The organism is Mycobacterium sp., from assembly GCF_035633495.1.
Taxonomy (GTDB): Bacteria; Actinomycetota; Actinomycetes; order Mycobacteriales; family Mycobacteriaceae; genus Mycobacterium.
The window spans coordinates 1-55045 of sequence record NZ_DASQEU010000020.1 but is presented as its reverse complement, the minus strand read 5'-3'; the positions used below and the strand labels follow the sequence as shown (position 1 = coordinate 55045).

The window sequence follows — 55045 nt, the reverse complement described above, 5'->3', positions numbered from 1 at the left end:
CGCCGGCGTCGACATCATCATCGCCCAGGGCGGCGAGGCCGGCGGACACAGCGGCGAGATCGGCTCGATCGTGCTGTGGCCGCAGGTGGTCAAGGAGGTCGCGCCCGTTCCGGTTCTCGCGGCAGGCGGCATCGGCAGCGGACAGCAGATCGCCGCCGCGTTGGCCCTCGGTGCGCAGGGTGCATGGACCGGCTCCCAGTGGCTGATGGTCGAGGAAGCCGAGAACACCCCGGTTCAACAGGCGGCCTACGTCAAGGCAGGCAGCCGCGACACCGTGCGCAGCCGCTCGTTCACCGGAAAGCCGGCGCGCATGCTGCGCAACGACTGGACCGACGCGTGGGACAACCCGGACAATCCGAAGCCGCTCGGCATGCCGCTTCAGTTCATGGTCTCCGGCCTCGCGGTGGCCGCCACGCACAAGTACCCCAACGAGACGGTGGACGTCGCGTTCAACCCGGTCGGCCAGGTCGTCGGACAGTTCGAGAAGGTGGAGAAGACCTCGGCAGTCATCGAGCGTTGGGTCCAGGAGTACCTCGACGCGGCAGGCACGCTCAACGCACTCAACGAGGCCGCCGGCGTCTGACGCCCGTTCCTGCTCGCCGGGCTCTGCACTCACGGCGTAAACGTGCGAGAAGCCCTCGCCCAGGACGCAGAGTCGGCGGGGTTTCCGGTCTGCTATGTATGATGCTCTACATAATGCAGCCCGAAGGGACGTGACGACGTGGTCTCCCCTCGCGATCGGATGGTCGCCTCCGCCGCCGTGCTCATCCGCGAGCGGGGCGCCCACTCGACGGCGATGTCGGACGTCCTCGCACACAGCGGTGCTCCGCGCGGCTCGGCCTACCACTACTTTCCCGGCGGACGCGCACAACTGCTGTGTGAAGCCGTCGACTTCGCCAGCGACCACGTCGCGACCCAGATATCAAGTGCCACAACCAGTCTGGACGTACTCGACGCAGTCGTCGCCGGCTTTCGAAAACAGTTGACCAAGACCGAGTTCCGGGCAGGTTGCCCGGTGGTGGCCGTGGCAGTCGAGGCAGGTGATCCCGCCAAGGACGAGAACGCGGCCGTGCTGGAGCGCGCCGGCGCGGCGTTCAAGCGCTGGACCGACCTGATCTCCCAGCGACTCGTCGACGACGGCATCGCCGAGGATCGCGCGGGGGAACTCTCGGTGTTGCTCACCGCGGCGATCGAAGGCGCCGTCGTCATCGCCAGGGCGACCCGAGACGTGGGACCACTGGATTCGACGCACCGCCAACTGCGGTCGCTTCTGCAGGCCGAACGAGGGAGTGCGTGAGATGACCGATGAATGGCAGCCGACCGCTTGCATCCTGTGCGAGTGCAACTGCGGCATCGTCGTGCAGGTCGACGACCGCAAGCTGGCCAAGATTCGCGGCGACAAGCAGCATCCCGCGTCACGGGGTTACACCTGCAACAAGGCGCTGCGCCTCGATCACTATCAGAACAGTCGCAACCGGCTGACCTCGCCGCTGCGCAGGCGCTCCGACGGAAGCTACGAGGAGATCGACTGGGACACCGCGATCGCCGAGATCGCCGGCGGTTTCGCGAAGGTCCGCGACGAGCACGGCGGCGACAAGATCTTCTACTACGGCGGCGGAGGGCAGGGCAATCACCTCGGTGGTGCCTACAGCGGTGCGTTCCTCAAGGCGATCGGTTCGCGATACCGGTCGAACGCCCTCGCGCAGGAGAAGACCGGCGAGCACTGGGTCGACGCCCACTTCTACGGCGGGCACACGCGCGGCGAGTTCGAGCACGCCGAGGTGTCGGTGTTCATCGGCAAGAACCCGTGGATGTCGCAGAGTTTTCCGCGGGCTCGCGTCGTGCTAAACGACATTGCCAAGGATCCGGCCCGGTCGATGATCGTCATCGACCCCGTCATCACCGACACCGCGAAGCTCGCCGACTTCCACCTGCGCGTGCAGCCCGGCGCCGACGCGTGGTGCCTTGCGGCGCTGGCCGCGGTCCTGGTGCAGGAGAAGCTCTGCGACGAGGCCTTCCTGGCCGATCACGTCAACGACGTCGAGGTGGTTCGTGCAGTGCTGCTCGACGTGCCGATCGGCGACTACGCGCAGCGCTGCGGGGTCGACGAGGAACTGCTGCGCACGGCGGCTCGCCGGATCGCATCGGCCGCCAGTGTGTCCGTCTTCGAGGACCTCGGCATCCAGCAGGCGCCGAACAGCACGCTCTGCTCGTATCTGAACAAGCTGCTGTGGATCCTCACCGGCAACTTCGCCAAACGTGGTGGCCAGCATCTACATTCGTCGTTCGCGCCGCTGTTCGGTGTCGGCGGGGTGGGTCGTACGCCGGTCACTGGAGCTCCCGTCATCGCGGGGCTGGTGCCGAGCAACGTCGTGCCACAGGAGATTCTGACCGACCATCCGGACCGCTTCCGCGCCATGATCGTGGAGAGCAGCAACCCGGCGCACTCGGTCGCCGACTCCGCCGCGGTACGCGCGGCGCTCGAGTCGCTGGAGTTGCTCGTCGTCATCGACGTCGCCATGACCGAGACAGCTCGGCTCGCCGACTACGTGCTGCCCGCGGCGAGTCAGTTCGAGAAGCCCGAGGCGACGTTCTTCAATCTGGAGTTTCCGCACAACACGTTTCAGCTGCGCCATCCCGTTCTGAGTCCCCTGCCGGGAACGCTGGCCGAGCCGGAGATCTGGGCCAGGCTGGTGCGGGCCCTCGGCGTCGTCGACGATGCGGAACTGGCGCCGCTGCACCGGGCCGCCGCCGAGGGGTTGGACGCCTATGCGCGGGCCTTCCTCGTCGCCGTCAGCGCCAACCCCGGGCTGGGCCGGGTGCTGCCCTTCGTGTTGTACGAGACGTTGGGGCCGGCGCTGCCCGAGGGCCTGGCGGGTGCTGCAGCGCTGTGGGGGTTGGCGCAGAAGACGGCCATGGCCTACCCGGAGGCGGTCAAACGCGCCGGTCACCCCGACGGCAACGCGTTGTTCGAGGCGATCCTGACGGGTCGGTCGGGCGTGACGTTCACGGTGCACGAGTACGCCGACGACTTCGCCCTGATCACCCATCCCGATCGCAAGATAGCCGTGGAGATGCCGGAGATGCTCGACGACGTCCGTTTCCTGCGATCCGCGCCGAAGACCCTCACCAGCGCCGAGTACCCGATGGTGCTGTCCGCCGGGGAGCGCCGCGCCTACACCGCGAACGACATCCTCCGTGACCCGAGCTGGCGCAAGCGCGACGTGGACGGTGCGCTTCGGATCAGCCCGCAGGACGCGACGGCGATCGGACTCCGTGACGGCGACCGGGCCACGATCACGACCGCGGCGGGCACGGCCGAGGCCACCGTGGAGATCAGCGACGCGATGCTCGCCGGACACGTGTCGCTGCCCAACGGCTACGGCGTCGACTACGTGGAGGCGGACGGGTCTTCGACGACACCGGGCGTCGCACCGAACGCGTTGACGTCGACGGAGTGGCGCGATTCCTATGCAGGTACGCCGTGGCACAAGCACGTCCCAGCACGCATCGAGGCGGTCGTCCGCACTGGCTGACGTCGCGTCGGATCCTCCCGATCTCGGGTCACCCGACTTGCAACCGGCACGACGTTGCGGCTTACATGGTCGTCATGTCTGAGATGGATCGTCGCCGATTGATGCTGATGACGGGGATCGGCCTGCTGGGCGCCGCGGTCGCCATTCCCGAAGCCACCGCGTACGCGTCACGAGGGGATGCGCCTGCCGCTCCCCCGCCCGCTGCGCCGCCCTCGGGAGTCAAGTACCTGTTCAGGGACGAATTCGACGGTCCGGCCGGCTCGGCACCCGATGCCTCCAAGTGGGAGGTGGCGCTGGCCCGGGAGGACATGGAGGACCCGACCTTCTGGGAGTTGCCCGGGAACGTCGGGCAGTACCGCGACGATCGGCGCAACGTCTTCGTCGACGGCAAGTCCAACCTCGTCTTCCACGCGGCGAAGGACGGCAACACGTTCTATAGCGGAAAGCTCTTCGGCAGGTACCGCGGACCGATCGGGACCACGTGGGAAGCGCGGATAAAACTCAACTGCCTTACTCCCGGCGCGTGGCCGGCCTGGTACCTGGCCAACAACAGCCCCGTCAACGGCGGCGAAGTCGACATCATGGAGTGGTACGGCAACGGCAGCTGGGCGCCGGGAACCACCGTCCACGCCAAACTCAACGGCGGAGAGCACTCGAGCCAGACCATCGCGGTGGACAGCGGCTGGCACACCTGGCGTACCCAGTGGGATGCCAACGGCATCCGATTCTGGAAGGACTACGTCGACGGTGCGCAACCGTACTTCGACGTGCCGGCCACGGCGCTCCCGGACTGGCCGTTCAACACCCCGGGCTACACGCTCTTTCCGATCCTCAATCTCGCCGTCGCGGGCTCCGGCGGCGGTGACCCCTCGGGCGGCACCTACCCGGCGGACATGCTCGTCGACTACGTGCGCGTCTGGTAGCCGTTCACCCGAACAGGAGTGCGGTGGCGCGCCGCAGTATCTGCGCGCGGCTGCGGCCGTCGTGGTCGGCGGCCACTAAGTGGTTGCCGATCGCCAGTGAGAATGCCAGCAGCGCAAGGGGTTCCACGTCGTCGGCGTCCTCGCGGAACGTCGCGATCTGCGAACGCAGGTAGTCCATTCTGCTGTTGTCGACGCGCCTCAGTCGCTCGGCCACCTCGGCATCCCGGCGTGCCCAGTCCCGCACTGCGAGGTCGACGGGCAGCAGCGCAGCCGAGAACGTCAGCATGCCCGCCCTGCCGACCTTGGTGCGGGCGTCACCGCCTTCGCTCTCGACCCTATCCAGGACCTCGTCGGTGCTCCGGCGTTCCCAGGTGTCGAGCAACTCCTCGAGAAAGGCTGGCTTGCTGGGGAACTGGTGGTAGAAGCCGCCACGCGACACCCCCATGTTCTGCGCGAGGACGTCGACTCGCACGGCGTCCGGACCGCCGGCCGCCAGTGCCGTCAGGCCGGCGTCGATCCACGCCTCCCGCGACGTCCGCGTGGGTGCCGGCATCAGTGGCGCTCGTATCGCGTTGACATGCAACGAGAATAAAGCATACAGTGGTGTATGGTTGCCACGAAGGCGAGATTGACCCGCGAGGCGCACACCTCGCGGCCCTGGCGCATCCACCAGATCGCGCCGGACTTCGACGTGCTGGACGTCTGGGCATTGCCGACGCCGGGTGGCCCGAATGACTTCCCCCGGCTCGTCGACGTGATGCGTTCGATCGATGCGGAGCGTTCCTCGCCCGCGGTGCACGCACTGTTCGCCGTTCGGTGGGCGCTCGGACGGCTGTTCGGGTGGGACGGATCGACGGACGGAATAGATTCCCGCGTCACGAGTTTGCGCGAGCGGCTCCCCGAACTTGAGGCCTCCTCCCCCCGCGACGTGTCGACCGGACGGTTCGCGCCGCTGTACGTCACCGACGACGAGGCGGCGCTGGAGATCGCCAACCGGACCATGCATGGTGTGATGCATCTGGGCTGGGTGCCGGACGAGGCCGGTGGCCATCGCGGCCAGATGACGATCCTCGTCAGACCGAACGGCGTGCTCGGCGCCGGTTACTTGGCGGCGATCGGGCCGTTCCGTCATCTCGTCGTCTATCCGGCCATTCTGCGCGCCATCGGGCGGGTCTGGCCCACTCAGGCTCGGGCCGAGGTGACGGTCAGGCATATCGATCCGCCGCAGGACCTTCGCGAGTTCAGCACTCTGCCCAGGGTCGACTACGCGGACGCGTTCCTCGTCCAGTGCGACGCACCCCCGGACTGGACGGCTGAGCGATGGGCCAGGGCGATGCTGGAGGAGGCACCCGCCGAGATGCGGGCACAGCTGTCGTCCGGCTGTGCCGCGCTCGGCCTGAAGAGCGTGACGTCTGCCGGTTCGATCTTGGGGTGGTCGGTCCGCCGCGACAGCTCCGAGTCGCTGCTACTCGGCAGGCGTTCGCGGATCGGAATGCCTGGCGAGCTGCTGTTCGCCATTCGTCCCGAAGGGCTGATCTTCGTAACCTTCGTCCATCACCAGACGGCGGCCACCCGCCCGATGTGGGCGTCGGTGAAGCTCTCCCACGTTCGTACGGTGCGGACGCTGCTGGAGCGGGCCGGCCGCATCGCGGGGGCCAGCGTCGTCAGGGAGTCGGCGGGAGCGGGCTGACCGATGGCGCCGGCACGGGCGCGGGATCGGCCGGCGTGATCGGCACGTTCGGGCCAGGAGCCTGATCCGGGATGGGCGTATTCATGCCGCGTTGCGCGACACCCAACAGCAGGGCCTCCTTGCCGCTGATCTCCTGGTTCCGCACGGCGTGCCACAGATCCTTCAGATAGCTCACGTTCGGCGACTCACCCGCCATCACGCTGGGATCCATCGTCGAACCCGGCGGCAGGGCATCGGGGCTGGCGAGGTGCGGAACGCCGTTCGGCGGCAGTAGTGCGGCGTCGGGCCCTGCGGCCTGGACGGCGACATCCGATCCGGGCGCTGGAGCCGGAACGGTCGTCATGGGTGCCGGAAGCGGCGGGGCGGGGTCCACGGGGTCCGCGCCCGCCGGTGATGCCAGTCCCACCACTGCCAGGAAGAGACCCGACGTGCAACTTGCTACCACTGCCGCGACCTTCACGGTGTTCGTCGCCTTCATCTGCCGACCCCTTCTCTTGTGACCTCAGGGACTGATGTTGCTAGTGGGTCCATCAAGAATCGCCCCTCTTTCGTTACAAGGCAATCCCAGAGCAGGTGATTAGCGAAGGTCTAATGATCCGCGGTAACACGTTCTACTCGTGAGTTTCGGAAACCCGCCTCGGTGCCCCCGATCTGTGGTGTAGCAATGCCGTATCCCACTAGAACGCGTCGTCGTCAGGAGCGCCCGAGAGATGCCGGATACCGCGACCAGTCCGAACCTCCCGTCTGGATTCGACTTCACCAATCCCGACATCTACGCCGAGCGCTTGCCGGTCGAGGAACTTGCGGAGATGCGCAAGGTCGCACCGATCTGGTGGAACGAACAACAGGACGGTGTCGGCGGCTTCGGCGACGGCGGTTACTGGGTGGTGACCAAGCACAAAGACGTCAAGGAGGTGTCTCGGCGCAGCGACGTCTTCTCCAGCTTGGAGAAGACGGCACTGCCGCGGTACGCCGACGGTACCGACGACAGCCAGATCGAAACCGGCAAGTTCGTGTTGCTCAACATGGACGCGCCGCATCACACCCACCTGCGCAAGATCATCTCCCGCGCGTTCACGCCACGAGCGGTCGAAAGGCTCCGTGCCGACCTGGCCGAGCGGGCGCGCGAGATCGCGGACAAGGCGGCGGCCCACGGATCCGGCGACTTCGTCGAGCAGGTGTCCTGCGAATTACCGTTGCAGGCCATCGCCGGCCTGATGGGCGTTCCCCAGGAAGACCGGATGAAGCTCTTCCACTGGTCCAACCAGATGGTCGGCGACATGGATCCCGAGTTCGCAGGCAACGACGCGATCAGCGCCTCGGTCGAACTCATCACGTACGGAATGCAATTGGCCGCCGAGCGTGCGGACAAGCCCGGCGAGGATCTGGTCACCAAACTGGTTCAGGCGGACGTCGAGGGCCACAAGCTGTCCGACGACGAACTCGGCTTCTTCGTGATTCTTCTGGCAGTGGCCGGCAACGAGACCACGCGCAATTCGATCACCCAGGGCATGATGGCGTTCACCGACTTCCCCGACCAATGGGAGCTCTTCAAGCGGGAACGTCCGGGCACCACCGCCGACGAGATCGTCCGCTGGGCCACGCCCGTCACCTCGTTCCAGCGCACTGCGTTGGAGGACACCGAACTCGCCGGCGTGCACATCAAGAAGGGTCAGCGGGTGGTGATGATGTACCGCTCCGCCAACTTCGACGAGGACGTGTTCGACGACCCGTACACGTTCGACATCCTGCGCGACCCCAACCCGCACGTGGGATTCGGCGGCACCGGGGCGCACTACTGCATCGGCACCAACCTGGCCCGGATGACCATCGACCTGATGTTCAACGCGATCGCCGACGCCATGCCGGACCTCACCTCGCTGGCCAAGCCCGAACGACTGCGGTCGGGCTGGCTCAACGGGATCAAGCACTGGCAGGTCGACTACACGGGGGCGTCGACCGCTAAATAGTCTGTGGCGGAGCGGTTTTCGGCGAAGTCTCGTAGTCGAAGATCGAGCGCCAGTAGTCCTCGGGAATCTCAGCCCCGGACTTCAGCACGATTGCCAGACCCGTCGCCATCGCGATGCCCAGCAGGCCCAACCACAGTCCCGCCAGCGCGATGACGACCCACAGGGCGGTCGTGAGCGCGGGCCACGGCGACACCACGGCCAGCGCGGGCGCGAAGAAGAAGCCGAGCCCGATGTACCAGGCCGACCCGGCCCGGTCGGACGTCAGCACGAAGCGCAGCCACCTGGGGATCGGTGGTGGCGGGGCTGGGGGCATGATCGACTCCTCCGCTTGGACCGTCGTCGTCCACGGTGCGCCTCGGAGGTAACCCAGACAATTACCTCCGAGGTAGTGGATCGCGAAGCGGCGGCAGGCCAGACTGGGGACGTGACGACGGCTCAGGTGCAGACTTCCCCGTTCGGAACGCTGATGCGTCAGTGGCGGCAACGGCGACGGCTAAGCCAGCTCGACCTCGCGATCGAGGCCGACGTGTCGTCACGGCACGTGAGCTTCATGGAGACCGGACGCTCCGTGCCTAGCCGGGCCATGGTGCTGCGCTTGGCCACGGTGCTGGACGTGCCGCTGCGTGAGCAGAACCAGATGCTGCTGGCGGCTGGCCTGGCGCCGGTGCACGCGGAACGTTCGCTCGACGATCCGGACATGGCCGCGGTGCGCAACGGCCTCGACACGGTACTCACGGCGTATGAGCCGTATCCGTGCCTGGCGGTCGACCGCGGCTGGAACGTCGTCGCGGCCAACGCGGGAGCCGGTGTGTTGATGCAGGGCGTCGCACCGCATCTACTGGATCCGCCGAACGCCTTGCGCGTCTCGCTGCACCCCGACGGTCTGGCACCGCGCATCCGCAACCTCGCACAGTGGCGCCACCACGTGATTGGCCGGTTGCGCAGGGAGGTGGCGGTCAGCGGCTCGCAGGCGTTGGCGGGACTGCTGGCCGAGATCGATTCCTACCCAGGCGGATTCGACGACACGCACGATCTGGGCGGGGTGGTGGTCCCGCTTCGCTTGGAGGGAACCGACGGCTCGGTCCTGACCTTCCTGAGTACCGTGACGACGTTCGGCACGGCGCTCGACCTGACTGCCGCGGAGCTGAGCTTCGAGGCGTTCCTGCCTGCCGACGAAGTGACGGCCGCCGCGCTGCGCACAACTGGTAAGACCACTTGACCTCTGGCCATCAGCCTGCCATGGTGGCTGGGTGGCACTACAACCCGTGAACCGTCGGTCGGTACCCGAGGACGTCTTCGAGCAGATCGTCGCCGAGGTACTCAGCGGCGACATGCAGCCCGGCGAGGCGCTGCCCAGTGAGCGGCGCCTCGCCGAGGTCTTCGGTGTATCCCGGCCCGCCGTGCGTGAGGCCATCAAGCGCCTCACCGAAACCGGTCTCGTTGAAGTGCGCCAAGGCGACTCCACCACCGTCCGCGACTTCCGACGCCACGCCGGGCTGGATCTTCTCCCCCGGCTGCTGATCCGATCAGGCGAGGTCGACGTCACCGTCGTGCGCAGCATCCTCGAGACCCGGCTGCACAACGGACCCAAGATCGCCGAACTCGCAGCCCTGCGCCGACGGCCCGACCTGGCCGCACTACTCGATGCCTCGATCGACGCTCTCGCCGTCGAGCACGACCTTGTCGAGCGCCAGCGGCACGCTCTGACGTTCTGGGATCACGTCGTCGATGGCGCGGACTCGATTGCATTTCGCTTGATGTACAACACACTTCGCGCGACGTACGAGCCCGCGCTGCCCGCACTGGCCGTCATGATGGCAGACGAGGTGGGGCGCCCCGACTTGTACCGCGCCATCGCGAACGCGATCCGCGACGGCGATCCGACGGCGGCCGAACGGGCCGCGCGCGACCTACTCGAACCCGCGACCGTCGCACTGCTCGGCGCCCTGGACGAACTGGAGATCGACTCGTGACCACGACGACCCGCCCCGATCGCCGGGGCTTCTCGCTCGCCGAGGCCCGGCGGGAGTTTCTGACCCACCCGTCACCGTGGATGATCGGGGCCACCCTGATCGGCGCGCTGATCGCGAGGATCGTCGTCGGGGACTGGCAGTTCACCGACGTACTGGTGCCGTTGGTGATGCTGGCGCTCTTCCCGTTCTTCGAGTGGCTCGTCCACGTCATCATCTTGCATTGGCGGCCACGCCGTCTCGGCTCGATCACCCTCGACCCCTTGCTGGCGCGCAAGCACCGCGAGCATCACGTCGACCCGCGCGAGGTGCCGCTGATCTTCATCCCGTGGCGCGCACTGCTGTGGATACTGCCCGGCTCGGTAGCGATTGCACTACTTGCCTTCCCGCGGCCGGGCCTGGGTCTGACCTACCTGGTGTTCCTCGGCATGCTCGGACTGAGCTACGAATGGTGCCACTACCTGATTCACAGCGACTACAAGCCGAAAACACCGATCTACCGGGCGATTTGGCGCAACCACCGCCAGCACCACTTCAAGAACGAGCACTACTGGTTCACGGTGACCAGCGCGGGCACGGCCGACAGGGTGCTCGGTACCTACCCGAATGCGGCCGCCGTAGGGTCCTCACCGACCGCGAAGAACCTCCACGCGACTACGCCTGGACGATGATCGGGTCGCCGATGCCGACCTGGTCGTAGTACCAGCCGGCGTTGTCGGGACTCAGGTTGATGCAACCGTGGCTGACGTTCGAATTGCCCTGTGACGCCACCGACCACGGAGCGCCGTGCACGTAGACACCGCCCCAGGTGACTCGAACCGCGTCGTACACGGTCAGCTTGTAGCCCTCGGGGTCGCTCAACGGGATGCCGATGGTGCGGGAATCCATGATGACGGGCGACTGCTTCTCCAGCGCGGTGAACGAGCCGATCGGCGTAGGGTACCTGGGCTTGCCCATCGAGGAGGGCATCGAGCGGGCCACCTGACCGTCGATGCTGACCGTGAACGTATGTGCATCCAGATCGGCGACGCCGACGACCGAGGCCCCCGCCTCGAAGCTGGTCTTTGCTCCACCCACCGACAGGGCGATCGTCGAGTGTGCCGGCCAGTAGGTGCTCGGATTCCATTGCACCACATCGTTCTTCAGCCACACGAAGTTGCCCTGGGGGGCGTTCGGCGACGTTATGCCGAACGAGCGCTCCGCCGCGGCACGGTCTGCGACGGGCCCGGCGAACGTCACCGTCACCGGCATCGCCACGCCGACGACCTGGCCGGGTGCTGGTGAAATGTTCGCGACGGCAACGGGCCCGGGAGCGGATGCGAGGCCGGTACCCATCGAACCGCTCAGCAGAAGGGTTGAAATTACTGCCACCGACAACACATATCGCAGAGCTCTACGCAACTGACCAACCTCCGAATGACGGGCTTCTCTAGATGATAGTTCGGTTTGCGACCGCTAAGCGTTAGCCGACCTCGGGCGAGCCACTGCCAGAAGCAGGTAGCCCAGGCCGAGGAACCCGGCGGCAAGCACGGTGACGTTCACCGCGACCGCACCGAGTCCAACGCTGCCGGGATCGAGGAAGTAGTACGGAGCGCGCCGCCCGGTCCGATTCAGCACGACCAGTGCCAATCCCAGATAGGCGGTCGGATAGGCCAGCCACGCGAACGGTTGCCACCACTTGGCGGAGCCTGCTCCCCGACCGATGAGCATCCAATCCGCCATGGCGAGTATCGGGACGACCACGTGCAACAGGAAGTTGGCGGGCGTATAGGCCATGCTGCGGCCGGTCAGCAGGAGATTCCAGACGACCCCTGCGACGACGACGTAGAGCACGACCGCGCCCCGAAGCCCGGCGCGGGCGTCGGCCCGGCCCGAGAAGAGCGTCCACGCGTAGTACGCCGCGGCGAGAATGTTGGCCTGATAGGTGAAGGTGATCAGCCGCCATCCCACCCCGGATCTCGAGGTCAATTCGACGGCGAGCAGGGAAACGGCCACAGCGAGCACGATCGTGGCGCGAATCAACGCGCGCAGGACGGCACGGTTGGTCGGTAGTGAAGGCGTCGTCAAGCTAGCCGGGCCCGGGCGTCAGCTTCTCTTTGATGCGAGTCAGGATTCCCGGCTTCTTCGTCGGGATCGGCTGGACCGGCGGGGGTGCGACATACGGCGGGAGCGGCGTTCCGGCCACCGGCGGCGCGAGCGCCGGGTCGACCGGCGATGCGAGTCCGGGATCGACGGGCACCGCGTCGACGGGTGCAGGTTCGGCGGGGGCCTGGTCGACGTAGGGCGCCTCGGCCGGGGTGTCGACGATCGCGACCGGCGGCACCTCGGACACGGGCGGCAGCGCCTCCGGCGCGGGTGGTGGCAGCGCGGCCTCGACGACCGGCGGGACCGCGACCGGTGGTGGCATCGCCGGCGGGACGGCCTTGACCGCGTCGGGCGTCTCGACCCTCGCCGCCGGGACGGGGCCGCTGGGCTGGGCCGCGCGGGTCGGTGCCAGCTGCAGGCTGATCGCGATCGACACCGACACGACGAAGGTGACGACGCCGGCGGCCAGCATGGCGACCGGACCGACGCTCGACAGCGTCCGACGACGAGGGCTGCGCTGGCCAAGGGTGCGGTGTCGGCCCGAGTCGTTGCGCGCGTCGACGACGAAGCCGTCGTCGTCGAACAGGCCGAGCGGCATCTCGGTGCTTTGCGCCGAAGCCAGGGCCGCGCCGCGAGCAAGTGCCAGCTTCGCCTCCTCCGGCGCGAACACGGGTACCGACAGCGCGTCCTCGAGCTGGTGCAGAATCGGCTCCAGGTCACCTGCCGAACCGACCACGACCAGTGCCTCCGGCGCCCAGTCGGCGCGAGTGAAGACCGTGCTCAGCCAGCTGATCAAGGCGTCGTCGGAGTCGATGGCGTGGTTGAACGCCGTCTGCACCGCGCCATCGCTGGTGTTGACGATCAACGAGATCACCGACTCGGGTTCGATGACGCACACCGCCGTCGTCGTGTATCCGAGCACCTCGGCGATGCCGCGCGCCAGCGCTTCGGTGGCTTCCGGCATGCGGATCGCCACCACGTTGTCGAATCCCGACTCCGACAGCGACTCCATCAGCATCGACGCCTGGTGGTCGGCGTCCTCACTCCAGGTCACGCCGATGGAGTGCAGTCGCAGGCCGCGGGTCGCGGCCATCGCCTCGGTCCGCAGGACCGCGGCCGTTGCCTGCTCAGAGGAGTGGATGCCGTCGTCGGCAACCGAGAAGGAGTCGCGATCCATCGTCGCGCCGTCGGCGTCTTGTCCTTCGACGAGAACCAGACCGACGGACGTCGGAGTCATTGACAAGCCGAGGACCGCGTCCACATGTACCCCTTCGGACCCACGAGGCGGCCACGCTCGGGCAGCACCAGCGTGGAGGACCATTCCGGGCGACATTACCCGTTCGTCCGACGGTGGGCGCGCCGGGGCGTGGCGAACTCATCAAGATCGGACGTTCTGCGTAGCAGGGTGGCCGCATGGCGAAAGGGCAGACTGAGGACCAGCCAAAGGAGCGGACGCTGTTCGGCCATCCGATCGGACTGGTCAACCTCTTCGGTGTCGAATTGTGGGAGCGATTCTCGTTCTACGGGATGCTCACGATCCTCGGGTACTACCTCTACTACTCGGTCACCGAAGGCGGTCTTGGGCTCCCCTGGTGCTTGCCTGGTAGTCCGGTCCGGTACGTCCGTACCGGTCAACTGGTGAGGATCTCCGCGAGAAGCGACGGCTCCACGTTGCCGCCCGACACGACGAGCACCGTCGGTCCCGGCGGCGTTTCGCGACTCCGATAGGCCGCGAGTGCGGTGGCGCCGCTTGGCTCGGCCACCAGGTGGGCGCGCAGGGCGATCTCGCGTACCGCGTCGCGAATGTCGTTCTCGGACGCAGTGATCAAGCCGTCCAGCACCTTCTGCAAGTGGGCGAACGTCAGCTCCGAGGGCTGTGAGCGAAGCCCGTCGGCGATGGTGCGGTTGCGATCCGCGATCGACCAATCGACCCGATGGCCCGCGGCGAGGCCCTCGGCGGTGTCGGCGGCGAGTTCCGGTTCCGCGCCGATGACCGTGACCTGAGGCGCGAGTGCCTTGATCGCGGTGCCGATGCCCGACGCCAGACCTCCGCCGCTGACCGGGACGATCACGTTGGCGACGTCGGGCAGGTCCTCGACGATCTCCATCCCGATGGTGCCCTGGCCGGCGATGACGTCGGGGTGGTCGAATGGCGGGATCAGAACCCCGCCGGTCCGCGCCACCACGTCGTCGGCGACCTTCTCGCGTTGGCCTGCCGCGCACAACACCACCTCTGCCCCGTGGCTGCGGGTCGCGGCGATCTTGACGTTCGGGGTCTCCTCGGGCATGACGATGTGGGCGGGAATCCGAAAGGTCGCCGCTGCATAGGCCACGGCTTGGGCGTGGTTGCCGCTCGAGTATGCGACCACTCCCCTGGCGCGGGCGGCGTCGTCGAGTCGCGCGATGGCGTTGAACGCACCGCGGACCTTGAAGGCTCCGATCGCCTGCAGGTTCTCCGGCTTGAGCCACAACGGGCGCTCCGGATCGCCCCACGGCGCAGGGATCAACGGAGTGCGGACCACCGATCCGCGGATCCGTTCGGCGGCCGCGCGGATGTCGTCGATCGTGACCAGTCGCATGAAGAGAAATTGCCTTCGTCTCGCCGTGAAGTGGCTGCTCATCCTAACGAGGTCGCAGGTTGCCCGGGGCGGCCCCGACGCTGCAGGGTGTGGGGTGTGACCGATGCGTTCTCACTTCCGATCGTCCCGCGCTACGCCGAAGTCGATCAACAGGGCGTGGTGTTCAACGGCCACTACCTGACGTGGTTCGACGAGGCGTCCACCGCATTCTTCGACCATCTGGATCTGCCGTTCACGGAGTTCACCTCATGGGGACTCGACGTCCAGGTGGTGCACGCGGAGATCGACTATCTCGCGCCCATCCGGTGGCGTGACACCGTGCGCGTCGAGGCCCGGTGCGAGTCGAAGGGCACGACGAGTTTCACGCTGCGGTTCGACGTGCTCCGTCGCGACGATGACGGAGCCGACGCCGTGGCGGTGCGCGGGCGCAACGTGTACGTCGTCGTTTCGACCGACGACTGGGCCAAGCGCGAGATTCCAGCGAGATTGCTGGCGGTACTCACTTCTGTTGCGGGTCAAGGCCGGAACGCGACGGATGACGGTACTGTCACGCCATGAGCCACGACCACGGGGACCAGGGGCCGCACCGCGAACTTTCACCGGGAATGGCCGAGCAGCTAGACCTGCCTCACTCGGGCCTCGCGACGTTCGGACACCGCCCCTTCCTGACGGAGGTCGAGCAACTCGAATCGTGGCGCCCCGACGTCGCCATCGTCGGAGCACCGTTCGACGTCGGAACGACGAATCGGCCCGGCGCGCGGTTCGGTCCACGGGCGATCCGGGCCACCGCCTACGAGCCGGGCACCTATCACATGGATCTCGGCCTGGAGATCTTCGACTGGCTGGAGGTCGTCGACTTCGGCGACGCGTTCTGTCCGCACGGCATGACCGAGGTCTCGCACGCCAACATCAAGGAGCGCGTCGCAGCCGTGGCCTCACGTGGCATCGTGCCCGTCGTACTCGGTGGCGACCACTCGATCACGTGGCCGTCGGCTACCGCGGTGGCCGACGTGCACGGCTACGGCAACGTCGGCATCGTGCACTTCGACGCGCACGCCGACACAGCCGACATCATCGACGGAAACCTGGCCAGTCACGGCACACCGATGCGTCGCCTGATCGAGTCGGGTGCCGTTCCAGGGACGCACTTCGTCCAGGTCGGACTGCGCGGCTACTGGCCGCCGCAGGACACCTTCGAATGGATGCAGGAGCAGGGCATGGTGTGGCACACCATGCAGGAGATCTGGGAGCGCGGGTTCAAGGCGGTGATGGTCGACGCGGTCGGCGAGGCACTCGCCAAGGCGGACAAGCTGTACCTGTCCGTCGACATCGACGTCCTCGATCCGGCCCATGCGCCCGGCACGGGAACCCCGGAACCCGGGGGCATCACCAGCGTCGACCTTCTCAGGATGGTGCGCCAGCTCTGTTACGAGCACGACGTGGCCGGAGTGGACGTCGTCGAGGTCTCCCCCGCCTACGACCACGCCGAACTCACGGTGAACGCTGCGCACCGGGTGGTCTTCGAGGCGCTCGCCGGCATGGCCGCCAGGCGACGCGACGCCGCAGGCGCCGAGATGGGCCCGCCCGGACGGCGACCGCCGCCCGCGTGAGGTTGCTGGGTCAGCGCTTCTTGAGGGTGAACTGGCAGACGTCGGTGTAGCCCTCGGCGAACAGCTCCGCGCAACCCGTCAGGTACCGCATGTACCGGTCGTAGACCTCTTCGGACTGGATCGCGATGGCCTCGTCCCGACGTGCCTCTAGCGCCGAGGCCCAGATCTCCAGCGTGCGCGCGTAGTGCAGTTGCAACGGCTGAACCCGGGCCACCTCGAAGCCGGCCTTCTCGGCGTGCTGCTTGACGGCGACGACCTGCGGAAGATCTCCACCGGGGAAGATCTCGTCCATGATGAACTTGAAGAACCTCAGCTTCGTCATGGTCAGCGGCAGCGCGCGTTCCTTGAACTCCTCGTCGCTGGGCTTGACGATGGTGTGCAACATCATCACACCGTCGGCGGGCAGCGCCGCGTAGGCCATCTCGAAGAAATCGTCGTAACGGTCCCGGCCGAAGTGCTCGAACGCGCCGATCGACACGATGCGATCTACCTGGTCGCGGAACTGCTCCCAGCCCTCGAGCCGGACCTCTTTGCTCCGCGGGCCGTCCGACTGCGCGAGAAGTTCCTTGACGTGCGCTTGCTGGTTCTTGCTCAGCGTGAGGCCGACGACGTTGACGTCGTAGCGCTCCACGGCTCGCTTGACGGTGGCGCCCCAGCCGCAGCCGATGTCCAGCAGCGTCATGCCGGGCTCCAAGCCCAGCTTGCCGAGGGACAGGTCAATCTTGGCGATCTGCGCCTCTTCGAGCGTCATGTCGTCACGCTCGAAGTAGGCACAGCTGTAGGTCTGGGTGGGATCCAGGAACAGGCGGAAGAAGTCGTCGGACAGGTCGTAGTGCGCCTGCACGTCTTCGAAGTGCGGCTTCAGGTTCTTGGTGTCATTCTTGGTGTCTGACAAGTCACAGCCTTTGGCGTCTCGGTGAGTATCGTCGGCGGCTCCACGTGCTGGAGAGCCTCGCCCGTACGTCTGCGCAATTCACGCAGACTACCCGAAGCCCGAAGTCGACAGCCAATCGGTTCGTCGCGTCGAGACGCGGCCCGGGGTTCGCGCGCCTGTTTGCTGGACTTACCGGCGGTGCTCAGCTCGACGCGCGTCGAATCATCACCGAATAGGCGACGTCGCCGCCATCCTGCCGACACCGATGAATGCTCGCGGCAGTGGATCCGAGCCTCCGCGGCCAACCGGTCACGTCAGTGATCGCTCGGCGGCGACGTCGTACTCCGCCACCGACGCCGACAGCAGCGCAGCACCCTGTTCGTCACTGGGGCCGCTGCCGCGGAAGGCCTCGACGGCGGCGTGGGAATCCCACCGTTCGTAGACGTTGACCCGTCCGGCGTCGAGCAGGTCCGCCGAGATCGCGAAGTCGAGGCAGCCCGCCGCGGAGCGGGCCAGCCGGACCACGTCGACGCAACCCGCCAGATAAGCGTCGCGTTCGTTCGGCGCCACCCTCAGGTGTCCTGCGACGAGCACGGCGTCGGAATTGGTTGAAGTCACGAGAACCTCCGGCTGGGGTATGAGTTAGTCATTCGTGGAGACCCGGGTTCGCGTCGGAATCCATCGTGCGCCCGGATCTGTCCGGTCAGTTCTCCCGTGGCAGGAGTTCCGCGGCGAAGCGGTCGATGAACTCGTCGGTGCTGCCGCTGCCGGTGGGGCGGATGACGAACTTGGTCAACCCCGCGGCCAGGTAGCCGTCGATCATGCGGTGCAGCTGCGGCCACCCGTCGGCAACTAGTTCGGTCGGGTCGACGTCGGGGCGCCGTTTCCGGATCGCGACGAGAACCTCGTCCGGCAGCCCGTTCTCGGCGACGGCCACGCGCCCGCGACGTGCCTCCTCGGGTGTGAGGAAACTGCCCAACCAGCCGTCGGCGAGGCGGCCGATGCGGTGGAACGCGGCGGGCGCGGAACCGCCCAGCCAGATGTCGAGCTGCTTCACCGGGCGGGGACCGACCGCGATCGAGGTCGCGGTGAAGAAGTCGCCGCAGAAGTCCGAGCCGTCGGCGGTCAACGCCTCCTTGAGCAGGCGCAGCGATTCGTCAAAGACCGCGGCGCGCTGCCCGTCGGGCACGACGAAGACGTCGCGCTCGGCGGGGATGGCGGAGCGCAGGCCGAAGACCGGCAGGACGCGCTTCGGTGCCAGCGCCGCGAGCGACGCGAGCTGCTTGGCGACGAGCACCGGGTGGCGGCCCGGCAGGATCATGACCGAGGTGCCGACCTTGAGATTGGTGGTGCGGGCCAGGGCATAGGCCATGCCGACGAAGGGGTCGACGGCATCGGTGTAGACGAGCTCCGAGAACCACAGCGAATCGATGCCCGCGGCCTCGAGCCGGTCGCGAGGTGCGGGAGTTGCTCGGGACTAGCCTCCGGGCCTGCGCCCAGGCCCACGCCGAATCGGATCTTCATGGTCATCCAGTCTCCCCGCGGTGGAGTCGCGCGCGCATCTGCATGAAGCGAAAGAGCCCGGGGGTGCCGGCGATCGGCTCATAGGCGTCGATCTGCTCCTCGATGAATTGCGCGCGCCGATCCTCCGGCAACCGGTCGGTCCAGGCCGTGGATCCCATCGCGGACCACTGCAGGAACGCCTCGCGTGAACCGAAGTCCCACTCGCGGTCGGTCACGGTCACGTCGTCGAGGGTCAGGCCTGCCGCCGCGGTCAACTCGTCGTAGTGATCGGGGTCGACGTGGATGAAGGGCGCGTCGAAGCCCTCGAACCACTGCGACCAGCGCGACTCCCGGCAGAGTTCCATCGCGACGGCCTCCAAGCTGGGCCGCGGACCTGCACACACCGCCTGGACCGTGACCGATCCTCCCGGCCTCAGCACCGTGGCGATCTGGCGGAGCGCCCGTTCCTGCTCGGGCACCCAGTGCAGCGCGTTGAACGACACCGCGGCGTCGAAGCACTCCCGGAAGGGCAGCGCTCGTGCGTCCGCGATCACGAACCACGGACCGGAGGCACGAGCGGTCACCGACTCGACCGCGGTGGCCACCATCCGGTGCGACGGATCGGCCCCGACCACCATGCCCTCCGGGGTCAGAGTCGCGATGGCACGGGTGAGAAAGCCATCGCCGCACCCGATGTCGAGGACGCGGTCACCCGAACGGAACTCGAGGCCGGCCATCGCCTCGCTGATCATCGCCCGCTGCAACTCGCTCAGTCTCGCGTACTCTTCGCCGCTCCAGTCCGTCACACGCATATGGTGACAGCTGATCACGGCGCCCGACGACAAGAAGCAGGTCCGCACATGCAGGCATCAGTCACCGTTGCGATGGACGCACCCGCGGAGGAGGTCTGGGACCTCGTCGCCGACGTCCGCAACACCGGCAAGTTCTCCCCGGAGACCTTCGAAGCTGAGTGGCTCGACGGCGCGACGGGTCCATCGCTTGGCGCGAAGTTCCGCGGCCACGTCAAACGCAACGAGATCGGACCCGTCTACTGGACGACGTGCCGCGTAACCGCATGCGAGCCGGGCAGGGAGTTCGGCTTCGAGGTGCTGCTCGGCGATCGCGCGGTCAACAACTGGCACTACCGATTCACCCCAGTGAACGGTGGCACCGAGGTCACCGAATCCTTCCGGATGAACGAAGGCATGATGACCACCTTGTTCGGTCTCTTCGGCGGTCAACTCCGCAAGCGACGCAACATCCGCGACATGCGGAAGACGCTGGAACGGATCAAGGCCGTCGTAGAGGAGTGAGCCGACGCCCTCCTACTCGGAGCGCGGCTTAGTTGAAGCCGACTCCGAAGATGGGGATCCACAGGCCGAACAGCCAGACGCCCCATTGGCGCGGGCCGTCGTTCCACACGGGGTTCAGGTTGTAACCCCAGTAGTTGATTGACTGCGGTGGCGGGCCGCCGTTCCACTGGATGGGCGGTGGCGGGCCCCAGCCCCATGGCGGCGGACCATTTCCGTCGTCCCACCAGTCGTGGCGGTTGTTGTTCCACCAGAAGCCCTTGTCGTCGCCGTGACCCCTGCCGTCGAACTGGCCGGGCCAACCGCGGTCGTCACCGTTGCCGTTGCCTCTCCCGTTCCCATGGCCATTCCCATTTCCGCACTGTGGCGGGCAAAAGTCGTCTCCGCCGTTCCCCGGCTTCTGCGGGATGGGCGCGCTCGGTTGCGCGGACGCGATCGGTGCGATTGCGGGCACCGAGCCCAGGCTCAGTCCGCCTGCGATCATTGCGGCCGCCACTATCTTGATCGGCTTCATGCGTGTCTCTCCTACCTCGTGACCTGGCGCCACGGTGTATTCAGTCCTGCAACACCGAATCGATCACGCTTTGTTTCCCACCCCCGTCATGCCACCCCTGTCACGAACATCGCCATCGACGGCGAGAGTGTTACGTCCCGTTTCGAGACCCGTGCGATGGATGTTGCTGGTGTGGTTGATGATTCGTTGGCGGTGTCGTGAAACCGGCTCCCCCGCCGCCGCCCTTTGGTAGAACGACGAGATGGGTTCTCCTGCAGGTAGATGGTCGCGCGAGGAGATCGAGGACGCCTTCGCGCATCAACAGCAGGTGGTCTGCGAGATCGGGCAGAGCTGGGATTGGTCGCGCTACGCCGACCTGTTCACCGAGAACGCCACCTACAACGAACACACCGACGGCAAAATGGCGGGCCGAGAGGCCATCCGGGAGTGGATCGTGGCGACGATGAACGTCTTCCCCGGCAGCGAGATGCCGTTCTACCCGGTGTCCTGGTACTCGATCGACACCAAGGCCCTGCATCACCATTCTCAAGTACGCGGGTGACGGTCTCTGGAGCTACGAGGAGGACGCGTACAACCCGATGAACTTCCTACCCATGGTGCAGGAGTACGTCGACCACTGCCGGAGGTGCGGGACGCTCTCCGACGACGGTGTCGCGTTCGCGAGGAACATGGGTTGGCAGCAGGGGTGACCGTCAGCCGAACGTGAAGTCACTCGGATCGGGTACCCGGGTCCACGTCCAATAGTCGACCAGCCGCCACGGGCTCAGCGTGTACACCTCGCCATGCGCGTTCTTGTAGAACGAGTGCGTGATCGACGGCTGCGACCACACCATCTTGCGCATCTCCTTCTGACTGCGCCGCACCCAGTCGTCGGTTCTGTCCTGGCGAGGTTCCATGAAACGATGCCCACCGGCGATCAAGTGGTCCAGACACTGTGAGATGTAACGCATCTGGCACTCGGAGTGAAAGATGAGGCTGCCACCGCTGGCGAGGTTGGTGCCCGGGCCGTACATGCAGAAGAAGTTCGGATAGCCAGGCACCGTGATACCGAGGTAGGCGGACGGCCGTTCGCCCCAGAGGGCGCGGAGATCCCGACCGTCCCGCCCGGTGATCGTCATCGGCCACAGCACCTCGGTGGCCTGAAAGCCGGTGGCGAAGACGATCGCGTCGGCGGGGTGGCGGACGCCGTCGGTGGTGACGACGCCCTCGGCCGCGATGTGGTCGATCGGTGTGCGGACCAACTCGACGTCGTCGCGCGTCAACGTCTGAAGCCAGCTGCCGTTGTCCTGCAACGTGCGCTTGCCCGTGGCCGGGTAATCGGGCACGACCTTGGCGGCCAACTCGGGGTCATCGCCGATCTGGCTCGTGATCCACTCGGTGAACACGAGTCGGGTGATCTCGTTGATCTCACTGACCGCGCGCCGTTGATCGGGATAGTCGGGATCGACTCTCGCCGCCTCCAGGCCCTTGTCGCATCCGGGCCAGAACAGCAGGAACCGGTACCACCGGCCGTAGAAGGGCAGATGCCGCAGCGCCCACTTCACGCCGGCTCCGACGGCCTCGTGGTAGTTCGGGTTGGGGAACATCCACTGCGCCGTGCGCTGGAAGACGGTGAGCTGCGCGACGTCCTCGGCGATCGCCGGTGCGATCTGAAATCCGCTGGCGCCGGCGCCGATCATCGCCACGCGCTTGCCGTGCAGGTCCACGGAGTGGTCCCACTCTGCGGAGTGAAAGGCCGCTCCGGAGAACTGATCTCGCCCGGCAATGGCGGGCAGGTGAGGTCGGTCCAGCTGCCCCACGGCGCTGATGACGGCCCGCGCCTCGAGTGCCGACGCCGTGCCGTCGACACCTCGTGTCCGGACGGTCCACGTCGCCGTGGCGTCGTTCCAGGTGGCGTCGGTGACCTCCGTCTCCCACCTGACGTGGGGCCCGACGTCGTACTTGTCCATCACGCGTTGGAAGTAGGCCTGGAGCTCCGGTTGCTCGGCGAAGAAGTGGGTCCACTGGTCGGTCGGCTCGAAGCTGTAGCAGTAGAAGTGATTTCCCACGTCCACGCGCGCACCTGGATAGGTGTTCTGATACCAGGTCCCGCCGGGGCCGGCGTTCTTCTCGACGATCGTGAAGGGGATGCCCGCTTCCTTGAGTCGGATGCCGGCGAGCAGGCCCGACTCTCCGCAGCCGATGACGACGACGGGGAAGTCGTCCCGGGCGTTCTTGGTCGAGGTCTGCACTGCGCGCGCGTCGATCCCGTCGAGTTCCATCTCCTCGAGCAACATCGGGACGTACTCGTCGGGTACGGGTTCGCAGACGAGCCACTCCATCATCTCCTTGAGCAGTTCACCGCTGATGGGCTCGGGTTCTGGGCAGCCGCGATCGCGGTAGTCACCGATGACTTCCAGCGCGATCTCCCGGGCCGCCGCCTTGTCCTCCTCGGACATGTAGCCCTGCACTTCGTTGAGGAACAGGCCTGCCGGCTTCAGCGCGCCGCGGATCAGCGCGGGGTCGCCTGCCATGTGGACCAGCGACAGGATCAACGTCGGGATGCTGACGTCGAGAAGTGCGTCGGCGATGTCCTCGTCGGAGGTCGTAAATGGTTGCCCTGCATGTGGGTTGCGCACTTAGTGGTGCTACCACGCACGGGCGGCCATGCGCAGGTCATCGGCTGAACGGGATACCCGATTGGGCCGGTGATCGGAGGGGTATCACCCGTTGATGAGCATGCACGATGAATCCGATGGTTGCCTGGGCCGACGCCCCGCTGGGGTCGACGACGACACGATCGCAGCCGTTGGGAAGGTGTCCGAGGCCTTGGAGTGCGTCGAGCGTGCTCGCGGGCACCTGTATTCCTTTCACCAGTTGATGGGGCATGCCGACTTGACGCTGGGTGAGGCCTGCGACGAGCTGAAGAAGGCAGGACACGGTGCGGCTGCCGAGCGTTTGGAGACGCAGTTGGTCGGTCTCAACGTGCTGCCCGGCCGCTGGACGTTTCAGGTCGTCGAAGAGTTCGACGACGGCTATTGGACGCAGTTTCGCGAACACGAGCGTCAGGTGCGCGACGAACTCGTCGCAGGTGAGAGACACGTGTTCGAGGCCAAGATGAAAGAGGAGCGACGCACTCACGGCAGAACTGGGCATGAAGCTCGGCCCTGACGCTACGCTCGGCGGCATCGCGTTCTCGACGGTGAGGTGAGGTGGCGTGGGTTTTTCGACACGGGTGAACGGGGCGCCGCCGCCCGACGTGCCGCTCTCCGACGTCAATCTGGGCTCATGGGACTTCTGGGCACTCGACGACGACTTGCGGGACGGAGCGTTCGCCACGCTGCGGCGCGAGGCTCCGGTGTCCCTGCACCCGGAGTTCGTTCAGGACGGCTTCGAGCAGGGCCGGGGCCACTGGGCGGTGACCCGCTACGACGACGTGTTCCACGCCAGCCGCCATCCCGAGATCTTCAGCTCGGCGCAGGGAATCGTCATCGGAGATCAGACGCCCGAGCTGGCCGAGTACTTCGGTTCCATGATCGCGATGGACGATCCGCGGCACACCCGTCTTCGCAACATCGTCAGAAGTGCATTCACTCCGCGGGTTCTGGCCCGCATCGAGGACTCGGTCCGGGACCGCGCCAGGCGGCTGGTCGAGGCGATGATCACAGACAACCCCGACGGCACCGCTGAACTGGTCGCCGCCTTGGCTGGGCCGCTTCCCCTGCAGATCATCTGCGACATGATGGGCATCCCCGAGGAGGATCACCAGAACGTCTTCCACTGGACGAACGTGATCCTCGGCTTCGGCGATCCGGAGATCACGGCGGACTTCGAGGAATTCATAAAGGTGGCCATGGACATCGGCGCCTACGCCGCCGCGCTGGCCGACGACCGTCGCGCCCACCCCGGTGAAGACCTCACCACCAGCCTGGTGCAGGCCGAACTCGACGGCGAGCGACTGACCTCAAGTGAGGTCGCGTCGTTCTTCATTCTGCTGGTGGTCGCAGGAAATGAGACCACCCGCAACGCCATCAGTCATGGTGTGCTCGCGCTGAGCCGTCATCCCGAACAGCGCGACGCCTGGTGGAACGACTACGACGCCGTGGCCCCGACCGCCGTCGAGGAGGTGGTGCGATGGGCATCACCGGTGGCGTACATGCGCCGCACGGTGACGCGGGACACCGAGCTCAGCGGTGTGAAACTCGCTGCGGGCGAAAAGGTTACGCTGTGGTACGGGTCAGCCAACCGCGACGACGCCAAATTCGACGACCCGTGGACCTTCGACGTACGCCGTCACCCGAACCCGCACGTCGGCTTCGGCGGAGGCGGCGCCCATTTCTGCCTGGGTGCGAATCTGGCGCGACGGGAGATCACCGTCGCCTTCGAGGAGCTGCACCGAAGAATCCCCGACATCGCGGCCACCGAGGAACCTGCCCGGCTGCAGTCGGCCTTCATCCACGGCATCAAGCGTCTTCCCGTTGCCTGGACTCCGCCGCGCTAGGCGGCGCCCACCCGGTGGCTGTCGCAGAGTTCGGCCAATTCAGTCTTAGTCGGGCCATCGGGTACGGCGGGGCGCCAACCGTCGGCGAATATCTCTCTGGCCCGCGGTTCCACGGCGTCGAGGCTGGCGGGTAGCGCGTCCATTCGAGCGTAGGGCTCGGTGACGGCGCGCAAGGTGTCGTCTGCCGCCGCGGCGGCGACGATTAGGTCTGACGGTAGGCGTTGCGTGGTGTCCACCTCGCCGCCGGACCAGCGGCGGATCCGGTCGGTGTCGGTGCGACGATGATCGTCGAACCACGGTCGGATGTTGTCGGTGCACCATTGGTCGAAATGCATTGTGGCGGAGTCGGTGTCGTTGCGATGTCCATCGAGGAAGCCGATCAATGCGCGCGCCTGGGCAAGGGCCAGTGTCACGCCTCGGCCTGCGAGCGGCGTGGTGGTGCAGACCGCGTCTCCGACGGAGATCAGGCCGGGGGCGGCCGGACGTCCGGCTTCGTCGAGTTGGCCGCGGTAGGCGTTGTACAACTTGCCACCCGGTAGTACCTGGGTGATTGGCGTGGCCCAGCGCGGGTCATTCCACTCCGAGAGGCCGGGGATGGCACTGACGGCAGCCTCGAATGTCTCGCCGAATCGGAGTCCGCGCAACCGGTGATCGGACCCGTCGTGGGCGAAGGTGATCGAGAAGGTTCGGTCGTCGTGCAGGAATGCGATGGCGAAGTGGCCAGGGAAGTTCAGCGACAGGCCGATGGGTGAGTTCGTCGGCGCAGGCGGCGCTCCGTCTCGGAAGCGGTACTGGCGGTCGATGTACACGGCTCCGCAGTCACCGCCCTCGGCGGGCGCGCGGACGTCCCCGGTAAATCTGCTGGCCCGCCCCGATGCGTCGATCACGGTATCGGCCAGAAACGCCCGGCCGGAGATTGTCACTCCCCCGACGCGTCCGCGCTCGCGAAGCAGCCCGTCGACGCGGCCGGTGTAAAGCGTGATGCCCGGTTCGAGGCAGGCCCGGTGACGCAGTAGGGCATCGAAGGTGGCGCGCCTGCACAACAACGCGGCGGGTCGCCCGTCGGGTCCGTCGGCGACCACGGCACCCGCAGCCTCCAAACAGTCGAGGACGTCCGGCATTTCGTGACGCATTGCCTCTACTACGGGTCCGCGGAAGGTGTGCGCGTGGTGGAACTGCATGACTCCCTTGCGATGCCAAGAGCCGAGGTCGGGCGGGCCAGGGTCGCGGTCGACGAGCAGCACGCTCCGGCCCCGGCGAGCGAAGGCAATGGCGATGAAGAGTCCTGTCGGCCCTGCGCCGACGATGATGGTTCGCATGCGCCCCCCCTTTTAAGGTAACTTATAGTGTAATGAATACACGGAGGGTGGCGTAAATGAGCGAACCTGTCAAGCGGGACTATCGCTCGGAACTGCGTGCCGCCCAGGCTGCCAGCACCCGAAGGGCGATCGTGTCGGTGGCGGCCCGGCTGTTCGTCGATGCGGGCTATGGCGCGACGACGATCGATGCGGTGGCCGAGGCGGCGGGGGTCAGTCGCAAGACCGTGTTCACCGCTGTCGGCGGCAAGGTCGACCTCTTGAAGACGGCGCTCGATTGGGCGGTGGCCGGTGACGACGTGCCGCTCCAAGTGGCGGAACGGCCGATGATGCGCGAGCTACTCGCCGGCGACGATCCCGTCGAAATGCTCGCCGGTTGGGTGCGCTTCACTGTCGAAGTCGACACTCGGGTGGCCGGCCTGTTCCGGGCACTCGAGATCGCGGCCGACTCCGACGACGGGGCGCTGTGCGTACTGGAGGTGGCTCAGGAGCAACGCCTCGCAGGAGCGCGGGAAGTGGTCAACAGAATCGTTCGACTCGACGCGTTGAACGGTGCGCTGACGAGAGCCGCCGCCGTCGACGTGGCGTGGTTGGCCTCAGACCCCGTGCTATTCGACCGGTTCGTGCGAGTCAGGGGCTGGACGGTCAAGGCCTTCGAGGCCTGGCTGCGAAGGTCCTTGACCACCCAGTTACTCGCCGTGCCTAGTTGATGGCGCGGTGTGCCTGATCTTCGCGCTGAGGCTGCTCGCTGCCGCTGATCTCGTCGCGTTCGCTACGGTCCTTCTCGGCCTCGAGCTGCGCAGCATCGGCGTCGTCCTTGCGCCGCGGGTCCAATGAGTCGGCGTGTTGCCATTTCGAGTCGAGGTCCTCGCGCGACGATGCGGCCTCGTCACGATGAATAGCGGCCCTGTCGTTCAAGCGGGCGGCTTCGGCGGCCTTGGCCTCGGCTTCGGCCGCTGCGGCACGGGCCTTGGCCTCGGTCTCTGCGGCGATTGCCTCCCGCTTCTCCAGTCGGCCACTCTCCTCGCGCGCCTCGTCACGGATTTGATCCGCCTCGGCCCGGCGCTTCTTGTCGCGCGCGCTGCGAGCCACGAAGGCCAACCCGAGGATCAACAGCAGGACCACCACGACGGCAACGACGATCAAGACGACGGTGTTGGTATCCATGTCCGGCTCCTTCAACCTTTGGCGCGCCGTTAATTGACGCGCCTACTGAAGCTCGGTTTGCCCAGGATCGTCGCCGTTCAAACCGATCGGCGTGAAGGCGGGCTCACTTGACGATCAACGTGCCCTTCATGTTCGGGTGGTACTTGCAGATGAACGGGTACTCGCCTGGCTGCGTCGGTGCGGTGAAGGTCTTCTGCGCGCCCCCGTCGACGTCGGTGTCGAAACCGGTCTCCGGCTTCGAGGTGACCGAGTGCTCCACGGAGTCCTCGTTCACGATGGTGATCGTCGCCCCTGGCGAGACCGTAAGCGGATCGCCGAAGGCCATGCCCGAGATGGTGATCGTCGATCCGGCAGCGGCGGGAGTCGAACTCTCCCCTGGGCTGCCGGTCATCGCGGCGGATGTGGCGCTCGCGCCGTAGTTGGTGCTGGGGGCCTGTGTGCTCCCGCACGCGGTGGTGATGGCGCCGATCAACAGCAGCGCCCCGATTGACGAACCGATCTTGGTCATGTGTTCTCCTCCGTTGGCTGCCTTCGCCTATGGACACGTTCCGCGGTCGGGTTTGGTTCGATTCGGTTCGGGGACGAGGTCGATCACCGCATCACGCGCTCATCGACGATGAACAAGACGAGCGTGACGGCCAGGATTACCGCCGCCAGCCAGATGGCGTGCGCGCTCCAGGCTCGACTTGCGAAGGCACCGATCAACGCTCCCCCGGCAAAGGCCAGGATCAGCGCGCCATAGATCCCGCAGGCGCGACGAGGCGCACGCTGCCCCTCGACGAAGCCGTCGTAGCCGGATTCGACGAATCGCATCAGATTTCCGGTCGTTGCGACGGGGAGGTACGCGAGGTCGCCGACGTTGCGGAACAGTCCCATCTGAAGAGCCGCGAGGAAGGCGATCGGCACGGTGACGTAGCTGTGCGCCACAGTGACCGGAACGAAGCCGATCGCGACGAGGGCCACCACTTGCACCGTCATCGTCCAGCGCAGCGGATGGGGCACGATGCGCTCGACTCGGCCCGACTTGATGTGGGCGGCAAGGGAGACGCCGACCATGAACGCGAGGATGGGCCAGACGTGCGCCATGGCCGCTGCGTTCGGAGACGTTGATGGCGAAGAAGATGACGTTGCCGGTCTGGACGTTGGCGAAGACGCCGCGCGGACGTAGAAGGTGTGGGCGTCCATGAATCCGTTGGCGATGGTCAGCAGCAAGGCGAACCACAGCGTCCTGGCACGGTCGAAGTCATTCGGGCCAGGTGTAGGAGCGCCCATCCGGACAACCTAGCGGCCGCACCGTCCGCCGGTTGGTTGGTCGGCACCGAGGGCATCGAGCATTCCCGCGGCCGACGTCGGCCAGGAGAACTGCTCCGCCCGGTGGCGGGCAGCGATGCGCCGTGACGATTCCGGCCTGCCGATGAGCGCCGTCACCGCCGCCGCGATCGAGACGGGATCGTTGGCGGCGGCGGCGCCGCTCTCACCGGTGAGGATCTCGGCGAGCGCCGAGGTCCTGGACGCGACGGCAGGCGTACCGCAGGCCAGTGCTTCGAGCGCGGCCAGGCCAAAGGTCTCGTGCGGGCCGGGTGCCAACGCGACGTCGGCGGAGGCCAGAATCGACGCCACCGTGTTGCGGCACCCGATGAAACCGGTGAAGTCGACCGGCAATCGGGCGGCTTGGCGCTCCAGTCGGGTGCGCAACGGCCCCTCCCCGACGACGACGAGCCGCGCGTCGATGCCTGAATCACGCAGGGCGACAACGGTATCGATGCTGCGATGGGCGTGCTTCTCGACCGAGAGCCGTCCGCAGTGCACCAGTAGCGTCTGTGCCGGCGTCGCCCAGCGGCTGCGGACGTGCGCCGAACGCCTGCGTGGATGGAACTGTTCGAGGTCGACGCCGAGTGGGACGGTGACCACGTTGGGCGCGTCGATGCGGTCGAACTCCTCGCGCGCGAACGCCGTCGTGCAGACCACCGTGTCGTAGTTGGCGGCGGTCCTGCGGTTGGCGACGTCGGCGATCGCGCGGGCGGCGCGACGCGGCAGAAACTGTCCCGCGAGTCGATCCAACCGCTCGTGGGAGATCATCACGGTGGCGACCTCGTGCCGACGGCCCCACGGTCCCAGCGAACGCAGGGTCAGTCGGTCGGAGACTTCCAGGGCGTCGGGCCGCAGTGCTGCCAGCAATGCGATGATCGGCCGCGGCAGCACGGCACGATAGCCGCCAGTGAAGGGAATCTGCTTGGCGGGCAGGGATATTCGCAGCACGCCGGAGTCCAGAAGCTGTGTTGCGCCGACGGGGCCTGGCACCACCAGGTACACCTCGTGGCCGGCGGCGTAATACTCCGCCCCCAGTCGGTCCACCGCCGTCCGCAGCCCTCCGGAACGCGGGCCGTAGAAGTTCGCCACCTGGACAACCCGCATGCCTCATCAGACCGGGGGCACGTGTGCATTCGGGGAACGGCGGGTGAACGGCCACCTGAACGCGTCGTGAATACCGGTCACCCCCGGGTATCGCGGCTAGCCGACGTACTTGGTGAACCAGTCCTGCACGCGCTGCCAGGCGTCGGTGGCGGCGGTGGGGTCGTAGCGCTCACCGGTGTCGTTGAAGAACGCGTGGTCCGCACCCTGTTCCACGACGAGCTCATTGACCAGGCCGGCCTTGTCGAGCGCCTGCTGGGCAGCGTCCTTCGTTCCGGTGACGCGCGCATCCTTGGAGCCGTAGAACCCCAGCACCGCGACGTCCTTGGATCCGCTGAAGTCGGCGCCGTCGGGCGTCGGCCCATAGAACGGAACCGCCGCGGCCAGCTGCGGTTCGCCAGAGGCCAGCAATTGCCACACCAGGCCGCCGCCCATGCAAAATCCAACGGCCGCCACCTTCACCCCCGGTGCACGACGCTGTAGCTCCTCGATCCCCGACTTCAGGTCGGCGACGAAGTCCTGCGGTGAGATCTTGCTCAGCGCCGCCGTGGCCTCGGCTGGGTCCGTGAACTTCGCCGTGCCTCCCTCGCCCGACAGCAGGTCGATGGCGAGACCCGAATATCCGATTCCGGCGAACCGACCCGCCACCGAGCGCGCCCAGTCGGTGAGGCCCTTGTTCTCGTGGATGACGAGCACGGCGCCCCTGGGCGTTTCGGCCGCCGCCCACGCCGCCTGCAACTCCCCCCGCGGACCCGCCCACGTGATGGGTGTGGTCTTCAGGGCGTTCTCGATCCCTGGCGGAGGCGCGTTTTCGGTCGCTGCTCCGCCGGAGGTGACCGGTGCACCGGCCGTCGGCGTACCGTCCGCGGGTTTCTCGGCGGTGCTGCATGCCGCGATCAAGGAGGAAGCTGCCGCGGCGCCGACACCGATGAGGGCAAGTCGGCGGATGGCCTCGCGTCTGGACATCAGCCCCTCGACGTGATCGGTCGCGATCTCTTCGGCGATGTAGCGCTGCAGTGGAGTCACCCAACCGAGTATGCCTGGGGATTTCTAAGTTGCGGTGGGAGACGCCTCCGCTGGCGAATACTCATCGTCATGTCCTCGCCTGCCGGCCGCCGCGCTCTCGCCGGCCGTGTCGCCGTGGTCGCCGGGGCCACCCGCGGTGCGGGTCGCGGGATCGCGGCGGCGCTGGGCGAAGCGGGTGCCACCGTCGTGTGCACGGGTCGCACCAGCTCCGTCGTCGATCTGTCTTCTGACTATGATCGTCCCGAAACCATCGAGGAGACAGCGCAACTCGTCAGCGAACTCGGCGGCGTCGGCGTCGCCGTCCCGACCGACCACCTGGACATCGGACACGTGCGTGCGCTGGCGGACCGACTCCGACGCGACTACGGCGGAATCGACGTCCTCGTGAACGACATCTGGGGAGCGGAGATTCTCAAGGGGCCGCCGTCGACGTGGGACAGGCCGATGTGGGAGCACGACCTCGACGACGGACTCCGCATCCTACGGCTCGGGGTCAACACCCATCTGATCACGTCGCATTGTCTGCTGCCGCTCCTGATCATCCGGCCGGGCGGATTGCTGGTCGAGGTGACCGATGGGACGGCCGAGTTCAACGCGCACCACTATCGACTCTCGGCCTTCTACGACCTCGCCAAGGTGTCGGTGAACAGGATCGCGTTCAGCCAGGGCCACGACTTGGCGCCGTTCGGCTGCACCGCCGTGGCGGTCACTCCCGGCTGGCTGCGCTCGGAGATGATGCTCGAGAACTATCGCGTGAGCGCGAGGAGCTGGCGCGACGCGCTGGACCCGGGGCGCGCCGGTGGCGGCCCGACGGCACCTGCCGCCTTCACCCAATCCGAGACACCGCGGTTCGTGGGTCGCGGAGTGGCGGCCATCGCGGCAGACCCCGATCGGGCACGCTGGAATCAGCGGTCGGCGAGTTCTGTACAGCTCGCCCGCGAATACGGGTTCACCGACGTGGACGGCCGCCAACCCGACGCGTGGGCCGAGCAGTAGACATTTTCACGATAGTGTTCACGATTTCGTTGACACCAGTGCCTGGCGGCTGTTCCATGACGGGGTGACCTACGACACGATCATTCGAAACGGCCGCTGGTTCGACGGCACCGGCGCGGCGTCCGCGGTGCGCAACGTCGGCATTCGCGCCGGTCACGTCGTGGCGATCTCCGCCGAGGCGCTCGACGAAACCGGCTGCCCGCACGTGATCGACGCCACGGGCGACTGGGTGCTGCCGGGAATGCTGGACATTCACACCCACTACGACGTCGAGGTGCTGAATGGCCCCGCGCTGGCTGAGTCTCTGCGTCACGGTGTGACGACCGTGATGCTCGGCTCCTGCTCGCTGTCGACCATTCACATCGACGGCACGGAGGCGGGTGACCTGTTCGGCCGCGTCGAGGCGATACCCCGGGAGCACGTCATCGCCGCCGTGGAGGGCCGCAAGACCTGGCGCACCTGTGAGGAGTACGTCGAAGCGCTGGAGCAGCTGCCGCTCGGCCCCAACCTGGCGGCGTTCATCGGGCACTCCGACATGAGGACCGCCGTCATGGGCCTGGACCGCGCGACCCAGAAGGACGAGCGACCGAGCGGGAGTGAACAGGCCGAGATGGAGCGCATGCTGGCCGAGGCGCTCGAGGCGGGCTTCGTCGGAATGTCGTCGATGCAACTGCTCTTCGACAAGTTGGACGGCGACGTCTGCCGTTCCCGCACGTTGCCGTCGACGTATGCCGGGGCGCGGGAGCAGCGCCGGCTGAAGTCGTTGTTGCGCAAGGCAGGACGCGTTCTGCAGTCGGGCCCGAACATCGAGAATCCGCTGAATCTGGGGTCGCAGATCGCCCAGTCGCTCGGCCTCCTTCGCAATCCGCTCAAGACCAGCCTGTTGTCGGCGGCCGACGTGAAGTCCAACCCGTACGCGATCACGATGATGGGTCCGGTCGCGCGGCTGATCAACCGGCTCGGCGGAAACTTCCGCTGGCAGCACCTGCCCGTACCGTTCGAGGTGTACGCCGACGGCATCGACCTGGTGATCTTCGAGGAGTTCGGGGCGGGCGCTGCGGCGCTGCACCTGCGTGACGAGGTCGAGCGCAACGAGATGATGCGCGACGAGGAGTACCGCCGCCGGTTCCGCAAGGAGTACGAGAGCAAGTTCGGACTGCGGGTGTGGCACCGCGACTTCTTCGACGCCGACATCGTCGACTGCCCGGACGCCAGCGTGATCGGCAAGTCCTTCGGTCAGGTGGGTGTCGACCGCGGCGGTCTTCATCCGGTCGACGCCTTCCTCGACCTCGTCCTGGAACACGGCGAGGCGTTGCGGTGGCGCACCACCATCTCCAACCATCGGCCCGAGGTGCTAAAGAAACTCGCCCGCGATCCCAGTATTCAGATGGGCTTCTCCGATGCGGGCGCGCACCTGCGGAACATGGCCTTCTACAACATGGGTCTACGGCTGTTGCGTCACGTTCGCGATGCGGAAGCGGCCGGGAAGCCCTTCATGACCATCGAGCAGGCGGTTCACCGACTGACCGGTGAACTGGCAGACTGGTACCGCCTCGACGCGGGCCACCTACGCATCGGTGACCGTGCCGACCTCGCGATCATCGACCCGGCCCGCCTCGACGAGCGGCTCGACGCGTACGCCGAGGAACCGGTCGCGCAGTACGGAGGGCTGTCGCGGATGGTCAACCGCAACCAGGAGACCGTCAAGGCGGTCTTCGTCGGTGGCCGGGCGGTGTTCCTCGACGGCGAGGCCACCGAGCTGGTCGGGCGCCGCCGGACGGGACGCTTCCTTCGCGCCGCGCACAAGTCCCCCGCGATTCCCACGCAGAAGGATGAGTTGACCAGTGTCGGTTGAGGATACGGTTCTCGGCATGTGGGCCGCACTGTCGGCGCGTGATTGGGAGTCGTTGAAGTCCTACCTGTCCGACGACTGCATCTATCTCGACGTGCCGGTCGGGCCCGCCGCCGCCGCGAAGGGCCCCGACGACATCGTCAAGAGACTGAAGATCGGTCTGGAGCCGCTGGCCTCCTATGAGAACTTCACGGGGCTGCTCGTCGTCGACGGTAGCGATGCCATGTACGAGCACCACGAGGAATGGCATTGGCAGACGGGCGAATCAGCGGTACTTCGATTCGTCACGGTGCACCGGGTCGAGAACGGCAAGATTTCGCTCTGGAAGGACTACTGGGACATGAGCGCCTTGGCGAGCCACGCTCCCCCGACGTGGCTGGAGGACTTCGCCAACGCGGACATGTCGTGGGTCTTCGACGCGACCGGTGTGATCTGACCGCAAGCGGTTAGACGCTCCAGGCGAGCCGGAACTTCTCGGCGAGTTCGCCAGGTGTCAGATCGGCGAAGTTCGCGTGCTCGTAGCGACGGACGGCCACGATCGCATCGACCGCGGCGTCGCCGAGAATGCCGCGCATTAGCGAGGATTCGGCCAGGGCGTCAATGGTCGCCGCTTGACTGCAGGACAGCAGGCCGACGCCGGCCTCGGTCCGCTCGGCGTCGGTGAGCGTCGAAGGATCGACCGTCACCTCGGGGGGTAGAGGCAGCTCGCGTTCGATGCCGTCGAGGGCGAGACCGAGGATCGCCGCCGTCGCGAAGTACGGGTTGGCCGACGGGTCGACCACCTTGACCTCCACGTTGGCGCCGTGTGGGTTTCCCGGCCCGCCGTGCAAGAAGCGGATCGCGGCCTCGCGGTTCTCCGTACCCCAACAGACGCTGGCCCCCGACCAACTTCCTGGCTGCATCCGGAGGCCGGAGAGAATCGAACCACACAGCGCCCCTTGGGCTTCCGTGAGCCCGGACAATACCCCCGCGACCGCAGCCTCGCCGGCGGGCCTCATCCCTCTCGCGCCATGGCCACCCGAGAACAGTGGCACGCCCTTGTGCTTGAACGAAAAATGTTGGTGGGCACCGGAACCGACGCTGCCCGCGAAGGGGACCGGCGACAGGCTGGCTCGAGCGCCGTGCTTCCTGGCCGCCCGCCCTACGATGATCCGCGCGAGCATCAGCTGGTCCGCTGCGGAGACGGGCGACGTCGGTGCGAGCGAGATCTCGAACTGGTTGGCGCCGTACTCGGGATGGAACTGTTCGATGGCCACCCCCGACGTCGTGGCCGCCTCGGTGACGTCGCGGACGAAGCCCTCGAATTCGAGGACCCCCGCCAAGCCGTACTGCGCCCACGAGTCCGAGGGGAGGCGCGCGCCGTCGGGTCCGACCAGTACGAACTCCATCTCGTGGCCGACCTGTGCGCTGAGGCCCGCTGCGGCGAGGCGCTCCTCGATGTGGGTCAATGTTCCACGGCTGCAGAAGGGATCGGGTGAGCCCTCCTGGTCGAAGAACGATCCCGGCGCCCACGCCAGGCCGTCGCCGAGGACCCGCAGCGCGTCGGTGTCGATGCGGATGCGCTGATCACCGACCACGCCGATGGCGCCGCCGACGGCGATGCCCGCCTGGTCGATCGTGAAGACGTGCCACACGGGACTGGCGCCGAGACCCGGGTCCGCGAACGCGCTGACTCTGTTCAGCGGGACGGTCTTCGCGTGCACGAGCCCGGCCGCGTTGACCACCGTGCCGATGAGGGTGACGACTCCGTCCGACTCGAGCGTGGAGATGGCCGCTGCAGCGAGCGGGGTGGCTGGCATGGCTCCCATTCTGCACGCGCAGAAGGCCGATGGCGTGCGGCGCCAAGGATTACAGCGTGATCTTGCAGGACTGCCCGATGTCCAGCGTTCGCAGCATCCGGCCCATGCCCAGCCACATGGCGCAGGACAGTGCGAGGTCGGTCAGCAGTTCGGGGTCGAACTGCTCGTTGCAGCGCTTCCAGAACTCCTCGTCGTCCCGCAGCCCGGTGTGGTCGTCGGCGAATCTCGCGGCGAATTCCGCGGCGATGCGCTCCTGAGGGCTGTAGCCGGGCCAGGTCTTCCACTCGGCGGCGTGGTCATAGATCTCTTCGTCGACCCCTGCTGCGACGCCCGCCGAGTCACGGGTGTTCTGGCACACCACGCATTCGTTGTCGAGCGCGATCACCATGCGGGCCAGTTCGCGGACGCGCATCGGCAACCGGTTCTTGGTGTAGACCGCTTTCGTGAACTTCGCCATCGCAGTGCCGATGTCGGGCGACTTCACCACCCATGCGGCGGCGTCGTCGTCGGCGAAGGGTCCAATTCGGCTCATGGCCGAATCGTACCTGCGACAACGTGCTTCTGTAACACGTTCTAGTCTGCGGTGTCAGCGTGCGGCGGCGAGCTCCTTCGGGTCGTCGGCCCAGTCTCTCTGCACCAGCATGCGGTGGGCGATGCGCTCCAGCGCGGCGTCGACCTGTACACGGTCCGGGCGACCCTCGAAGCTCGGCGATTGAGCCAGCTTGTCCACGATCCGGCCGACGATGGCCGCGGACAACGTGTTCACCTGTTTGATGCCGGCCTGCGTAAGCCACAGCCGCCCATCCTTCCCGCCGGCATTCAGCGCATACCCGGTGCGCACCACTTCGTCGAACGTGGGTTGCAATACCTCGAACGGCACGCGGAGCCGTTCCCCGATCTCCGCCAGCGTCGCCGAACCGAACACCTGATTCTGTCGGTAGATCTGCAACAGCGCCCACAGTTGCGGCACGGGCAGCTCGCAGCCCGGCCCGCCGGCGAGGCTGCGAAGCCGGATCTCCGGGGAGTCTCGAAACATCCGACCGATCGCGACCTCGAGGATCTTCTGCGGCGATTCGGTGCTGGGCATGCCGAAACCCTCACCGAGGTCGGTGGCCGAGACGGCGTCCATCTCGCGAAGGGGTACTTCCTTGAGGAACAGCGCGACGACGAAGCCGACGATCGCCACCGGTACGGCGCACAGGAACACGGTGCCGAGCGAGTCGGCGTAGGCGTCGATGATCGGTGCGGCCATCGCGGGCGCGAGCTGGTGCAGCGCTTGCGGCGACTCGGCGGCCTCGGGGGGCGCACCGCTGGCGACGAGCGCGGGCCCGAGCTTGCCTGCCAGGAAGTTCGCGAACAGGGAGCCGAAGATGGCTGCGCCGAAGGAACTCCCGATCGTCCGGAAGAAGGTGACCCCCGAGGTCGCCACACCGAGGTCGGCGAAGCTCGAGGTGTTCTGCACGACAAGGACGAGCACCTGCATGCAGAATCCGATGCCGGTACCGAGGATGAACAGGTACACCGACTGCTGCCAGGTGGGTGTGAACTGGTCCATGCCGGACAGCACGAAGAACCCGATGGCCATGATCGCCGTGCCTGCGACGGGAAAGATCTTGTAGCGGCCGGTGCGCCCGACGATCGCGCCGCTACTGATCGACGTGATCAGCAACCCGGCGACCATCGGCAGCGTGCGCAGGCCCGACTCGGTCGCCGACACGCCGTCGACGAACTGCATGAACGTCGGCATGAACGTCATGGCGCCGAGCATGGCGAAGCCGACGATGAAGCCGAGGATGCAGCACACCGTGAACACGGGGCTCGCGAAGAGCCGGATCGGCAGGATCGGCTCGACGGCGTGGAGTTCCACCCAGACGAACGCCGCGAGCGAGGCCGCCGAGGCCACGAAGAGTCCGATGATGACCGGCGACGTCCACGGGTACTCGCCGCCACCCCAGCTGGTCGCCAGGGTGAGACCTGACGCGCCGAGGCCGACGAACAGGATTCCCGCGTAGTCGATGACCGGTCGGGCCGCCCTCGCGAGGGAGGGGATCGCGGCAGCACCGACGATCAGGACGACGATCGCGACCGGGACGTTGATCCAGAACGCCCACCGCCAGCTGAGATTGTCGGTGAAGAAGCCGCCGAGCAGCGGTCCGATCACCGTCGTGACGCCGAAGACCGCGCCGAGCGCGCCCTGGTAACGCCCGCGGTCGCGCAGCGGAATCACCTCGCCGATCACGGCCATCGAGGTCACCATGATGGCGCCGCCACCGATGCCCTGGAGAGCGCGCGAGGCGACCAGCATGGTCATCGAGCCGGCCAGTCCGCACAGCACGGACCCGACGAGGAAGAACACCACGGCTGCCTGGAAGACGGTCTTGCGGCCGAAGACGTCGCCGAGCTTGCCGACGATCGCCGTGACGATCGTGGACGCCAACAGATAACTCGTCACCACCCAGGACTGGTGACCCGCGCCGCCGAGGTCGGCGACCACGGTCGGCAGGGCCGTCGCCACGATCGTCTGATCGAGCGCGGCGAGCAGCATGCCCAGCAGCACGCCGATGAAGATGAAGTTGCGTCGCCGCGGACTGATCAGCGCGTTGGCCGATTCAGGATCCGCGGTGGTCGTCCCCGTGGGACTCGTCATGCCTGCCTCCCGAAGTGTTCGGGCGCTTGGAAACACCCACGAACGTATCGCTTAGATAGGCTAGAGAGTTACGTGCGCGGTCCCTACTGTGGAGGACGCGACACGCACTGTGCCGAGTAGAGCTCCTCGCCGAGCTTGTCCATCAGCTCGAGTTGCGTCTCGAGGTAGTCGATGTGGCCCTCTTCATCGGCGAGGATCCCCTCGAGCAGGATCGCGCTGGTCGAATCCTGCTTCTCACGGCACATGATGACGCCGGGCTTGAGGCGTGCCAACACCTCGTACTCGATGGCGAGGTCGGCCTCGAACTGCTCGCGCAGCGTCTGGCCGACGCGCAGCGAGAACAGCCGCTGGTAGTTGGGGAGCCCGTCGAGCAACAGAATTCTGTCGGTGATGGCCTCCGCGTGATTCATCTCCTCGAACGCTTCTTTGCGCGTGTGCGTCGCGAGTTCGGTGAATCCCCAGTTCTCCTGCATCTTCGAATGCAGGAAGTACTGGTTGATCGCGGTCAGCTCACTGGTCAACTGCTCGTTGAGAAGTTTGAGGACGTCGGCATCGCCTTGCATTTTCATTGCTCCTATAACACCGTGAGGGCTGGTCACGTGTCAGTGTCTGCTGCGTCCCGTCCGGCACGGGGGTCGTTCTCAACCTAGTCCAACGGGCAGGCGGGAATGACGGATGTAATGCTGGTTTCGGCGTGTTCGTCACGGGTTATGGACTGGCTGCCCTAACTAAGGTTAGACTCTACTAACCTATTGGACGTGCTGCTCGGGATCGCCGTGCGCGCACCGGAATCGAAGGCGGAATCGATGGGCGGGGATGGCGGCGCATTCGCGGTCGACTCTCGAACGCTCCCCCTTCACGCGGCCACCGGTGAACGGGTGACCACCTGATGTTCGTCTGCCTGTGTGCGGGAGTGACGAGCAAGGCCGTCACCGAACTCGTCGCATCCGGCGCGTCGACGTCGAAGCAGATTGCCGAGGCGTGCGGGGCGGGGTCCGACTGCGGACGCTGCCGCCGCACGCTGCGGGCGATCATCGAGGCCTCCGCCGTCAATGCTTGCCCGATGCACGCTGCAGCGCGGTAGTCAGTCTTCTTGCCCGCGCCGATCGGCGAACGCGGCCAGCGCATCGGCATTGGCCGCTCCCCCGAGCAACTCGGCGAACTGCGCGTACTCCCGTGCCGTGGCGGACGTGATCTCCGCCCGAGTCGGCTCGACAATGGTCTGCTTCGCGGCCATGAGACTCGGAATCGACCGTGAGGCAAGGATTTCCGCGTGCCGACGGGCGTCTGTCAGAAGAACGTCGGGCTCGCACACCTTCCACGCAAACCCCATCCGCTGCGCCTCGTCGGCGTCGACCCACTCCGAGGACAACAACATCCACGCGGCGTTCTGTCGGCCGACCAGCTGCGGCAACAGGTAGGACGACGCGGCCTCGGGGGCGACTCCCAAGCTGGTGAACGGGCACTTCAGCCGTGCAGACGAGGACATGAAGACCAGATCGGCGTAACCCAGGATCGTGGCGCCGATGCCGACACCGAGGCCGTTCACCGCCAGGATCAGCGGTTTCCGCAACGCGGTTAGCGTTTCGATCATGCCGGGGAACCCGTACTGGCCGGACTGAAATTCGGGGTCGGTGATGCGCGCCTGCATCTCGATCAGATCGTTGCCCGCGCTGAACGCCCGGCCGGCACCGGTCAACAGGACGACCGCGACGGTCGGGTCCTCGTCGGCTTCCCGCAAGGCGATCGTGGTGGCGTCGTACAGCGCCTCGTTGAACGCGTTGAGCGCCTCGGGGCGGTTCAGGGTCAGGGTTCGCACGCCGTTGAGGTCGTCGATCTGCACCAGCACGGCTGCAGCGTATTCGCTAGCCGTTGGAGTACACGCGAGTGGGTGTGATCAGCACGACCGTGCGCCGCTGCTCGGCCACCACCCGGTCGTACTCGGCCCAGTCGTCGTGGTGTCCGCCTGCGGCCGTGAACACCTCGCGGAGCAGCAGCCGCAGGGCGTCGCCTGCAAGCCACGGCTGCGGGTCGGCCGGCCCGGCGAGTTCGGCGGTGCCCTCGACCGTCGCCCACCGCCACCCGCTGCGGAACGTCACCGCGATCTGTGGTCGCGCCCGGAGGTTGGCCAGTTTGACCCTGCCGTAGGTGACGAACGCCAGGGTCTGCTCGCCCGATGCGGGATGCGGGAACGAGCCGGCGTTGACGAGCGACGCCTGAACGGTGCCGTCGCCACGAACGGTCGAGACCACGGCCAGACCGCTTTCGGCCGCCGCCAGCCCGACGGCGTCGTCGAGGGTGGTCATTTCGGCACCTCCACGCCGAATGGCGAGCGCATCACGTAGCGACTGGTCGGCACGGTGTCGACGTTCTGATGGGCACCGAATGCCGACGTGCTCGACACCATGCGGTTCATTCGATCGCGGAGGTCGTCGTCGTCCGCGGCGCCGAAGAACGCGTGCAGATCCCGTGTCGCCTCGATGGGGAACAACTCCTCGACGATCGCATCGATGGCCGGTGCGCCGGAGGTCAGCGCACGCACGACGGCATTCTGCGTATACCCGAACGTCGACTGGGTCGCGATCGCCACCGGCGTGTGGTCGACATGCCAACGCGCGAGCCAGGTTTCCTCGTCCAGGTCCTCGGGCCGCCGCAGCAGCGCCACGTTTGCGAACCCGGGCGTCCGCGACGCCGGGAACGTCGAAGGTGGCGGCAGCGGAACGGACTCTGTGACGAGATACGCGTCGACACGTTCACATTCGCCGGTCAGCCGGTCGAGGGCGCCCAGCACGTGCGGGCCGTAGGACTGCTGGGTCCAGATGCTGGCGAAGCCGACGACCGGCGGGTCCAGTGTCGTCAACGTCATCAGCGAGTCGTCGACCGACGCATCCCGCACGTTGATCGCCAGACCGGGCACTCCCAGCGCGAGCAGATCGTCCGCGACCTCCGTGCGCACACGGGTGCACCACGAGTCGTCGACGGCCGCTGCCCGGAGCGTGATGATGACCTTCTCCACCGCACGAACCTACCGCCACGGCCGCGGCGGTGACCCACAATGGTTGTTTGATTCGGTAGGTTTCGACGGTTGTGATGGGCAGGCAATGAAGGGGCTACCGCAGAGACTCACCATGCCCGATCTGGGTGCGGTGGGGCGCAGTCTCCTCGGTGTGATCGTCGCGGCCGGTGCCGGGCTGCACTGGGGGTCGGCGGGTGCGGCGACGGCGGCGGCCGGTGCGGCGGCGATCGCGGGAGCCGCTGCGCTGCAGGACAGTCCGCGCGGACCCCTTCGCCTGGTGGGGGCCATCTCGTTTCAGATGGGTGCCGCGGTGCTGCTCGGCACGTCGACGTCGTCGTACGGCGTGCTCTTCGTGCTGGTTGCCACGGCGTGGTGCTTCGTCGCAGGGATGCAGTGGGCGGTCAGTGCCAGCGCCGGGCTGATCGCCGCGGCGGCGGGCGCACTGCTCGTCACCGCGCCGCCGGTCGCGCCAACCCCCTCGTCGGTGGTGACCGCGGCCGTGCTCGCCGTCGGCGGCGGCCTGGTGCAGGCCGTGCTGATCGGCCTGTGGCCGCGACGCCGGTGGCGGCTGCAGCGGGACGCCTTGACCCGCGCATACCGATCCCTGGGCGTCGACGCGCAGAAGCTCGCTGCGGACCCGGGTGCGGGCGTCGATCCGGCACCGCTGCTCTGGCTCCGCGACTCGTTCACCCTGACCGACCGTCAAGCCAGGCGGCGCCCCCTGGCCTATCGCGCCTGGTACGGCCTGCCGCAACGGATATCCGTCACGCTGACGGCGTTGGCGGTCAGATCGCCCGGTGACCGGGCGGTGGCCGAGCTTCTCCGTGCCGCCTCGGCGGTGTTGGACGTCGTCGCAAGTCGCGGCCGCACCGCGAGACGCGAAGCGATGGACGGCATGCTGCGCGTCGAGGCCGCAGTTGACACGGTGGCGGTATCGAACGTCGCACTGGCGCATCGTCTTTCCCACCAGCTTCGGGAAGCGGTCGGACTGAGTTTCGGCGAGCTCACTCCCGGCCCCGATCACGTCACGCGACTTGGGCGCCACGGTGTCCTCTCGGCGCTGCCGATCGCGGCTGCGGCGGTCGGCGCGCACTTGACGTGGGGTTCGCCGATACTGCGGCATGCGATCCGCCTCGCCACGGCGGTGGGTGCCGGGGTGGCCGTCGAACGCTTCGCCGACGTTCCGCATGGCTACTGGATTCCGTTGACCGTGCTGATGGTGCTGCGTCCGGAGACCGCCCACACCTACACCAGATGTGTGGGACGGGTGGCAGGCAATGCGGTGGGCATCGTCGCGGCGTCGGTGGTGACCATGATCTGGCAACCCGCCGGCTTGGCGGCTGCCGTGTTGGCGGTGCTGGCCCTCGGAATCGCCTCCGCGGCATCGGGCTTCGGATACGTGGCGCTCAGTGCGGCCCTCGCGGCCACGATCGTGTTCCTCATCGACATCAGCGGTACCGCGGGGGTGGGCACCATGGCCGACAGGTTGATCGCAACGATGATCGGGGGTGCGCTCGCGGTGCTCGTCCACGTGGTGCTGCCCGATCACTCGCTGATCCGTCTGCGACAGCGTGCGGGTGAATTGCTGAGGACCGAGATCGATTACGCCGCAACGGTGATCAAGGCCTTCGTGCACGGCTTGGAGCACCCCGGCGAAGCGCTGGCCGCAGCGTGGGAGCGGGCTTTCCGCGCAAGGGCGGCGTTCGAGGCGGCGGCAGGTGCGACGACGTCGGACTCGGGTGATCTGCGGCGGTGGTTGAAGTCGTACCGCACTGCGCTGAACGCCGTCACCACCTCGTGCGCGACGCTCGAATCCAACTTGCCCGCTCAGCCGTCGGCCACGCTGAGCGGCGACTTCGTCGTGGCGATCGACGAGTACGCCGAGGCGCTGTGCGGAGGACCGACGACCCCGGGTGAGCCATGGCGGATCGACGGGGACCGGGTGGCCGCCGCCGAGCAGCGCATTCGCGAGGCCGCGCGACAGCTCGGACCCAGCGACACCGCCAGCCGTGTGCTGGTAGCCGAGATCGGTGACATCACCCGCAGCCTCGTCGGCATCACCGACTGAAACCGTCGGCGCGGCAAGGTCAGTCGCGTGTCCACCGCGGCTGGATGAACACGCCCACGGCCTCGACCGTCACACCGTGGGCATCGGCGAGGTGGCCGGCGGCGAAGGTCTTGACGCCCTCCGCGCGGACGATCGCGGCCTCGACGTGCAATTCGCCCAGCGGTGTCATTCGGCGGTAGCGCATGGTGATGGTGCCGGTCAGCCGTGGCTTCTCGGGCGAACTCGCCGCGTCGCCGAGGGCATGATCGAGGATGAGTGCGGCGACACCCCCGTGCACGTGTCCCGGCGGACCTTCGTAGGCGGCGCCGAGAGTGAAGTCGGCGCACACCGTTCCGTCGGCAGCGCGCGTGAACGACAGGGGTGGCGCCACGGGATTGCGCATCCCGATCACGACGTTGCCCCAGGGCATTTGGTCGCCATCGCTGCCGAAGCGCACGCCGAAGGACCCCTCGAGCTGTTTGCCGCGGAGTCGGGCGGTGGCCGCGTCGATCTCGGCCTTCGCCGCCGTCACGGCATCGGCGTCCATCTCGGTCCGAATGGTCGCGTCGATCAAGTCGCGGACCGACTTCGTCAGCGGCTCGTAGATGCCACGCAACCGTTCGACGTCCTCGGCGTTGAGGTTCTCCACGGGGAAGTCAAGCACACTTGAACTAGAACACGTTCTAGCGCCGGTGTCGAGTCGCTGCTAAGTCGTCGGCGCGGGTCCGACCAGCAGATGGCGGATCACCGGGCTGGCCCAGCCGATGAGCTCGGCGTGGTTCAGCTGGGCGACGGCGGGATTGGACAGCACGTAGCGCGTCGTCGCGAGGCCGATGATGAATGCGCCCACGAGGCCGGCGCGCTGCGCAGGGTGGTCGGGGGTGACGGCGGCCAGAACGGGCGCCACCTGCGTGGCGAACACCTGCCGCATCGTCTCGGCGGCAATGGCGCTCGTCATGGCCGCCCGGAGGAGGGCGACGAACGTGGTGTCGTCCTCCCACACCGCGAAGAACTTCGGCAGCAGAACCTCGGCGACCTGGTCGGGGTCGATGCCTTCGAGTTCCGGCAGATCGAGAGTGAACGCGGCGGCGGCGGCGAAGAGGTCCTGCTTGCTGCCGAAGTACCGCATGACCAACGCGGGGTCGACGCCGACGTCGGCGGCGATTGCCCGAAGCGTGGTGCGCTCGTAGCCTTCGGCGCCAAAGCGCGAGCGCGCCGCAGCGAGGATGTCGGCGCGGGTCCCCTGAGCGTTGCGCGCCCGAGTCGAAACCATTGCTCGAGAGTATGTCATCGCATGTTGACATGGCTAATTTCTGGGCCTACGCGTTGTCTCGCGCCAAGGTGCAGGAGAAGCCGCTCCGCGTCGCGGCCAGATCGTCGCCGCGGCTCAGGCCGTGCACCAGATAGAAGGATGAGATGGGAAGTGGCTCAATCGGTTCGAACTGATCGACGTCGGTCATGTCCGTGACGACGAAGCCCGGTTTGCCGCCCACCCGTAGCGTGGGCGCCAGGGTAGACGCGGGTGCGACGGCAGGGTGGACGACGAGCAACGCGTCCTCCGGTGGCTCCCGGCACGCCCAGTTCGATCAGCCGTTGCGCCGAGCGTGCGGTGAGGGCGGGTTTTCGCGCCGAATTTCGCCCTCACCGCACGCTCGACGTGCGACGAACCCGCCTCGCCCCGTCCAGTGCGAGGCGCCCGTCACATATACGCCGACAGGTGTCTTAGTTAACCGAATATTTCGTGGTCAACTGTCTACGAAGTCGCCTACGCTGATTTCATGCCTACCCGCACCCACAGCGCCGATCCCCGCGCCGAACGCGTCCGCACGCTGCTGCGCGACGCCGCGTTCGCGCTGGCGCACGAGCGGTCCGTCGACGAGATCACCGTCGGGGATCTGGTGGCGCGCGCGGGCGTCAGCCGACAGGTCTTCTACCGTCACTTCACCGACCGTGACGACGCGGTGGCAACGGCGTTCGCCGTAGCGTTCTCCGCCGCCGTCGCGGACATCCACGGCGATGCCCGGGCGCGGATCGTCGGGTTGTTCGCCTTCGCCGCCGAGCACCGCACGATGTACCGCAACGTGGTGCCCAGCGCCGTCACCCAGCGCGTGGTGGCCGCATTTCGCGAAGAGCTCCTGCCCGCTTGCGAGGAGATCGCCGCGCACGGCATGCACGTAGTCGGCCCGATCGCCGACATCGCCCCGGAGTCCGTCAGCCGCTTCCTCGTCGGCGGCTTCCAGGAGGTGCTGCGGTCATGGATGGAAGATCCGGACGCGACCGACCTCAGAGGGCGGGTGACCGCCGCGCTCGACACCGTCGATGCGCTCTTGGGTCTCTCCGCCACCACTCACCGACCCCGTTAGGAAAGAGACCGACATGGGCAAGCACGAAGCTCCACACGAACACCACGCTCCGAAACTGACGGTGGCCAACCGGCGCGTCTCACGCGCCGACGTCCGCAAGATGATCTTGACGATGGCGGGACTCACCGTCTTCGTCATCGCCATGATCGCGAGCTACTCGGGCGCATTCGCCAAGCCGACGCTGCACCACCTCGACGTCGCGGTCGCCGGACCGCAGCAGGTGGTCGACGCGATCCGCGGCCAGGACACCCTGGAGGTGACCGAGGTCGCCGACGCGACGGCCGCACGCGCGCAGGTCTACGACCGCAAGACCGACGCCGCCTTCGTCGTCGGGCAGTCCGGTGACCTGAAGATCTACGTCGCAGGCGGCGGTGGCCGCAGCGTCGCCAACGCCTCGGAGACCGTCGGTCGCGCCATCGCCACCACGGCGGGCCTGACACCGAGCGTCGAGGACGTCGCTCCGACCTCGCCCGCCGACCCGCAGGGCACCGTCGAGTTCTACGCCGTCATCTTCCTGTCGATCGGCGCGACCATGGGCGCCGCGGTGTTCGGCCTGATGATGGGCAGCGTGCGCAGGTTCTCGACGCTGGCGCTTCGCACCCTGAGTCTCGCGGCGTACTCCGCGCTGCTGGCGGGTGGCGTGACGCTGTACGTCGACGCCGTCCTCGGTGCGATGACCAGCCACACCTGGCAGGTCTTCGGTGCCCTGTGGTTGTACGCGATGGGCGTCGGCGGTGCCGTCACCGGCGTCGCGGCCGCGTTCGGCACCGCCGCGTCGGCGCTGGTGACGCTGTTCCTGATCATCGTCGGCAACGCTGCGGCCGCGGGCCCGGTCGGGCTGCCGCTGCTCTCGGGCTTCTATAGAACGTTCAACGCGATCGTCCCGCAGGGTTCGGGCGTCGCCCTGCTGCGCAGCATCGAGTACTTCGGCGGGAACGGCGCCATGACACCGATTGTCACCCTAACCATTTGGGGTGCGACCGGACTCGCGCTCGCAGTGATCGCAGTGCTCGCCCCCAGGGCGTGGACGAATTATCGTGCCAGTCATGACCGTTACCACGTCCGGGCCGCACGAGGTGGAGCCGTACTTCGACCTGGGGTCCTATCACCGGTCGATTGAGACGCCGTCCGCCCAGGCTCAGTCGTGGTTCGACCGCGGCATGGTCTGGGCGTACGCGTTCAATCACGAGGAGTCGATCCGCTGTTTCGAGCGGGCGTTGGCGCTGGACCCCGAACTCGCCATCGCCCGCTGGGGCATCGCCTACGCGATCGGCCCGAACTACAACAAGGCGTGGGAGGCCTTCGACCCCGCCGACCTATCCGCCTCGCTGGCCAGGGCGCGGAGGGAACTGGAACGGGCCGGCACCGGCCGGGCGTCCGTCGTCGAGCGGGGCCTGATCGACGCGCTCGTCGCTCGCTTCCCCACCGATCACGCCGCGGACGCCGACGCTCTGACGGCCGGTCACGCGGACTACGCCGACGCCATGACCGCACTCGCCGCGGACTACCCGGACGACATCGACGTCCAGGCCCTCGCCGCCGACGCGTTGATGAACGTCTCGGCGTGGGCGCTGTGGGACACCAGGACCGGTGAGCCCGCACCGGGGTCGCGCGTCGTCGAGGCCAAGCACGTCCTCGATGCTGCGCTCGCCACCGAGGAGGGCCGCCGGCACCCCGGCGTCCTGCACCTTTACCTGCACGCGATGGAGATGTCGGCGCGGCCCGAGGACGCACTGCCCGCCGCGGATCTGTTGCGCGGCCTGGTCCCCGACGCAGGGCACCTCCAGCACATGCCCACCCACATCGACGTCCTGTGCGGCGACTACCGACGCTCCATCGAGGCGAATCTCGCTGCGGTGCAAGCGGACCGGAAGTTCGTCGATCGTGAGGGACCGCTCAACTTCTACTCGCTCTACCGGGCGCACGACCTTCACTTCGTGGTGTACTCGGCAATGTTCGAGGGTCGGTATGCGACGGCGAAGATGGCGGCCGACGAGCTGGCCGTGCAGCTGACTCCCGAGCTGTTGTCGATCGAATCGCCGCCGATGGCCGATTGGCTCGAGGCGTTCGCGCCCTTGCGAGTGCACGTGCTGATCCGCTTCGGTCGATGGGACGAGCTGATCGCGCAGCCACTGCCCGACGACGTCGAGCTCTACTGCACGACCGCCGCGACGATCCACTACGGCCGCGCTGTTGCGCACGCAGCCAAGGGGCAGCTGGCGCAGGCGCACGCTGAACGGGAGGCGTTCGGCATGGCCTACGCCGCGATTCCGGACAGTCGGTACCTGTTCAACAACACCAGCCGCGACATCCTCGCCGTTGCCGAGGCCATGCTGGACGGCGAAATCGCCTACCGCGAGCGTCTTTTTGACGAGGCATTCGAATATCTCAAGCGTGCAGTCGAACTCGACGATGCACTCCCCTACGACGAACCGTGGGGTTGGATGCAGCCGACCCGGCACGCGTACGGTGCGCTACTGCTCGAACAGGGCCGGTTCGACGAAGCCGCAGCGGTGTACGCGGCCGATCTTGGACTCGATCCGACGTTGAGCCGCCCATGCCAGCATCCCGGCAACGTGTGGAGCCTGCACGGCTACCACGAGTGCCTGATGCGGCTGGGCCTCGACGACGATGCGGCGATCATCGGTCGGCAGCTCGACCTCGCCCGTGCGAGGGCGGACGTGCCAATACTGGCGTCCTGCGCGTGTCGGCTCGACGTCGACGACGACGGCTGCTGCGACTCCGGGTAGGGACCCGTTCGCAAGGTTGATATCACCGGCGATAGCAGGCATTTGAGGATGGTCATGGAGAGGCCGGGTCGCCCAGGATCGAGTTCACTATCGTCGGTGAACGTGAATCGTCTGTGGGATCGGGTGCGCAGCTACGTGCGCAGCGCTCCGCTGACCTACACCTGGTTGGTCGTGCTTCTGGCGACGACGCTGGTGCAGCACTCGATGACGGCACGGACATTGCGGCAGATGCTGCAGTCGACGTCGACGAACCTGCACCACCTGGCGTCCGATCCACTGCGGGTGCTGTTCCAGAGCCTGCTGTGGATAGACGGCAGATACTGGTGGCCCTACCTGCTGATCTTCACGGTCTTCCTGGCGCCTGCCGAGCGCTGGCTGGGGCATCTGCGCTGGGCGATCGTCGGGTTGGTGTGCCACGTCGGCGCGACCTACCTCAGCGAGGGCTACCTCTACTGGACCATCCAGGAGGCTGCGGCGTCGCCGCGCCTGATCGATGCGCGCGACGTAGGCGTGAGCTACTTCGTCGTCGGCATCGTCGGGGTGCTGTTCTACTGGATTCCCACGCGGTGGCGTTGGGGGCTGCCTCGCCGTGATGGTCCTGCTCGTCGGCGGGGCGCTGGTGCTCCGCACCAACTTCACCTCGCTCGGGCATCTGTGCGCGCTGTTCTTGGGGCTGGCCTGCTACCCGCTGACGCGTCGAAGGCGGACCCGAGACGCTGCGTACACTCCGGCTGTGGCGATCAGCAATGACGACCTGGGACACCTGCGCCGCTGTGTGGAACTTGCCAGGGAGGCACTCGAGGCAGGCGACGACCCCTTCGGCTCATTATTGGTCGACGCGAACGGCGTCGTTCGCATCGAGGATCGGAACCGGACCAAGGACGGCGACGCGACCCGACACCCCGAATTCGAGATCGCCCGCTGGTCCACGTCCAACCTCACGCCCGACGAACGCGCCGGCGCGACGGTGTACACCTCTGGCGAGCACTGCCCGATGTGCGCTGCCGCCCACGCCTGGGTGGGACTCGGCCGCATCGTGTACGCGGCGTCGACCGCTCAGATGGTCGGATGGTTGCAGTTGTGGGGTGTGTCGACCTCACCCGTCACGCCGTTGCCGATCTCGACGATCGCACCGGGCATCGAACTCGACGGGCCCGCACCCGAACTCGCCGAGGAGATGAAGGCGATGTACGAAGCGACGTTCCGAAGGTGACCGAACCAGCGTGGGTCGAGCACGCAATCTGGTGGCAGGTCTACCCGCTCGGGTTCGTCGGCGCATTCCCCGCCGACCCTGCTCCCACCGCCGATGAGCACCGACTCGGCCGCATTGCCGCGTGGTTCGACCACGCTCTCGAACTGGGAGCATCGGGCATCGCACTCGGACCCGTGTTCGCCTCCCAGACGCACGGGTACGACACCGTCGATCACTATGCGATCGACCCGCGCCTCGGCGACGACTCCGACTTCGACCGTCTGATCGAGGAGGCCCGCGGGCGCGGCCTGAGAGTCCTGCTCGATGGGGTGTTCAACCACGTCGGCACCGACTTCGGCCGCTATCGGGAGGCGCTCGCCGGCGGCGACGAGTCGTGGTTCCGCAAGGGGCGCAACGGTTTCGCAACCTTCGAGGGGCACGACGGGCTGATCACCCTGAACCACCGCAACCCGGAGGTCGTCGACTACGTGGTCGACGTCATGTTGCACTGGCTGCGCCGCGGCGCCGACGGCTGGCGGCTGGACGCCGCCTACGCCGTGCCCGATGGGTTCTGGGCCCAGGTGCTGCCGAGAGTGCGCAGCGAGTTCCCCGACGCGTGGTTCGTCGGCGAGGTCATCCACGGTGACTACGCCGGCACCGTCTCCGCATCGACGTTCGACTCGGTGACGCAGTACGAACTGTGGAAGGCCATCTGGAGCAGCCTCAACGACGGCAACTTCCACGAACTCGACCACGCCTTGACGAGGCACGACGAATTCCTCGAGACGTTCGTGCCGATGACGTTCGTCGGCAATCACGACGTCACCCGCATCGCCAGCCAGCTCACCGACGAAAGACACGTCGGGCACGCACTCGCCCTCGTGATGACCATCGGCGGCACGCCGAGCGTGTACGCGGGCGACGAGTGGGCCTATCGCGGCGTCAAGGAGGAGCGTTTCGGCGGCGATGATGCCGTGCGCCCCGAATTCCCTACCCGCCCAGACGAATCCGAGCACCTCGGCCACGACGCCTTCCGGCTACACCAGCATCTGATCGGTCTGCGACGTCGCCACCCGTGGCTGCACGACGCCCGCTCGTCTGCGCTGCACCTAGCCAACCGCCAGTACGTCTACCGGACCACGTCCGACGCGGGATCGCTGGTGGTGGCACTCAACGTGGATGACGAGCCACTACAAAAGCCGTTGTCCGAGTTCGGCATCGGCAGCGCACGCATCGCCGCGGGCTCCGGCGTTCCCACCGAGGACCTGATCGACCGGATCGACGTCGAGCCTCACGGCTGGGTCATTCTCGAGGTCTAACGCGACTCCAGCATTCTGAGGGTCTGGGTGTCCCGTTGGCCGCCGTAGCACTGGTCGAGCACCTCGGCGAAGTCCGGATCGTCGTCGCTCACGTGCGCGAACAGCGTCATCGACGACTTCAACTTGAGGGCGTCGACGGAGCCCATCATCAGGTCGACGGAGCGCCCGGGAACCGACGAGACCAGCCGCGTGCACGTCCGCAACCGCGGGCCCAGGACGTCGTGGGTGAGGTAGGCGAGCGCCTCGTCGCGTGAATCGATGCCGTACTCATCGGCCATGACGCTGTGTCCGAGTCCTCGCAGCTGAGGGAAGACGAACCAGATCCAGTGCGACGTCTTGCGCCCGGCACGGAGCTCCCGCACCGCCGCATCGAAGGCGCCGCCGCGGTCCTGCGCCTCGACGAAGCGTTCCAAGTGATGAGGATCGGCCATGGCTCTACCGTGCCCGACGAGTCGCCGACTTGTCGATGGGCGGGTCGACCCTCGGGCGACCTGTCCGCAGTGGTCGCCGAGCAGACAGCTACAAGTCCTGGCGCGTCCAATTGCGTTGGACGCCAACGGGACTGAATCATCGGTCGGGTGTGGCCCCGCGATCGGTGCAGCGGTTCGGCGTTAACTGAGTTTGCTGAGCGCCACGACCAGGTGGAAACCGCCACCGATGTCGAATCGCGTAACGACACGCTGTCCGATGAGCCTCTGCGCGTCGTTGCAACGCGTGTCGCCAGGGGCCGGCTGCCCCCCTTTGTGGGCGCGTTGCGTGATCGTCGCAGTTCAGTGCCTTGGAAGTCTCGGAAATCCGGAGTAAGCCGCGCGGTGGGTGTCTCGGGGGTGGCATATGGATACGTCTGTCGTGAGCCACAGAATTCACTCCATTCACACAGGTCACACGGCAAATCGGCGCGCTCATGAGCCTGCAAGGTCTCTGCGCCGAGTCGGAATCGTTAGCCAACCGCGACGTCACAACTCGGCGTTGACAGCCGGAACGAACCACATGGGCGTGATTCACTTGCGCTCGCAAAGCAACGGCGATTGCTTAAAGACATAGGGATGCAAAAGGAGAGGCGGTCTGTTGCCGTTATGAAGTTCGTCAGAATGATTCGTGGTACGTGGTTGCGCCGGCTGGTCGTTGGACTGATGGCAGCGGTAACCCTGCCCGGGCTGATCGGCTTCGTCGGGGGTTCGGCGACGGCTGGGGCGTTCTCCCGGCCAGGACTGCCGGTGGAATACCTGGACGTGTTCTCCCCGTCGATGAACCGGAACATCAGGGTGCAGTTCCAAGGCGGTGGCCCGCACGCCGTCTACCTGCTCGACGGCCTGCGCGCGCAGGACGACTACAACGGCTGGGACATCAACACCGCCGCGTTCGAATGGACCTACCAGTCCGGTCTGTCGACGGTGATGCCCGTCGGTGGTCAGTCCAGCTTCTACACCGACTGGTACCAGCCGTCGAAGGGCAACGGCCAGGACTACACCTACAAGTGGGAGACGTTCCTCACTCAGGAACTGCCCGCCTTCCTGGAGACCAACTACGGCGTCGCCCAGGGCGGCAACGCCGTCGTCGGTCTGTCCATGGCCGGTGGCACCGCGCTGACCTACTCGATCTACTACCCGCAGAAGTTCGTCTACGCAGCGTCGCTCTCGGGCTTCCTCAACCCGTCCGAGGGCTGGTGGCCGATGCTGATCGGGCTGGCGATGAACGACGCCGGCGGTTACAACGCCGAGAGCATGTGGGGCCCGTCGAGTGATCCGGCGTGGAAGCGCAATGACCCGACGGTCAACATCAACCAGCTGGTCGCCAACAACACCAGGATCTGGATCTACTGCGGCACCGGTACCCCGTCGGATCTGGACACCGGTGCCTCCGGTGGCAACCTGATGTCGGCGCAGTTCCTCGAAGGGTTCACGCTGCGCACCAACGTGACCTTCCGGGACAAATACCTGGCCGCCGGTGGCACCAACGGTGTGTTCAACTTCCCGGCCACCGGTACCCACAGCTGGGGCTACTGGGGTCAGCAGTTCCAGCAGATGCTGCCCGACATCCAGCGGACGCTGGGTGCTCAGGCCACCGCATAGGCGTACTGCCTGACACTGAAGAAGGACCAGGGAACCTGCCGTCACCCCCGGACGGCAGGTTCCCTTCCTTCCTTCACAGCCGGGTGCACTGCGCGATGTCCTCCTCGAACTCGGCGAGCATCGTGTCGGTCAACGTCGGCCTGGTGTCGGCGATCGCCGACAGGTAGTCCTCGGTGCGGGCCGGCTCGCCGCGCCGGAACTCGATCTCCCGCTCGAACGCCGACTGGGAGCCCTTGCGGGCGGCGAATTCGATGTCTGCCGGCGTGAACATCGCACTGGCAGAAACTAATTGAGTGACGTCGATCGAATCCGAAGGCGCGAGGTACCTGGCCCAGATCGCGGCACGAGCCGTCGCATCCGGTGGGCCGACAGGAATTACGTAGTCGAATCGCCCCGGCCGCAGGATCGCCGAATCCAGCGAGCGCACCGAATTGGTGGCGCAGACCAGCAATCGGTCGTCGTGCTGCCGGAAGGCCGGAATCAGCTTGAGGAGTTCGTTGGTCACCCCGTGCGCGGGATCCGTTGGTACGCCCGAACGCGACCCGGCGATCTCCTCCACTTCGTCGATGAACACCAGCACCGAATCGAGGTCGGCCAGAGCGGCGAAGGCATCGCGCAACGCCCCGGCCATTGCCACGCCCGGCGTGGCGAGCCGCGACGGGAAGAGTTCGACGAACGGCCAGCCGAGCCGGCCTGCCACAGCCTTGGCGAAACTCGTCTTGCCCGTGCCGGGTGGCCCGAACAGGATCACCGCCTTGGGCGGTGATACTCCGTATTCCGCTGCGGCACTGGGTTCGACGAGCGGCAACACGATACGGCGCTCGATGACCAGCTTCTCGGCCTCCATTCCGGCCATTGCGTGCCACTGACCGCGCGGGATCACCTGGGCACCCAGCGCGGACAGCAGCCCCGCGTCCGACGAGCCGAGGTGGTCGATCTTCTCGAAGTAACTCAGCCCGGTGCGCTCTTCGTAACCCGAATTCAGCAGTGCCGTCGTCCCCGCCGCCTTCGGGGGTAGCATCGCCGTGATGCGTCGCGCGCCCGCCATCCGCAGGCGCTGCTCCAGTTCGTTGAGCAGAGCGCTGCCGATGCCCCGATCGCGCCACCGACTGGCCAGGGCCACCATCGTGATCCACGCCCGGTCGCCCTGGACAAGTCCGCCGGCCATACCGATCGGTTGATCGCCCACGACAGCGACGACACACGGTTGACCGCACCGCGCACCGGTCACCACTTCGGAGACGCCGAACGCGGGCAAGGGTTCACCGGGGAGTCGGTTCTGCTCCCAGATCGAGATGAGCTCGTCCAGGTCGTCGTCGTGGAAGTCGCGCAGGCGCCAAGGGTGCATTAGGGATTTCTAGCGTCTTGGATGGCCCATGCCATCGCCCATTCGGGGGTTTCACACGGGTAGACCACGGTCGGGAACCAACGAGCGGCGAACTCGTGAAGCGCGCCGGCCCGCTAGCCCTGAACGGTCGGGCGGATGGTGATGTCGCCGATCTCGACGTCGCGGGGCTGCTCGATCGCGAATGCGATCGCCCTCGCGACGGTGTCAGGCGCAATTCCGAACGACTCCATGCCCTTTCGGATTCGGTCACGCAGTGCGGGATCGTCGATGGACCCGTCACGCAGGTTGACGTCGATCATCGCCGACCAACCGTCCACGTCGGCGTCGCCGACCGGTCGGATCTGATGCATTCATCACTGCTACGACGGCTCTGACGCGGCGACGATTCCCTTCAGCGCGCCTTCGCCATGTCCACGTTCAGCTCTCGGCGATGTGCGGCATCGGACTTGTCATCTAGGTGGCCGTCCGTCTGGTGATCATCGCCAACCTCTCGGTCGATGCCGCCAACGGCGTGAACTCGGCGATCACGCTGCCGGTCGTCGGGCTGCTGGTGCTGGCGACCGTCGTCGTCGTGCGCAGGAGCTCGGAACCCGCCGGGGCGCCCGCGTAACTGCGGGAACAAACCGCACCACCCCAAGGTTGAGCGCATCAGGCTGAACTTTGGAGGATTGAATGTCTG

At 66.9% G+C, this 55045-nt stretch carries 59 protein-coding genes and 4 pseudogenes (1 of these 63 cut by a window edge); 30 read left to right on the top strand and 33 right to left on the bottom strand.

The window, feature by feature from the left end:
• From VET27_RS04225 to VET27_RS04210, 4 genes are all read left to right on the top strand, one after another.
• Nucleotides 1–583, top strand: the 3' portion of a protein-coding gene (locus VET27_RS04225) for a nitronate monooxygenase (protein ID WP_526515456.1). Its footprint begins 551 nt before the window's first position; the window shows 583 of its 1134 coding nt (coding positions 552–1134); its start codon lies beyond the left edge, outside the window; it ends in the stop codon at nt 581–583.
• A 138-nt stretch (nt 584–721) separates the two neighbouring features.
• A complete protein-coding gene (locus VET27_RS04220; protein WP_526515454.1) occupies nt 722–1297 on the top strand; it encodes a TetR/AcrR family transcriptional regulator in 576 nt (191 codons plus the stop codon).
• A 1-nt stretch (nt 1298) separates the two neighbouring features.
• Nucleotides 1299–3536, top strand: coding sequence for a molybdopterin-dependent oxidoreductase (locus VET27_RS04215; RefSeq protein ID WP_526515452.1), 2238 nt, complete (start codon nt 1299–1301; stop codon nt 3534–3536).
• A 74-nt stretch (nt 3537–3610) separates the two neighbouring features.
• On the top strand, nt 3611–4459 hold the full coding sequence (locus tag VET27_RS04210) for a glycoside hydrolase family 16 protein (RefSeq protein ID WP_526515450.1): 849 nt from the start codon (nt 3611–3613) through the stop codon (nt 4457–4459).
• Between the two features lie 4 nt (nt 4460–4463).
• On the opposite strand, the gene VET27_RS04205 is transcribed toward VET27_RS04210, so the two are convergent.
• The gene (locus VET27_RS04205) at nt 4464–5012 is read right to left on the bottom strand and encodes a TetR/AcrR family transcriptional regulator (protein WP_526515448.1); all 549 of its coding nucleotides are present in this window, start codon (nt 5010–5012) and stop codon (nt 4464–4466) included.
• Nucleotides 5013–5066: 54 nt separating this feature from the next.
• Here VET27_RS04205 and VET27_RS04200 point away from each other — a divergent pair, with 54 nt between their 5' ends.
• Nucleotides 5067–6149 carry a DUF2867 domain-containing protein gene (locus tag VET27_RS04200; protein ID WP_526515446.1) on the top strand — a complete coding sequence of 361 codons (1083 nt, stop codon included), beginning with the start codon at nt 5067–5069 and terminating at the stop codon, nt 6147–6149.
• On the opposite strand, the gene VET27_RS04195 is transcribed toward VET27_RS04200, so the two are convergent.
• Nucleotides 6124–6627, bottom strand: a complete 504-nt coding sequence (locus VET27_RS04195; RefSeq protein ID WP_526515444.1) for a hypothetical protein — start codon at nt 6625–6627, stop codon at nt 6124–6126. The genes VET27_RS04200 and VET27_RS04195 overlap by 26 nt on opposite strands.
• 232 nt (nt 6628–6859) lie before the next feature.
• Here VET27_RS04195 and VET27_RS04190 point away from each other — a divergent pair, with 232 nt between their 5' ends.
• The gene (locus VET27_RS04190; protein WP_526515442.1) at nt 6860–8119 is read left to right on the top strand and encodes a cytochrome P450; all 1260 of its coding nucleotides are present in this window, start codon (nt 6860–6862) and stop codon (nt 8117–8119) included.
• Here VET27_RS04190 and VET27_RS04185 read toward each other — a convergent pair.
• On the bottom strand, nt 8112–8432 hold the full coding sequence (locus tag VET27_RS04185) for a hypothetical protein (protein ID WP_526515440.1): 321 nt from the start codon (nt 8430–8432) through the stop codon (nt 8112–8114). The two genes, VET27_RS04190 and VET27_RS04185, sit on opposite strands and share 8 nt — an antisense overlap.
• 153 nt (nt 8433–8585) lie before the next feature.
• On the opposite strand from VET27_RS04185, the gene VET27_RS04180 reads away from it, so the two are divergent.
• From VET27_RS04180 to VET27_RS04170, 3 genes are read left to right on the top strand one after another with little or no spacing between them, the layout of a single operon-like run.
• On the top strand, nt 8586–9338 hold the full coding sequence (locus VET27_RS04180; protein ID WP_526515589.1) for a helix-turn-helix domain-containing protein: 753 nt from the start codon (nt 8586–8588) through the stop codon (nt 9336–9338).
• Between the two features lie 31 nt (nt 9339–9369).
• Nucleotides 9370–10092 (top strand): FadR/GntR family transcriptional regulator, encoded by a 723-nt coding sequence (locus VET27_RS04175; protein WP_526515438.1) that lies wholly within the window; start codon nt 9370–9372, stop codon nt 10090–10092.
• Complete coding sequence (locus VET27_RS04170) at nt 10089–10760, top strand: sterol desaturase family protein (RefSeq protein WP_526515436.1); 672 nt, start codon at nt 10089–10091, stop codon at nt 10758–10760. Before VET27_RS04175 ends, VET27_RS04170 begins: the two co-directional genes overlap by 4 nt.
• On the opposite strand, the gene VET27_RS04165 is transcribed toward VET27_RS04170, so the two are convergent.
• From VET27_RS04165 to VET27_RS04155, 3 genes are all read right to left on the bottom strand, one after another.
• Nucleotides 10744–11469, bottom strand: coding sequence for a L,D-transpeptidase (locus VET27_RS04165; protein ID WP_526515587.1), 726 nt, complete (start codon nt 11467–11469; stop codon nt 10744–10746). The two genes, VET27_RS04170 and VET27_RS04165, sit on opposite strands and share 17 nt — an antisense overlap.
• Nucleotides 11470–11544: 75 nt before the next feature.
• Entirely contained in the window at nt 11545–12120 is a 576-nt protein-coding gene (locus VET27_RS04160; protein ID WP_526515585.1) for a Pr6Pr family membrane protein, read from the bottom strand.
• A 37-nt stretch (nt 12121–12157) separates the two neighbouring features.
• A complete protein-coding gene (locus VET27_RS04155; protein ID WP_526515434.1) occupies nt 12158–13495 on the bottom strand; it encodes a DUF7159 family protein in 1338 nt (445 codons plus the stop codon).
• 92 nt (nt 13496–13587) lie between these two features.
• Between VET27_RS04155 and VET27_RS04150 the strand changes: the two are divergent.
• A pseudogene (locus VET27_RS04150) lies at nt 13588–13764 on the top strand (MFS transporter); the annotation flags it as partial.
• Between the two features lie 41 nt (nt 13765–13805).
• Here VET27_RS04150 and VET27_RS04145 read toward each other — a convergent pair.
• On the bottom strand, nt 13806–14753 hold the full coding sequence (locus VET27_RS04145) for a threonine ammonia-lyase (RefSeq protein ID WP_526515432.1): 948 nt from the start codon (nt 14751–14753) through the stop codon (nt 13806–13808).
• A gap of 96 nt (nt 14754–14849) precedes the next feature.
• On the opposite strand from VET27_RS04145, the gene VET27_RS04140 reads away from it, so the two are divergent.
• Complete coding sequence (locus VET27_RS04140) at nt 14850–15311, top strand: acyl-CoA thioesterase (RefSeq protein ID WP_526515430.1); 462 nt, start codon at nt 14850–14852, stop codon at nt 15309–15311.
• Nucleotides 15308–16363 carry an agmatinase gene (speB, locus tag VET27_RS04135; RefSeq protein ID WP_526515428.1) on the top strand — a complete coding sequence of 352 codons (1056 nt, stop codon included), beginning with the start codon at nt 15308–15310 and terminating at the stop codon, nt 16361–16363. The genes VET27_RS04140 and speB overlap by 4 nt, the downstream gene beginning before the upstream one ends.
• A gap of 10 nt (nt 16364–16373) precedes the next feature.
• Here the strand turns inward: speB and VET27_RS04130 are convergent, their stop codons facing one another.
• The 4 genes and pseudogenes from VET27_RS04130 to VET27_RS04115 all read right to left on the bottom strand — a co-directional run bounded on the left by VET27_RS04130 (nt 16374) and on the right by VET27_RS04115 (nt 19552).
• The gene (locus VET27_RS04130; protein ID WP_526515426.1) at nt 16374–17258 is read right to left on the bottom strand and encodes a cyclopropane mycolic acid synthase family methyltransferase; all 885 of its coding nucleotides are present in this window, start codon (nt 17256–17258) and stop codon (nt 16374–16376) included.
• Between the two features lie 288 nt (nt 17259–17546).
• Nucleotides 17547–17855, bottom strand: a complete 309-nt coding sequence (locus VET27_RS04125) for a putative quinol monooxygenase (RefSeq protein ID WP_526515424.1) — start codon at nt 17853–17855, stop codon at nt 17547–17549.
• Between the two features lie 85 nt (nt 17856–17940).
• Nucleotides 17941–18761: pseudogene (locus VET27_RS04120) on the bottom strand (TIGR03854 family LLM class F420-dependent oxidoreductase).
• A 2-nt stretch (nt 18762–18763) separates the two neighbouring features.
• Nucleotides 18764–19552, bottom strand: coding sequence for a class I SAM-dependent methyltransferase (locus VET27_RS04115; protein WP_526515422.1), 789 nt, complete (start codon nt 19550–19552; stop codon nt 18764–18766).
• Between the two features lie 48 nt (nt 19553–19600).
• Here VET27_RS04115 and VET27_RS04110 point away from each other — a divergent pair, with 48 nt between their 5' ends.
• Nucleotides 19601–20053 (top strand): SRPBCC family protein, encoded by a 453-nt coding sequence (locus tag VET27_RS04110; protein WP_526515420.1) that lies wholly within the window; start codon nt 19601–19603, stop codon nt 20051–20053.
• Nucleotides 20054–20081: 28 nt separating this feature from the next.
• Here the strand turns inward: VET27_RS04110 and VET27_RS04105 are convergent, their stop codons facing one another.
• Nucleotides 20082–20564: a hypothetical protein gene (locus VET27_RS04105; protein ID WP_526515418.1), complete on the bottom strand. Its 483-nt coding sequence runs from the start codon at nt 20562–20564 to the stop codon at nt 20082–20084.
• Between the two features lie 241 nt (nt 20565–20805).
• Here VET27_RS04105 and VET27_RS04100 point away from each other — a divergent pair.
• Nucleotides 20806–21253: pseudogene (locus VET27_RS04100) on the top strand (nuclear transport factor 2 family protein).
• Nucleotides 21254–21256: 3 nt separating this feature from the next.
• Here the strand turns inward: VET27_RS04100 and VET27_RS04095 are convergent.
• Nucleotides 21257–23182 carry a flavin-containing monooxygenase gene (locus VET27_RS04095; protein WP_526515416.1) on the bottom strand — a complete coding sequence of 642 codons (1926 nt, stop codon included), beginning with the start codon at nt 23180–23182 and terminating at the stop codon, nt 21257–21259.
• A 94-nt stretch (nt 23183–23276) separates the two neighbouring features.
• On the opposite strand from VET27_RS04095, the gene VET27_RS04090 reads away from it, so the two are divergent.
• Both VET27_RS04090 and VET27_RS04085 read left to right on the top strand, forming a co-directional pair.
• Nucleotides 23277–23714 carry a hypothetical protein gene (locus VET27_RS04090; protein ID WP_526515414.1) on the top strand — a complete coding sequence of 146 codons (438 nt, stop codon included), beginning with the start codon at nt 23277–23279 and terminating at the stop codon, nt 23712–23714.
• 46 nt (nt 23715–23760) lie between these two features.
• Nucleotides 23761–25044: a cytochrome P450 gene (locus tag VET27_RS04085; RefSeq protein ID WP_526515412.1), complete on the top strand. Its 1284-nt coding sequence runs from the start codon at nt 23761–23763 to the stop codon at nt 25042–25044.
• Here VET27_RS04085 and VET27_RS04080 read toward each other — a convergent pair.
• The gene (locus VET27_RS04080; RefSeq protein ID WP_526515410.1) at nt 25041–26363 is read right to left on the bottom strand and encodes an FAD-dependent oxidoreductase; all 1323 of its coding nucleotides are present in this window, start codon (nt 26361–26363) and stop codon (nt 25041–25043) included. The genes VET27_RS04085 and VET27_RS04080 overlap by 4 nt on opposite strands.
• A gap of 56 nt (nt 26364–26419) precedes the next feature.
• Here VET27_RS04080 and VET27_RS04075 point away from each other — a divergent pair, with 56 nt between their 5' ends.
• Nucleotides 26420–27070 (top strand): TetR/AcrR family transcriptional regulator, encoded by a 651-nt coding sequence (locus VET27_RS04075; RefSeq protein WP_526515408.1) that lies wholly within the window; start codon nt 26420–26422, stop codon nt 27068–27070.
• Here the strand turns inward: VET27_RS04075 and VET27_RS04070 are convergent.
• From VET27_RS04070 to VET27_RS04050, 5 genes are all read right to left on the bottom strand, one after another.
• Complete coding sequence (locus VET27_RS04070; RefSeq protein ID WP_526515406.1) at nt 27063–27527, bottom strand: hypothetical protein; 465 nt, start codon at nt 27525–27527, stop codon at nt 27063–27065. The genes VET27_RS04075 and VET27_RS04070 overlap by 8 nt on opposite strands.
• Before the next feature lie 103 nt (nt 27528–27630).
• Nucleotides 27631–28035, bottom strand: a complete 405-nt coding sequence (locus tag VET27_RS04065; protein WP_526515404.1) for a cupredoxin domain-containing protein — start codon at nt 28033–28035, stop codon at nt 27631–27633.
• Nucleotides 28036–28118: 83 nt separating this feature from the next.
• The gene (locus VET27_RS04060) at nt 28119–28799 is read right to left on the bottom strand and encodes a YoaK family protein (protein ID WP_526515402.1); all 681 of its coding nucleotides are present in this window, start codon (nt 28797–28799) and stop codon (nt 28119–28121) included.
• A gap of 9 nt (nt 28800–28808) precedes the next feature.
• Nucleotides 28809–29942: a glycosyltransferase gene (locus VET27_RS04055; protein ID WP_526515400.1), complete on the bottom strand. Its 1134-nt coding sequence runs from the start codon at nt 29940–29942 to the stop codon at nt 28809–28811.
• Nucleotides 29943–30038: 96 nt separating this feature from the next.
• Nucleotides 30039–30965 (bottom strand): dienelactone hydrolase family protein, encoded by a 927-nt coding sequence (locus VET27_RS04050; protein WP_526515398.1) that lies wholly within the window; start codon nt 30963–30965, stop codon nt 30039–30041.
• Between the two features lie 69 nt (nt 30966–31034).
• On the opposite strand from VET27_RS04050, the gene VET27_RS04045 reads away from it, so the two are divergent.
• The 3 genes from VET27_RS04045 (at nt 31035) to VET27_RS04035 (ending at nt 34249) form a co-directional block, all read left to right on the top strand.
• Nucleotides 31035–31961, top strand: coding sequence for an SDR family oxidoreductase (locus tag VET27_RS04045; RefSeq protein WP_526515396.1), 927 nt, complete (start codon nt 31035–31037; stop codon nt 31959–31961).
• Between the two features lie 64 nt (nt 31962–32025).
• The gene (locus tag VET27_RS04040) at nt 32026–33816 is read left to right on the top strand and encodes an N-acyl-D-amino-acid deacylase family protein (RefSeq protein WP_526515394.1); all 1791 of its coding nucleotides are present in this window, start codon (nt 32026–32028) and stop codon (nt 33814–33816) included.
• 16 nt (nt 33817–33832) lie between these two features.
• Entirely contained in the window at nt 33833–34249 is a 417-nt protein-coding gene (locus VET27_RS04035; protein ID WP_526515392.1) for a nuclear transport factor 2 family protein, read from the top strand.
• A gap of 10 nt (nt 34250–34259) precedes the next feature.
• Here VET27_RS04035 and VET27_RS04030 read toward each other — a convergent pair whose 3' ends face one another.
• The 4 genes from VET27_RS04030 to bfr all read right to left on the bottom strand — a co-directional run bounded on the left by VET27_RS04030 (nt 34260) and on the right by bfr (nt 38822).
• Nucleotides 34260–35612, bottom strand: a complete 1353-nt coding sequence (locus VET27_RS04030; protein WP_526515390.1) for a type I glutamate--ammonia ligase — start codon at nt 35610–35612, stop codon at nt 34260–34262.
• A 49-nt stretch (nt 35613–35661) separates the two neighbouring features.
• Nucleotides 35662–36144, bottom strand: coding sequence for a carboxymuconolactone decarboxylase family protein (locus tag VET27_RS04025; RefSeq protein WP_526515388.1), 483 nt, complete (start codon nt 36142–36144; stop codon nt 35662–35664).
• A 54-nt stretch (nt 36145–36198) separates the two neighbouring features.
• Nucleotides 36199–38259 carry an MDR family MFS transporter gene (locus VET27_RS04020; RefSeq protein WP_526515386.1) on the bottom strand — a complete coding sequence of 687 codons (2061 nt, stop codon included), beginning with the start codon at nt 38257–38259 and terminating at the stop codon, nt 36199–36201.
• 83 nt (nt 38260–38342) lie between these two features.
• The gene (gene bfr / locus VET27_RS04015) at nt 38343–38822 is read right to left on the bottom strand and encodes a bacterioferritin (protein WP_526515384.1); all 480 of its coding nucleotides are present in this window, start codon (nt 38820–38822) and stop codon (nt 38343–38345) included.
• Between the two features lie 195 nt (nt 38823–39017).
• Between bfr and VET27_RS04010 the strand changes: the two genes are divergently transcribed.
• Nucleotides 39018–39149: a hypothetical protein gene (locus VET27_RS04010; RefSeq protein WP_526515382.1), complete on the top strand. Its 132-nt coding sequence runs from the start codon at nt 39018–39020 to the stop codon at nt 39147–39149.
• Entirely contained in the window at nt 39149–39343 is a 195-nt protein-coding gene (locus VET27_RS04005) for a (2Fe-2S)-binding protein (RefSeq protein ID WP_526515380.1), read from the top strand. The genes VET27_RS04010 and VET27_RS04005 overlap by 1 nt, the downstream gene beginning before the upstream one ends.
• Here the strand turns inward: VET27_RS04005 and VET27_RS04000 are convergent, their stop codons facing one another.
• From VET27_RS04000 to VET27_RS03990, 3 genes are read right to left on the bottom strand one after another with little or no spacing between them, the layout of a single operon-like run.
• Nucleotides 39344–40108 carry an enoyl-CoA hydratase/isomerase family protein gene (locus VET27_RS04000; RefSeq protein WP_526515378.1) on the bottom strand — a complete coding sequence of 255 codons (765 nt, stop codon included), beginning with the start codon at nt 40106–40108 and terminating at the stop codon, nt 39344–39346.
• A 16-nt stretch (nt 40109–40124) separates the two neighbouring features.
• Nucleotides 40125–40565 (bottom strand): TIGR03618 family F420-dependent PPOX class oxidoreductase, encoded by a 441-nt coding sequence (locus VET27_RS03995; RefSeq protein WP_526515376.1) that lies wholly within the window; start codon nt 40563–40565, stop codon nt 40125–40127.
• Nucleotides 40562–41275 (bottom strand): EthD domain-containing protein, encoded by a 714-nt coding sequence (locus VET27_RS03990; RefSeq protein ID WP_526515374.1) that lies wholly within the window; start codon nt 41273–41275, stop codon nt 40562–40564. The genes VET27_RS03995 and VET27_RS03990 overlap by 4 nt, the downstream gene beginning before the upstream one ends.
• A gap of 112 nt (nt 41276–41387) precedes the next feature.
• Here VET27_RS03990 and VET27_RS03985 point away from each other — a divergent pair, with 112 nt between their 5' ends.
• On the top strand, nt 41388–43343 hold the full coding sequence (locus VET27_RS03985) for an FUSC family protein (RefSeq protein ID WP_526515371.1): 1956 nt from the start codon (nt 41388–41390) through the stop codon (nt 43341–43343).
• A gap of 19 nt (nt 43344–43362) precedes the next feature.
• On the opposite strand, the gene VET27_RS03980 is transcribed toward VET27_RS03985, so the two are convergent.
• The 3 genes and pseudogenes from VET27_RS03980 to VET27_RS03970 all read right to left on the bottom strand — a co-directional run.
• Nucleotides 43363–43986, bottom strand: coding sequence for a PaaI family thioesterase (locus VET27_RS03980; protein ID WP_526515369.1), 624 nt, complete (start codon nt 43984–43986; stop codon nt 43363–43365).
• A gap of 42 nt (nt 43987–44028) precedes the next feature.
• Entirely contained in the window at nt 44029–44595 is a 567-nt protein-coding gene (locus tag VET27_RS03975; protein ID WP_526515367.1) for a TetR/AcrR family transcriptional regulator, read from the bottom strand.
• 46 nt (nt 44596–44641) lie between these two features.
• Nucleotides 44642–44878, bottom strand: a pseudogene (locus VET27_RS03970) (DUF5701 family protein); the annotation flags it as partial.
• A gap of 222 nt (nt 44879–45100) precedes the next feature.
• Here VET27_RS03970 and VET27_RS03965 point away from each other — a divergent pair.
• From VET27_RS03965 to VET27_RS03955, 3 genes are read left to right on the top strand one after another with little or no spacing between them, the layout of a single operon-like run.
• On the top strand, nt 45101–45685 hold the full coding sequence (locus VET27_RS03965) for a TetR/AcrR family transcriptional regulator (protein WP_526515364.1): 585 nt from the start codon (nt 45101–45103) through the stop codon (nt 45683–45685).
• Nucleotides 45686–45698: 13 nt separating this feature from the next.
• Nucleotides 45699–46805, top strand: a complete 1107-nt coding sequence (locus VET27_RS03960; protein ID WP_526515362.1) for a hypothetical protein — start codon at nt 45699–45701, stop codon at nt 46803–46805.
• Nucleotides 46732–48435: a tetratricopeptide repeat protein gene (locus VET27_RS03955; protein WP_526515360.1), complete on the top strand. Its 1704-nt coding sequence runs from the start codon at nt 46732–46734 to the stop codon at nt 48433–48435. The genes VET27_RS03960 and VET27_RS03955 overlap by 74 nt, the downstream gene beginning before the upstream one ends.
• A gap of 87 nt (nt 48436–48522) precedes the next feature.
• Here the strand turns inward: VET27_RS03955 and VET27_RS03950 are convergent, their stop codons facing one another.
• Nucleotides 48523–49065, bottom strand: coding sequence for a hypothetical protein (locus VET27_RS03950; RefSeq protein ID WP_526515358.1), 543 nt, complete (start codon nt 49063–49065; stop codon nt 48523–48525).
• Nucleotides 49066–49168: 103 nt separating this feature from the next.
• Here VET27_RS03950 and VET27_RS03945 point away from each other — a divergent pair, with 103 nt between their 5' ends.
• The gene (locus VET27_RS03945; protein ID WP_526515582.1) at nt 49169–49648 is read left to right on the top strand and encodes a nucleoside deaminase; all 480 of its coding nucleotides are present in this window, start codon (nt 49169–49171) and stop codon (nt 49646–49648) included.
• The gene (locus VET27_RS03940; protein ID WP_526515356.1) at nt 49645–50946 is read left to right on the top strand and encodes an alpha-amylase family protein; all 1302 of its coding nucleotides are present in this window, start codon (nt 49645–49647) and stop codon (nt 50944–50946) included. The genes VET27_RS03945 and VET27_RS03940 overlap by 4 nt, the downstream gene beginning before the upstream one ends.
• Here the strand turns inward: VET27_RS03940 and VET27_RS03935 are convergent.
• Nucleotides 50943–51377 (bottom strand): DUF1810 domain-containing protein, encoded by a 435-nt coding sequence (locus VET27_RS03935; RefSeq protein ID WP_526515354.1) that lies wholly within the window; start codon nt 51375–51377, stop codon nt 50943–50945. The two genes, VET27_RS03940 and VET27_RS03935, sit on opposite strands and share 4 nt — an antisense overlap.
• Nucleotides 51378–52022: 645 nt before the next feature.
• On the opposite strand from VET27_RS03935, the gene VET27_RS03930 reads away from it, so the two are divergent.
• On the top strand, nt 52023–53018 hold the full coding sequence (locus VET27_RS03930) for an alpha/beta hydrolase (protein ID WP_526515352.1): 996 nt from the start codon (nt 52023–52025) through the stop codon (nt 53016–53018).
• Between the two features lie 73 nt (nt 53019–53091).
• Here the strand turns inward: VET27_RS03930 and VET27_RS03925 are convergent, their stop codons facing one another.
• Both VET27_RS03925 and VET27_RS03920 read right to left on the bottom strand, forming a co-directional pair.
• Nucleotides 53092–54366 carry an ATP-binding protein gene (locus tag VET27_RS03925; protein ID WP_526515350.1) on the bottom strand — a complete coding sequence of 425 codons (1275 nt, stop codon included), beginning with the start codon at nt 54364–54366 and terminating at the stop codon, nt 53092–53094.
• A 113-nt stretch (nt 54367–54479) separates the two neighbouring features.
• A complete protein-coding gene (locus tag VET27_RS03920; protein WP_526515348.1) occupies nt 54480–54716 on the bottom strand; it encodes a hypothetical protein in 237 nt (78 codons plus the stop codon).
• A 107-nt stretch (nt 54717–54823) separates the two neighbouring features.
• Here VET27_RS03920 and VET27_RS03915 point away from each other — a divergent pair, with 107 nt between their 5' ends.
• Nucleotides 54824–54976, top strand: coding sequence for a hypothetical protein (locus VET27_RS03915; RefSeq protein ID WP_526515346.1), 153 nt, complete (start codon nt 54824–54826; stop codon nt 54974–54976).
• Nucleotides 54977–55045: the final 69 nt, after the last annotated feature.

What these genes read in the sequence shown, in the direction of transcription:
- VET27_RS04215 (WP_526515452.1), top strand. Translation starts at nt 1,299, where the DNA reads ATGACCGATGAATGGCAGCCGACCGCTTGCATCCTGTGCGAGTGCAAC.
- VET27_RS04210 (WP_526515450.1), top strand. Translation starts at nt 3,611, where the DNA reads ATGTCTGAGATGGATCGTCGCCGATTGATGCTGATGACGGGGATCGGC.
- VET27_RS04205 (WP_526515448.1), bottom strand. Translation starts at nt 5,012, where the DNA reads ATGCCGGCACCCACGCGGACGTCGCGGGAGGCGTGGATCGACGCCGGC.
- VET27_RS04200 (WP_526515446.1), top strand. Translation starts at nt 5,067, where the DNA reads ATGGTTGCCACGAAGGCGAGATTGACCCGCGAGGCGCACACCTCGCGG.
- VET27_RS04195 (WP_526515444.1), bottom strand. Translation starts at nt 6,627, where the DNA reads ATGAAGGCGACGAACACCGTGAAGGTCGCGGCAGTGGTAGCAAGTTGC.
- VET27_RS04190 (WP_526515442.1), top strand. Translation starts at nt 6,860, where the DNA reads ATGCCGGATACCGCGACCAGTCCGAACCTCCCGTCTGGATTCGACTTC.
- VET27_RS04185 (WP_526515440.1), bottom strand. Translation starts at nt 8,432, where the DNA reads ATGCCCCCAGCCCCGCCACCACCGATCCCCAGGTGGCTGCGCTTCGTG.
- VET27_RS04180 (WP_526515589.1), top strand. Translation starts at nt 8,586, where the DNA reads ATGCGTCAGTGGCGGCAACGGCGACGGCTAAGCCAGCTCGACCTCGCG.
- VET27_RS04155 (WP_526515434.1), bottom strand. Translation starts at nt 13,495, where the DNA reads ATGGTCCTCCACGCTGGTGCTGCCCGAGCGTGGCCGCCTCGTGGGTCC.
- VET27_RS04145 (WP_526515432.1), bottom strand. Translation starts at nt 14,753, where the DNA reads ATGCGACTGGTCACGATCGACGACATCCGCGCGGCCGCCGAACGGATC.
- speB (WP_526515428.1), top strand. Translation starts at nt 15,308, where the DNA reads ATGAGCCACGACCACGGGGACCAGGGGCCGCACCGCGAACTTTCACCG.
- VET27_RS04115 (WP_526515422.1), bottom strand. Translation starts at nt 19,552, where the DNA reads ATGCGTGTGACGGACTGGAGCGGCGAAGAGTACGCGAGACTGAGCGAG.
- VET27_RS04110 (WP_526515420.1), top strand. Translation starts at nt 19,601, where the DNA reads ATGCAGGCATCAGTCACCGTTGCGATGGACGCACCCGCGGAGGAGGTC.
- VET27_RS04105 (WP_526515418.1), bottom strand. Translation starts at nt 20,564, where the DNA reads ATGAAGCCGATCAAGATAGTGGCGGCCGCAATGATCGCAGGCGGACTG.
- VET27_RS04090 (WP_526515414.1), top strand. Translation starts at nt 23,277, where the DNA reads ATGAGCATGCACGATGAATCCGATGGTTGCCTGGGCCGACGCCCCGCT.
- VET27_RS04080 (WP_526515410.1), bottom strand. Translation starts at nt 26,363, where the DNA reads ATGCGAACCATCATCGTCGGCGCAGGGCCGACAGGACTCTTCATCGCC.
- VET27_RS04075 (WP_526515408.1), top strand. Translation starts at nt 26,420, where the DNA reads ATGAGCGAACCTGTCAAGCGGGACTATCGCTCGGAACTGCGTGCCGCC.
- VET27_RS04070 (WP_526515406.1), bottom strand. Translation starts at nt 27,527, where the DNA reads ATGGATACCAACACCGTCGTCTTGATCGTCGTTGCCGTCGTGGTGGTC.
- VET27_RS04065 (WP_526515404.1), bottom strand. Translation starts at nt 28,035, where the DNA reads ATGACCAAGATCGGTTCGTCAATCGGGGCGCTGCTGTTGATCGGCGCC.
- VET27_RS04060 (WP_526515402.1), bottom strand. Translation starts at nt 28,799, where the DNA reads ATGGGCGCTCCTACACCTGGCCCGAATGACTTCGACCGTGCCAGGACG.
- VET27_RS04055 (WP_526515400.1), bottom strand. Translation starts at nt 29,942, where the DNA reads ATGCGGGTTGTCCAGGTGGCGAACTTCTACGGCCCGCGTTCCGGAGGG.
- VET27_RS04045 (WP_526515396.1), top strand. Translation starts at nt 31,035, where the DNA reads ATGTCCTCGCCTGCCGGCCGCCGCGCTCTCGCCGGCCGTGTCGCCGTG.
- VET27_RS04035 (WP_526515392.1), top strand. Translation starts at nt 33,833, where the DNA reads ATGTGGGCCGCACTGTCGGCGCGTGATTGGGAGTCGTTGAAGTCCTAC.
- VET27_RS04030 (WP_526515390.1), bottom strand. Translation starts at nt 35,612, where the DNA reads ATGCCAGCCACCCCGCTCGCTGCAGCGGCCATCTCCACGCTCGAGTCG.
- VET27_RS04025 (WP_526515388.1), bottom strand. Translation starts at nt 36,144, where the DNA reads ATGAGCCGAATTGGACCCTTCGCCGACGACGACGCCGCCGCATGGGTG.
- VET27_RS04020 (WP_526515386.1), bottom strand. Translation starts at nt 38,259, where the DNA reads ATGACGAGTCCCACGGGGACGACCACCGCGGATCCTGAATCGGCCAAC.
- bfr (WP_526515384.1), bottom strand. Translation starts at nt 38,822, where the DNA reads ATGCAAGGCGATGCCGACGTCCTCAAACTTCTCAACGAGCAGTTGACC.
- VET27_RS04005 (WP_526515380.1), top strand. Translation starts at nt 39,149, where the DNA reads ATGTTCGTCTGCCTGTGTGCGGGAGTGACGAGCAAGGCCGTCACCGAA.
- VET27_RS03995 (WP_526515376.1), bottom strand. Translation starts at nt 40,565, where the DNA reads ATGACCACCCTCGACGACGCCGTCGGGCTGGCGGCGGCCGAAAGCGGT.
- VET27_RS03985 (WP_526515371.1), top strand. Translation starts at nt 41,388, where the DNA reads ATGCCCGATCTGGGTGCGGTGGGGCGCAGTCTCCTCGGTGTGATCGTC.
- VET27_RS03975 (WP_526515367.1), bottom strand. Translation starts at nt 44,595, where the DNA reads ATGGTTTCGACTCGGGCGCGCAACGCTCAGGGGACCCGCGCCGACATC.
- VET27_RS03965 (WP_526515364.1), top strand. Translation starts at nt 45,101, where the DNA reads ATGCCTACCCGCACCCACAGCGCCGATCCCCGCGCCGAACGCGTCCGC.
- VET27_RS03960 (WP_526515362.1), top strand. Translation starts at nt 45,699, where the DNA reads ATGGGCAAGCACGAAGCTCCACACGAACACCACGCTCCGAAACTGACG.
- VET27_RS03955 (WP_526515360.1), top strand. Translation starts at nt 46,732, where the DNA reads ATGACCGTTACCACGTCCGGGCCGCACGAGGTGGAGCCGTACTTCGAC.
- VET27_RS03935 (WP_526515354.1), bottom strand. Translation starts at nt 51,377, where the DNA reads ATGGCCGATCCTCATCACTTGGAACGCTTCGTCGAGGCGCAGGACCGC.
- VET27_RS03930 (WP_526515352.1), top strand. Translation starts at nt 52,023, where the DNA reads ATGAAGTTCGTCAGAATGATTCGTGGTACGTGGTTGCGCCGGCTGGTC.
- VET27_RS03925 (WP_526515350.1), bottom strand. Translation starts at nt 54,366, where the DNA reads ATGCACCCTTGGCGCCTGCGCGACTTCCACGACGACGACCTGGACGAG.
- VET27_RS03920 (WP_526515348.1), bottom strand. Translation starts at nt 54,716, where the DNA reads ATGCATCAGATCCGACCGGTCGGCGACGCCGACGTGGACGGTTGGTCG.